Below are 54854 nucleotides of genomic sequence, written 5' to 3'. Positions count from 1 at the left end.
AGGCAAAATCGCTGATGTTCTTCGCCGGTATCCACGTGCCGCAATGGAAAAGCGTTCGCAAAGTCAGGGACGGGCTCACGACCGACGATCTCTATGGTTTTCTGACCACGGATGCAAACGCAATCGTCAAGCCAGTCCACGAGAAGGCCATGCCTGTCCTGCTGCAGACGAGGGAAGAAACCGATATCAGGATGCGGGCGCCGTGGGACGAAGCAAAGCACCTCGCCCGCCCACTACCAAACGATGCGCTCATCATCCTGTCACGTGAGCCCTACGGATCGTCAATCGTATCGAAATCTGGCGAGCCGGTGGAGCAAGACGGTCTGGTGTAACCCATTAGCCGTTTCGCTCGGCAGGAGCACTCCACAATCGGGTAAACCACCGCGGCGCAGTTTTGCGAGAACACGATTTAGATTTAATGCCGTTCCTCTCTTCGCAGCAGCTCAGCCTTCCGCTCAATTCCCCAGGTATAGCGGAATGACGCTCCATCTTTTCTTACAACACGGTGGCAGGGAATAGCGATGGCGAGAGGATTGCTCGCGCAGGCACTGGCTACAGCCTTACCCGCCTTCGGACGTCCGACCTTAGCAGCGAGATCTTCATAGCTGATGATCTCGCCCGGAGAAATATCTCGTAACGCAAGCCAGACGCGACGCTGGAAGGTAGTCCCACGCAGGTCGAGCGGCAAGTCGAAGCCGACCTCCGGGCGCTCAACCATTCCAACAACCTTAGCGACGGTGTCCTCGTATCGTTCGTCCCCTCCGACAAAGTTCGCATTTGGAAATCGATCCTGAAGATCTGTCAGGAGGGCGGCAGGATCATCCCCAAGGAGAATTGCCGCAACGCCCTTGTCGCTCGAAGCAACCAGGATCGCACCAAGCGATGTCTGGCCGACTGCAAAGTGCAGCGTTTCCCTGCGCCCGCCTGCCCTGTAGTCTGCCGGGGCCATTCCGAGCGCGCGGCTGCATACCGCGTAGAACCGTCCGCTGGAACCGTATCCTGCGTCATAGAACGTCGACGTAATGGACCTGCCCGGTTTTAGTCCTTCCCGGACGAGTTGAGCCCTCCTCTCGAGCATGTATGCTCGCGGGGTCATTCCAGTGTGTGCGCGGAACGTCCGGTGGAAGTGCCCCTCACTGACGCCGAGCGCATGTGCGAGAGCCGCCACAGTGGGCGAGCTGTCGCCGGCATCGATCAGCTTGCACGCCTCAGCCACGAGATCGGCATTCCTCCTTGCAAATTTCTCGTCGTCGGGACGGCATCGCAGGCACGGGCGAAAGCCTGCTCTTTGTGCGTCGAAGACGCACCCGAACCAGCGCATGTTCTCTGGCCGGGGAGGACGGGAGATGCAGGTCGCCCTGCAGTAGACGCCGGTTGTGAGGACGCCGCGGAATGCGAGCGCTGTCGCTTCGGTCAGAACTTCCGCGGCATCCGTCATCAGCCGGCGCTCCTCTGCATCGAGCCGAACGGGTTGTCGATCAGATAGCGCCAGAGCCCATCCGGGCCACGGCGGGCGATGTCCGTTGCGGTCGCCACCATGTTGATCTTCGTGCCGTCCCGCGCCGTGCCGATATAGGACCAGTCGAGGATAAGGGACGCGACGTCACCCGCCACGAACAGGTGACGTTGCGTGATCGACATCTGAAGGCCGAGACTAAAGTATTTTGCGAGCTCCTTGCCGATCGCCTCCTTGCCGACGTGAGCGACGCCTGCGGCGTCCACGATCAAGCCTTCCGGGTCGTAGAAGCCGAGCATGGTCTCGACGTCGAGCGAGTTCAGATGGGCGAGAAGCGCCGGGACGATGCCTTCCGGCGTCGAGGAGAGTGCGAGCTTGGTGGTCATTCGTCGTCCTTTGTTGTTGTTCTGCTCCTGCGAGCGTCTTGACTATGGCGAGGCACCAAGGCGTCGAAACTCCGTTTTCTGATCTCATATTCCGATTTTGGACCGGTCTACGTGATCGGGGATTGACAGCTGTCCTAATCATAGACATTTTATATCCACGATTAGGAGATGCAAGATGAAACTGAGCGAAGGCGTCGAACAGGCGATCCACTGCACGGCATTCCTGGCGGGGCTGTCGCAAGACGGCGTGCTGTCGGCTGCAGCACTGGCCGAACTCCACGGCGTGTCGACGAGCTATCTGCTGAAGCACCTGCAGGCGCTGTCAGGCGCCGGGATCGTCGCGACGACGCCGGGGCCTAAGGGTGGTTATCGGCTGGCCAAGGCCCCGAAGGATATCAGCCTCCTGGATATCGTCCTCGCGGTAGAGGGACCGGCGGCTGCCTTCCGGTGCGCCGAAATCCGCCAGCGAGGGCCGAACCCTCTTCCGCAGCGCTATTTCACAAAACCCTGCCAGATCAACGTCGCGATGCTGAAAGCCGAGAAAGCGTATCGCGCCGAACTCGCCAAGGTGTCCGTCGCGGACCTTCTGGCGGATCTCGGCGCAGACGACGACGGCGGGATCGCCGCCCGCGGATGCGCCTTCCTGAAACTCCACGAACGCAAGACGGGCAATCGTGCCTCGTCATAGGAGAAAGCAGAAATGAGTACGTTAAAGAAGGTCGCCGTCATCGGCGGCGCGGGCCTGATCGGCTCGAAGGCAGTGAAACTGCTGCGGGACGCCGGCCACGAAGCCGTCGCCGCAAGCTCCCGCAACGGGATCAATGCCTACACGGGCGAAGGACTGGCCGAAGCCCTTGCGGGCGCAGACGCCGTCATCGACGTTTCCAACATGATGTCGTCCGACAAGACTGTGATAACCGACTTCTTTGGAACGTCGAGCAGCAACCTGACGAGCGCAGAAAAGGCCGCGGGCGTACGCCACCACGTCGTCCTTTCCATCGTCAACGCCGATCAGCTCGCGGCCAATCCCTACATGGCCGGCAAGGTGGCGCAGGAGGAAACCGTCGCGGCGTCGGGCCAAGGGTACACCATCGTCCGCGCGACGCAGTTCCATGAGTTCATCGAGACCCTGGCAGGCGCTTATGCGGCCGACGGCGTGGTGAAAGTGCCGGATATCGACTTCCAGCCGATCGCGGCCGACGACGTCGCCGCTGCTCTGGTGGAGGCCGCGCTCGGCGGGCCGAGGAACGGAACCGTCGATCTTGCCGGACCTGAACGGGGACCGTTCGAATCTTTCATCCGGACTTATCTCGATGCCAGGGGCGACGCTCGTCCGGTCAAAGCCGACGAGGCCGTCGACTACTTCGGCGCTCCCGTTGTCGCCGGCTCACTGGTTCCCGGCGGAGACTACATCAAGGGCGCGATCACGATCGCCAAGTGGCTCAGAACATAGGAGGGAAAGAATCATGAAGGCCATATTCTATGCCGCTACGGCACTTGCGGTCTCTCTGGCCACAGCTTCCGCTCATGACGTCGTCAAGCCTGGACTTGTGTACGACACGAAGGACGCAAAGGTGACGCTGGTTTACGAGCATCCCCTCCCGGACGTTCCAGGCAAGAGCGTCAAGGGCGTGCTCGTCGAGTACGGCCCCGGCGGCTACAGTTCCGCTCATACGCATGCAAAATCCGCCTTGATCTATGCGACGGTTCTCGAAGGCGCGATCCTGAGCGCCGTGAACGGTGGCGAGACGAAGACCTTCATCGCCGGTCAGAACTTCACAGAGCTGCCGGGCGACCGCCACGACGTCAGCGCCAACGCCAGCAAGACCGAGCAGGCGAAACTGCTCGCGGTCTTCGTCGTCGATACTGATGACACCGCCCTGACGACGCCGCGCAAGCCGTAGCGCTACCTACCAGACTACCCCTCACCTAGCACGAGCAACGACGGTTTCTCCGGCGAACGGAGAACCGTGTCTACGAGAAAGGAAAACAATATGTCCCGCATGAACTGGTCCGAAGTCGCCCCCGAGGGTGCCAAGGCGCTCTTCGGCGTCCATCACTACGTCACCAAGAAAACGAACCTGCCTGAAGAGCTGATTCATCTCGTCTTCCTGCGCGTGTCGCAGATCAACGGCTGCGCCCATTGCATCGACATGCATAGTCGCGATCTGCGCAAGACGATGTCCGTCGATAAGATCACGCTAGTTCCTGTCTGGGACGAGGTGCCTCACCTGTTCAGCGAGCAGGAACGAGCAGCACTGGCCTGGGCTGAAGAAGTCACGAATGTCAGCCAGACCCATGCCTCCGATGAGGCCTATGCCGCAGCGGTAGCCGCCTTCGAACCGAAGGATCTCGTCGATCTGACGATCACGATCGCCGCAATGAACGCCTTCAACCGCTTGGGCGCGCCATTCCGGCTTTCGGTGGCGGCCAAGGCCTGATCAACGTCCGGTCATCGCTCGACGAACACCCTGCCGGTCCGGACAGGTCGACAGGGTGTTCCGCTCACAGAGGCAATCCCAGCATCCGCGTCGCCATCTCCCAGAGCCGGTCCGCGTTGTCCTCATCAACGGCGTATCTCGCCACGCCTTTGAAGGGCCCAGCTCCGCGCTCGTCAACGACTGGGGCCTCCCGGCAATCGTCGAAATATCTACCGGAAATGCCTTCGACGAGCGGCGAACCCGCCAGCAGCACCGACGTGGCTGCTCCCTGCTCTATTGTCTTGCGCAAATGCTCGGGGGTTCGCAGGCCTCCGGTGTGCTTCTGAAGCCCCGTGGCAATCGCTCCGGGATTGAGCGCGTTGGACGTTATCCCGTCGCTGGCCCAGTTCTTGGCGATCCCAACGGACAGCAGGATGCAGGCTGTCTTCGATTGCCCATAGGCAAGTAGCGGATCGTATGGAATGAAGCGGAAGTCCGGATCGTCCCAGAACACGGGCGCGAACAGGTTGCCAGTCGAGGCGACGGAAACGACGCGGGCACCATTTGCCTTGGCTAGATGCCGTCGCAGCGCTAGCGTGAGTGCGAAGTGCCCCAGATAGTTCGTCGCGAACTGCATCTCCCGTCCTTCCGCAGTCCGCTGGATTTCCGGAATGGCCATGACGCCCGCATTGTTGACGAGAAAGTGCAAAGGCTCGTTCCAGTTCTCCGAGAATTCCTGCACGGAAGACAGATCCGCGAGGTCGAGGCGCCGAACGCGCAGTTGAGCCTCGGGCATACTCGTTTTCAGCTCAGCGACTGCCTTCTCCGCCTTATCCGGGCGGCGGGCTGCAATCGTCACAGCAGCTCCCGCGGCCGCGAGAGCGCGGCTCGTCTCCAGCCCGATGCCAGCGGCGCCACCGGTTACGATGACGTTCCGGCCAGCGAGGTCGACGCCTTCCAGAACGTCGGCGGCAGTAGATGAAAAGCCGAACGGTATCGGTAAAGTCATGGTTGTCCCTCGATCATCACCGGCATCTCAGTGATCCATTCTCTCAGCGGGCGCGGCCTCTTTCATGCCACCTCCTTAAGTAATTGACTTGTCCCGAAGATAAGCGCATGGCATTCATGAACTAGATGACTACCGTTACACACAATGATGAGATAATTCGAACAGTGGGCTTGCTCCCTCCTGGCGAGCTGGCGGCCTTCCTTGCCGTGGCCGAGCACGGAGGTTTTCGCGCTGCGTCCCGAGTTCTGGGCCAGACGGCGTCGGCGTTGAGCCACGCAGTCGCCGGACTGGAGAGACGTCTCAAAGTGAAGCTCTTCCACCGTTCGACGAGGAACGTCTCGCTGACGGAGCCTGGGCGGAGACTTGCGGAGCGGCTCATGCCGGCGCTCAGCGAAATCGGAATGGCGGTCGAGGAGCTTCACGACCAGGCCGCCTCGCCGTCCGGGCTTGTACGGATTAACTGCGACGCCAACGCCGCCGAGCAGTTGCTAATGCCGCTGTTGACGCGCTTCATGAAGCTGCAGCCGGCAATGCGCTTCGAAATCCGGTCCGAAGGGCGACTGGTCGATATCGCCGAAGGAGGTTTCGACTGCGGCATCCGCGCGGCGGAACTCGTCCCCGGCGAGATGGTCGCAATCCCGATCGGTCCAGACCAGCAGCACATCGTGGTGGCATCGCCCGCCTATCTCGACAATGCGCCGCTTCTAGATAGTCCGTCGGATCTCTCGCTTCACCAGTGCATCCAGCTCCGCATGGCGGGCGGGTCGATTTATCGCTGGGAGTTTCAGCGCCGCGGCGAGGAGGTCGTCGTGGCGACGACCGGCAACCTCGTGGTCGACCAGTCCCGACTTCTTCTGGCCGCGGCTCTGGACGACTGCGGCCTCGCCTATGTCACGCGATGGATGGCCGAGGAAGCACTTGCGGACGGGAGACTCCGGCAGGCGTTAGCCGAGTGGACGCCGCCCTATCCTGGCCTCTGCCTTTACTATCCCAGACACCGCCATATCGGAGCGGGGATGCGGGCCTTTCTGGACTTTCTGAAGGCCAATCGATCGATCTAAGCTCTTGAAGGGGGTCGAACCGACGACTACCAACTCTTTTAATCTAATGATCTGATATACAACAATCTTTTCGGGTCTGTGGAGGGTTAGAGGGTCAAACCTAGTTTCTCGTCTACTCCTGGTACTGGGGAACGACAGCGGTCTTAGATCTGAGTGCTTCGATGCGATGATCTGTTTGGATAATTGTACATCTCGCTACCCAGTCCGACATGGTGCGGCAGTAAGCGCTTACCTTCATGGGTATCGAAAGCGCCCATCCCGTGCTAGTCGCTCTAAACTTTGAACTTCGAAGTGTGGAGGCAACTGGTGGCGCGAGCACTCATAAGACCTGGCGGACGAAGCGAACGGATACAGATCGCTGTTCACGCCGCAGTTCGGGCGTTGCTCGAAGAGCATCATGGCCGAGACATCACGGTAGCAATGATCGCTGAACGAGCCGAAGTTCCGCCATCCACAATCTATCGGCGGTGGGAAAGCCTCTCGAAACTCCTCGAAGATGTCGCCAACGAGCGCTTAGTCCCCGACAGCATACCCATGGACACTGGAAGCTTCCGCGGAGATCTCGAAATCTGGGTTGAGCAAGTGGTCGATGACATCTCGTCGGGACCTGGTCACGCCCTGTTTCGTGAACGGATCAACGACGTCCGCGCAGCGCAGGCGGCGGCCGGCTACGTTTATCAAAACCTCGTATGTCTGATTGATCGCTGCGCTCAGCGTGGAGAAGTCGTGCCCGTGGCCGACCGCCTTATGGACATGATCTTTGCCCCGATCATCTACAGAATATTCTTCACCGGGCAATCGATCAAAAAGGCCTACCAGATCGAGCTGATCGAAAATGCGCTTTCCTCACCCGGAACAACACGTCCATTCGAGAGCCAAACGTCAATCAAGGAGTACGTTATCTACGAGAATCATCTTCAGTAGTTCACAAGAAGGCTGTCGCCTCCATCGTCTTCCCCAAACCGTGGCTGGACGCCAAGAAGCGGCGCTGAACGAGCAATAATTGCCTTGGCCATGGGGGCCGCCGTGTACGCTGCAAGCCTGCCGCCCTTCTCCCCGGTCAGCGGCGCGTCGATGATCGTCAGAACGACATAGCGCGGTTTGTCGATGGGGAACGCGGCGAGGAAGGCGTTGAAATTTAGGTGCGCGGCAGCAGTTGCCCCGTGAGTGTGGAGGTTCTAGTCCTGGGAGCGGGTTATGTCATGGAGGCTGGATCTTTCGTGCGATTGTTTCCTAACGACAGGTTCATTGGAAAACTTTTTATGGGCTACGTCCGCATTCTCCTGCTTCAAACAGCATCCACCGTTAGTTCACTAACCCACCAGAAAATAGAAAAGCGTCTGGCGAGATGGCTTTTGATGTGTCACGACAGGCTTATCGGAAACGACATCGTTTTAACTCACGATAGTCTGGCGAACATACTTGGGGTGCGCAGGGCAAGCGTCACAACCGCGCTTCACGTCTTGGAAGGAAACGGTTTCATACGCTCAACGAGAGGTCTCATCACGCTGAAAGATCGTCCCGGCCTAGAGCTTTTTGTAGGCGGATCATATGGAGTGGCAGAACGAGCATACCGATCGCTTATTGCTGGCGGCCCAGATCACGACCATAGCCCCCAAAGCGTGGGAGAGGTTTTTGGAGGAGCTTTTACCAATCTTCAGTAAACTGGTGCAGGAGCGCAGGCTTGAACACGTCTGACAGTGCGCACAAATTCCGAACCGCGCTCCGCTATTGCATCGTCGCGGAGAGCCGGCAGCTGCCACTACTTGGCATCAAAATCGCAGAACCAATACTCGAGTTGGCGTGTCTCTTTTTGTGCAGCTCAGTGGAGCCGAAACCGGATGACGACGCAGCGGCAGTAGAGTTCTTGTGTTGGACATGATCGATATGGCGCGTGCATAAGGTATCAGAATTACCGCAGAAAGCGTCGAAATGGCAGAACAGCATGCAGCCCTAGTCCGCCTTAGCCGTGACGACCTTACGGGCGAGACCGGAAGTCAGAAATTGCAGCGTGCTGTCGTTAGCTCTTGAAAGGGATTGAACCCCAAAACTGCGTGTAGTCATTACGTCAAAGCCGACTAGCGGCAGATAACGATCATTCGGTTTTTTGACCTTTTACTAGATACGTCCAGCACCCGCTGTGCTGCCGCATGAAACCATCCGCCGAATTTGGATATTCTCCAGTTAGCGTGCCTACACTGTCAGTGACGCGATCCTCATTCCCGTCTTCAATCCACTTATCCATCAAGGCCAAGGTCTCAGCATAGGTCCTATCCAAACCACCATCGCAGTATCGATCGACAAGTTGATCGACGTCCAGATTCACATGCCGGATCGCTCTTCCCAGAACGTCCGTAAGCTTGGATGCAACATCCGAATAGGACAACGTCTCAGGACCGGTCAGAATAAAATCGCGGTTCCACGAATGGTCCGCGAGCAATGCGCTAACCGCTGCTCTGGCGATATCGCTTGCGTCGATGAAGCCGACCCTGCCCGATCCTGTGGCGGAATAGATGACGCTCTCTTGGCGGATCGTATTTAGATGATGCTTCTGGGAAAAGTTTTGCAGGAACCAGGTTGGACGCAGAACTGTCCACTCTGAAGCGTTGTCCTTCAGATAGGCATGGATCTGCCCCATCATCGGTCCACCCGCCTCCAGCGATGATGCGCTTAGGAGAACAAAGCGCCGAACTCCACATGACCGCGCTATTTCGAGGACTGGCAAAACCACTGAGCCATGATCGCTGGTATTCGTTGGCGCAACCACATAGACCGCATCCATGCCAGCAAAAGCCGCCCGTGCACTTTCCGGCTTCTGCCAGTCAAATAGAACCTCGTCCGTGGTCGATGGCCTGCGCGTGCCGACTTTCGTTGCAATACCTCGCTCTTTCAGGCCTCGCACCACCAACCGCCCCGTTGTACCGGTACCACCTGTCACAAGAACATTCATCTTGTGAGCGTTGTCCATTATCCAGCCTCCTCTGCGGATGACGACGACGCCGTGGCGTTGAGAAGGATGATTGGGTTCCAGTAATCGCGGTAACGCGTGATCAGGCCATCCTTTAAATCGATCACCGAGACGTAGTCCTGATCGTAACGTGCGCCTGTCTCGTTAGAATATCCCTTGCAACTGAATTCGACCGTGGCGGCATCGGAGTTGGAAGAAATGAAAACACGGCCAAGACTCATGGACTCGATCGTCAGCAAATCTCCGACCGTTGGAAGATATGCTTCAAGTGCTGCCTTGCCAATGAGACGCTCTGTGAACCCCTCTGGTGCATAGGGAAATTCGAAGACGATTGTATCAGCGCACATGTCGAGAAATGATGTTGCGTTCGGCGATACCAGATCGCCCAACGCCTCTCGCAAGAGAGATGACAGGCTCGGAAACAGGTCAACATTCTCGATCATCATGCTTTACTCCCATTGAATGGAACGCTATCGTTCCGTCCATATATGGAGTGCAATCGATGGAACGCAAGAGTATCGACCAAGAAAAACGTAGCCCGAGCGGTGCTGCGGTCATGCGTACCGACCTCACCGACGCATTGGTTCGCGCGTTTTTTGAGGAGTGGGCATCCTATGGCTATGGCGGAATAAGCCTTGAGCGGGTCGCGGCGCGCGCAGGTGCAGGCAAGGCTGCCATCTATCGCCGCTGGCCATCGAAGCTCGCGATTGCTACCGAGGCGATAGCTAAGCTGGGGATGGACCTAACCGATGTCTCGGAAAGAGATAGCCTGATCGAAGAGCTGGAGGGATACCTGTTCATGATGCGGCGTGCACTTCGGCATCGGCTTGTGCGCAGGATATTACCGGACCTTTATGCCGAAGCCGCCCGTCAAGGTGAACTGGTCTCGACGTTAGCCGGTCTTGCGCGCGCCCGTCGATCCGCAGGCTCCGCTATACTTCAGCGCGCCATAGCGCGCGGCGAGATCAACGCAAATGTGGATATTGAGATGGCTCTGGATATGATCCCGTCGGCACTCTACTGGCGTATGGTGGTGACGGGCCGCTCGCTAACGAGAGATCAGACAAAGCGGCAAGCAAAGGCTCTGGCTGCGGCCATCAAAATTCTCTAGCAGCCAAAGACTTTACACGCAGAACGCGTTCTAAAACGCAAAACAATCGAAACCAGAATTGCAGTCTCGTTGTTGCTCGGCAAAAGAGGAGACCTTGTATGCCCCACGTCGATACCGAAAATATGCGGATCAGCTTCATCGAAGCAGGTGCAAAACATGGCAAACCCGTCCTGCTTCTTCACGGTTGGCCTGACGATGCTTCGACGTGGGATAACGTGTCATCGAGACTCGCCAAACACGATCTGCGATTGATCGCACCATACCTTCGTGGATTTGGCGGCAGTGTCTTCCTTAACGAAGATGCGTTGAGAACTGCCAACAGCGAAATCCTGGCAATGGACGCGATCGCTCTGATGGATGGTCTGGGAATCGACACGTTCTCCGTCGTTGGACATGATTGGGGAGCTGGCGTAACGGAGGCGTTGGCAGTCGGCTGGTCAGATCGTGTGGAGCGAATGGCGCTTGTATCCTCGCTGCCGCGAATGGGTGGACTGAAAACTCCATCATTCCAGCAGGCACAGAGGTACTGGTACCATTGGTTCATGGCAACGAAACGCGGCGCGGAGGCAATTGCAGAAAATCCACACGGCTTTACTCGCATCCAGTGGAAAAACTGGGGTCCTGACGGCTGGTTCGATGAGGCGACGTTCGATGCGGTATCGAAATCCTTCGATAATCCAGACTGGGTCGCAGTCACCCTTCACAGCTATCAGGCGCGATGGGGAGAGGCAGATGTCGATCCCGCAAGCAAGTGGTTGGAAACCAAAATCTGGGAAACGAAATCCCTATCGCTACCCACACTCTACTTTCAGGGACTGGAAGACGGCGTGAACCCGCCCGAGCTATCCGAAACTCTGCACGAAAAATTCTCCGGTCCATTCCAGCGTATCGTTCTTCAGAATGTCGGCCATTTTCCACAGCGCGAGGACCCGGACACGGTCGCGCGAGAACTTGCAGTCTTTCTCGGCAGTTGACGCAACGCATCCCGGCGATAGATCGCTGGGATAGGCAAGCAAAGCGTTGATCACCGCTCACAGCTCGAGCTGCAAATCCCCGTCCGTTTGAGCCGGCACTGAACAGCAGATCAGCGCCTCGCTATCCGCTACCGCATAGCTAGGCTCGGAGAGGTAACTGACCTGACCCTTGACGATCTTTGTTCGGCAATCCCCGCAATTGCCGGCCCGGCAGCCATAGGCCGGGCTGAGGCCACTTTGCTCTGCGAGTTCCAGCAAGGAGCCTCCGCCCGGCTTCCATTGCACTTCTTTTTTCGATTGTGTGAAGCCGACGCGCGTCGGAGCCGAAGCTGCGGGCTTCGAAGGCTCCGCGGACAACTCAACAGCGCGATCGCGCTTCAGGCCAGAGGGACCGAATGCCTCCGCATGGATACGATTGTCTCCAATATTCAATCCGCGTAGCCCGTCATACATTGCCTGCATGAAGGACGATGGTCCGCAGATGTAGAAGTCATAGTCGCCGAATGGCAGGTATGCCTTCAGCAACGTCATATCGACGCGGCCAGCTGCATCAAAGAGGCCTTCATCATCGACATCGGGCGCACTGAGCACCCTGACATCCCGAACGGTCCCTTCGCTGCGCGCCACCAGTTCGCCGATTTCGCGGTCGAACGCCCTCTCGGCAAAGCTGCTTGACGATCGGAACAGCCATACTGGCCTGCGATAGAGCGTTCTGTCGCCCGTCTGAACAACATGGCGCAGCATCGACAACAATGGTGTGATGCCGATGCCAGCCGCAAGAAGGACCGCCGAACGGCTGCGTTCCATCGCGTCGATGGTAAACGCTCCCACAGGCGCCAGCGCCTCGATCTCGTCACCCTCGTTCATTGTGTGCAGGAGCGTGGATGCCCGCCCCTCACGCTTCACACTCAGCCTGTAGAAGCCGTCCGCCGGGCCATTGGATATCGTATAGCTACGGCGGATCGTATCCTTACCGTCATTGATGCGGATCGGCAGATGCTGACCCGCGAGGTGCGGAATGGGGGCCTCATCATCGACGGGCTTAAGGTAAAGCGAACGGATCGTCGAACTCTCCTCGACAATTCGCTCAGCACGAAAGCGCCTCCACGTCTTTGACGGGGTCGCGACCTTCAAGCGGCTTGCAGCCTCCTGCCAGTCCCCAGTCATCAGGCTGTTCGGTGACATGCCGTTTTCGAGAAAGCTCCATCGCAGCGGCAAGGCGTCTTTGCGCAGCACCACTTTTTCTGGTGTGACGCGCCAGAGACGCTCGGCGCCCTCGAAGGCAGCAATCTCGGGTGAATCCAGTATCACCTCGACGCTGCCAGCAATCTGCAGAACATCACCCGTCTCATGGTCAAGGAACAAAAGCCCGGCTCGCGGATTGACGACGAAATTGCCAAGTGTGTTGAAGAACAGGTTTCCATTGAAATCCGGCACAGTCAGGCTGCCATCGGCATCAACACGAACGAAACCGGGCCGGCCGCCGCGATGGGAGACATCGACCTGCCGCCCTTCTCCGTCGCAATCCACATAGGAGGCCACGAAGAACGTGTCGGCAGATTTGACGATGCCACGCTCCTGCATGCCGAGCCGATCTGAAACAAGCACTTCCGCGCGTTGCGGCGTTTCCGGATCACGCACAAAGCTGAATTGCCGATTTTGGACGTAGCGCGGACAATTGCCGAAGCTCTGCCCGACTGCGACGGAAAAGCGGTCGTTGCTATCCCGGATGACCGTACCGTTCATCCTGTTACGTCGGCGCGTGATGAGATCGACGCCGACCAGACCAATGGGATCGCCGTCGTTCATACCGGCTTCGGCAGGATCATCGGTATCGCTGGCGGCCTCGACATCAAGCGTATGGGGATCGGGCGAATGCAGAAAGCCGGGCCGTCCACTGCGGATCGTCGCCCACGGCGTACCATCGCCATCGACAGAGCCGATGGCGATGAACGGCAGCAGCGGATAGAACTCCCGGTGCTGGTCAAGCAGGAAGGTTCGCAAGACCCTGCGCCCCACTGGGTCCATCTGCTCGATCACACCGGCGTGCCGCTGTATTTCAAGTTCGCCCGCATGCCATGGTGACGATGGTGAGGGTGTTTCAGCAGGCATTGGAACCTCCTATGAGGGACGGCGACCGGACCAGTGTCCCGAACGAGAGACCGTGTCAGGCAGCCAGGCCAACTGCGGTTTTCGGGAGAGCGACGAAACCGGGCAAAGCTTCGATCCTCGCCAGCCAGTGACGGACCTCTGGATGAGGCGTGAGATCGACATTGCCCTCTGGCGCGCCAGCGATGTAGCTGTAAAGCGCGACATCCGCGATGGTCGGCGTATTGCCGATGATGAAAGGGTGATTTTTGAGTTCGGCATTGATGAGGCCAAGAACCCGGTGGGCTCGGGCAATTACCTCTTCGGCCCGGAAATCTGCTCCGAACACGGTAATCAGTCGCGCCGCGCACGGCCCATAGGCAATTTCTCCGGCGGCGACGGAAAGCCACTTCTGTATCTTCGCAACAGAAGCAAGATCGTCGGGCAGCCAGTCTTTCCGACCAAGCTTCGTGGCGACATAGACGAGGATAGCATTGGAATCGTTGACGACGACGTCGCCATCCTCCAGCACCGGCACTTGGCCGAATGGATTGAGCTTGAGGAACTCGGGCGTCTTGTGCTCGCCGTTCGCCAGATCGAGGTCGACGATCTCGGCGTTCACGTTGAGGAGAGAAAGGAAGAGGCGAGCGCGATGCGCATGGCCCGAAAGTGGAAAATGGTAGAGTTTCATGACTGGCTCCCTTGAGGGCCGGACACAGTCATCCGGCAACGAGAGAAACCTAGCAGTATCCATATTTTTGTATTAGAGCGTTAAATCTGTAATCATCCTCCCATTTTGTGGAAGGCAAGTATGGATCGTCTTGATGCTATGGCAGTTCTCTTGTCCGTGGTGGAACATGGTAGCCTTTCCGCAGCGTCGCGCGCGCTGCACTCGCCACTGCCAACGGTCAGCCGCAAGGTGGCCGAGCTGGAGGCTCATCTCGGCGTTCCCCTGCTGACCCGCACCAGCCGCAAGATTCTGCTCACCGAGGCCGGGGAGAATTATGTCGCTGCGGCGCGCGAAATTCTTGAGCGAGTGGAAGAAGCCGAACGCCGTGCCACCGGAGAATACGCCGCGCCAAAGGGAGACCTCACAATGACGGCGCCGATTGTCTTCGGCCGCCTGCATGTGCTTCCAGTCATCACGGGCTTCCTGAAAGCCTTTCCGGACATCAACATTCACCTGACGATGAGCGACCGGACAATCAGTCTTGCCGACGAACACATCGATGTCGCTCTGCGCATCAGCCAGCTTTCCGACAGCAACCTGATCGCAATCCGCCTCGGCTCCATCCGCACAACGATCTACGCCAATCCCGACTATCTGAAGCGGCACTCCCGTCCGTCACATCCTGACGAACTCGAGCACCACGATTGCATCGCGTTCGAAGGCGTGCTTTCGACACGGTTCTGGACGTTTCATGACGGCGCAAAAGATATCGCGGTGCCGATCCGCACACGCCTTTCCGTCAACACCGCTGAAGCAGCGGTTGACGCAGCCGCCGCCGGTCTCGGGATAACGCGCGTCATGGCCTACCAAGCGAAGCACGCAGTCGATGCCGGCTTGCTGGTGCCGTTGCTGGAGGATTTTGAACGAGAGGCATCGCCGGTTCACCTCGTCCACCTATCGCAGGGCCTGATGCCGCTGAAACTCAGAACGTTTCTTGATTTTGCCACGCCACGACTGAGGACTTTGTTAAAATAGGGCGCGACTGGGCTGTTTGATGAAATTCAAACGGATAATCGGAGTCCGACGCCTTGATGAGAATCGAACCCTCACTCGACGAGTTGTGGGAGCATTGACTTCATTAGCTTTGATTTGCCGGCCGTTGCTATTCCCCACTGACACCCCACCGCGGCGGTGCGCCGATATGGGCCTTGAGTGCTTCCGTAAACGCCCTGACCTTGGCGGACGGCACCTGGAGGGCACGCAGGAGATAGATGCCTGACGATCGCTCGTTCCATCGCTCGCCACGGAGTTTCAGCCGGATGAGATCACCTGCCTGCGTGGAGGGGCCCGAAACCCAGCTTGGCAAAAAGGCCACTCCCATTCCGGAGATCGCGGCGCTGTTTAACGCCTCGAAATCATCGGACCGGAAAGCCACTTGCTTGCAGGCCTCGCCGGCGGAGCTTCCGAGAATGTCAGACCATCCGAGCAGATCATTGCCATGGAGCTTGTCGAGAAGGCGATGATGGATGAGCGCATTCTCGTCTTCCGGCTCGCCATGCTGCTCGACATAACCAGGGCTCGCCACAAGAATGCGGTCAAGCGGAGCAAGCTTCGTGGCAATCAGGGAGCTGTCCGCAAGCGCCCCCATCCTCACCACTAGGTCGAGCCGTTCGGCCACGGGATCGGCCAGCCGCTCGGTAAGATCCAGCTCGACATGCAGACCCGGATATTCCTGCGCTAGCGATGCGATAACAGGAATAACATAGCGCTTTCCGAAAGTCGGGAAACAAGCGATCCGCAGCGTGCCGCTGACCGCACTATCGAAGGCGGCAACCTCGGCATGTGTATCGGCCAGATCGTTGAGCAGGCGCTGGGCGCGCTCATAGAGATGACGGCCCGCGTCCGTCAATGACAACGCTCGTGTCGAGCGAACAAGGAGAGCAACGCCCAGGTCTTGCTCGAGCGCATCAATCTGTCGAACGACAGCCGAGGGTGTGACAGCCCTACGCCGAGAGGCAGCTGAGAAGCTCCCAGTGCGTACGACATCGACGTAGACCGCGAGATGTTCAGCGAACCGTGGGTCTCTCATCTTTGCCTACAGCGCAAAACCGTTTCGACCATTCAGTTTGTTATCATCTGCGGGCATCCGAAGCATTTTCCTTCTCGTCAACGGGCGGTCGCCCAACAAACAGAAGGAACACTCCAATGGTCAAGGTCCTAGATACAATTCTCTCCCAGTCCGCCTATTCCGCAGAGATCGACGTTCCGCTCGAAAAGATCGACATTGCCGACTGGCTCTTCACCCTGCCGGAAGCCGAATACCTGCGCTGCTGCCCGCCTGATCACATTGCAGCCGGCGTCACATGGACCGACGACGGTCGTCGCATGTCGATCAATGTTGAGCAGATCGGCTCGGGCCTCGTTGTGCAGCATTATGTGGCCGAGGTCGCCGAGCCTGCCTACTGCCGCATGAACTCGATCTCGGACGTCTTCACTGACAAGGGGCGCACCCAGGTCAACGTCGTCTGGGAATTGATGGCCGAGAAGATCGACGATGGCAGGACCCGCTATACCAACAAAGTTACCGCCCATCCGACGGATGTGTTCATGGCTTTCCTCAGCGAGCACAGCATCAAATTCGAAGATGCCGCAGCAGCCCGCCAGGCAGCGGGCGGTGACCACAATAGCCGTGAGACACCTCTCTTCGCTGCAAGCATCGCCCGCCGGGCACTGTCCAAGTAAGGAGATCTTCGAATGAAAGCGATCGTCTTCGACGACTTCGGAAGCGCGGATGTCCTGCGACTTGCCGATGTCCCAATACCCGAAGTGCGCCCTGACGACCTTTTGGTGAAGGTTATGGCGGCCGGTGTCAATCGCGCCGACCTTCTTCAACGTGAAGGCGTCTATGGCGCTCAGACTTACGGCGACAGTGACATCCTCGGCCTCGAGGTCGCCGGAGAAGTGACAGCCGTCGGAAACGAAGTAACCGGCTTTGCCGTCGGCGACCGTGTCATGGGGATTGTCGGTGGCGGGGCCTATGCTCAGTACGCCCGTGTCGATGGCGGAATGGCGACAGCCATCCCTACCGGCTTGTCCTTCATGGAGGCTGCCGCAGTCATGGAAAGCTTCGTCACGGGCTGGGAGGCGCTTGCCCATCTCGGACAAATCGCAAAAAGCGAGACCGTTCTCATCCATGCTGCTGCAGGCGGTATCGGATCAGCAGCCGTCCAGCTCGCGAAAGCGGCAGGAGTAACCGTGCTGGCCACCGCTTCGGCAGGCAACATCGAAAACGTGTTTTCGCTGGGCGCCGATGCTGTTTTTGATTACAGGCGAATGGATTTCGAGGCGGAAGTTGTTGATGCGACGGCGTCTCGCGGGGTCGATCTGATCATCGACTTTGTCGGCGGGTCCTACCTCGCCCGCAACATTCGTAGTCTTGCTCCCGGTGGTCGGCTTGTCCAAGTGGGCCTGTTGGGGCGGGATGACAACGCCAAGATTCCGCTCGGGACTGTTCTTCACAATCACTTGCAATTGCTTGGCACGGTCATGAAATCCAGATCGCGCTCAGAAAAAAGAGCAATGATCTGCCGGTTCAGGGACGATGTGCTGCCAATGATGGGCAAAGAACTTCAGCCCGTTGTCGGGGCACTGTATCCGCTCTCAGCGACATCGGATGCCCATCGCCGGATGGAGGCCGGCGGAGTGTTCGGCAAGATCGTTCTTGGCAATTTTCATGGGTGATGCCGGATACGTGAGCTCTTGGACTGAGTGGAACTCGCGAACTGTACCGCGATAATTCAAAAGATTGACCGGCGGTGAGTTTTGCCCAGCAGACTTTTGCAGGAGGAAAGATGGCGGAGTGGTGGACAGAGCCGCTGTGAACGGCCCTATCCCTGCAGCGCTGAATTTATAACGTCCAGTCTCCGTCGATTGTCAGGCTCGATCCGGTCATGAAGGACGTGTCGGGACCCGTGAGATAGGACACCATTCCCGCAATTTCCCGGGGGTCGGCAACGCGCTTCAAGGGGCTGCGGTTAGACAACATCTCAATGGCACCGGCATTCATGTCCGTGTCCGTTGGACCAGGTTGGATGTTGTTGACGGTGATGCGCCGCGGAGCCAGATCAAGGGCCAAGCCTTTCACCATCGCTGCGACGGCAGCCTTGGAGAACTGGTAGACGCTTGCTCCCGCCATTCCAGTCCGTTCCGCCGTGTTCAAGCCGATGTTTATGACCCGGCCGCCATCCTTCATGTGCGGCACTGCGGACTGGATGGACAAGAAAACGCCGCGGATGTTGATGTCGATCATCAGATCGAGTTCTTCGAGACTGACCGCATCCACTGCGTTGAGCCGCTAAATCCCTGCGTTGACAACGACGGCGTCGATTGGCCCGAAGATGTCGACAGTTTTTGCCACCGCGCCACGAATGGCGTCAGCGTCTGCGCTGTCGGCCTGGACAGCTACGGCGCGGCGCCCGCTCTTCTCGATCTCGCTGACGAGCGCCTGTGCGCTGTCTGGTCGCGAAACATATGTGAAGGCGACATCGTAACCGTCTTTTGCCAGTCTCTCGACCGAGGCGGCGCCGATGCCACGGGCACCTCCAAATACGAGGGCGGTTTTGCGTTCTTCGATCGTCATGGGAGTCTCCTTTTATTGACAGATCAGTCCATAATTGAGCAAATGAAAAGCCTCGTTGTCGCAGAGGCCTGGTTATGGCTTTAGACGCTTCGTTGCAAAGCGTGCCATCGCCTTCAGATGTGGAGCTTTTGCGCCGCCACGCGCAGCCACTTGCAGGCCGGTCATTGTCATCTGAATAAACGCAGCAGTCTCTTCAGCGTCGAGAACAGGATTGATTTCCCCCGAACGCTGGCCCTCCAACACTCTCTCCGAAATGCGTTGACCTAGTGCCGCACTGGCAGTGGCGCGGCGCGTATTGAGATCCGGATCGGTCACGCCAAACTCGCCGACTGATCCAACCCCCATGCATCCCAGCACACGCTCACAATCGTCTTCCGACACAAGACCGGAAAGCAGGTCTTCGATGCCTTTTATAGGCGATGTCGGGCCGCTCAACCTCATGACATGTCCAGTGTTTGTCCGCTGCTGATAGGTATCCAGCGCTTCAAGATAAAGAGTACGTTTGTCGCCAAAGGCGCCGTAGAGGCTTTGTCTGCCAATGCCCATCGCCACACGCAGATCATCGGTAGAGGTCGCGGCAAATCCCTTTGCCCAGAACACCTTCAGTGCTTTCTCCAACGCTGCGTCTCGGTCGAATTCTCTCGGTCTTGCCATGCAGCCGATCTATTAATTATGGACTGATATGTCAATAATTCAAATCCTACCGCCCGGCAGCTGCAATACGTCGGGGTGTCGATGAGAGTGCGAGCTTCCTGACTATCGCGAAGCGCCTAGCCGCCAGAGCTCCGTTTTCTGATCTCACATTCCGAATTTTCAACGATCTACTTGATCCCGGATTGACATCGAACATATTCGTGGATATTTTATATCCACGATTAGGAGGTATACCATGAAACTGAGCGAAGGCGTCGAGCAGGCGATTCACTGCACCGCATTCCTGGCGGGATTGTCCGAAGACGGCGTCCTTTCGGCGGCAGCACTGGCCGAACTCCACGGCGTTTCGACGAGCTACCTCTTGAAGCATCTGCAGGCGCTGTCTGGCGCCGGGATCGTCGCGACGACGCCGGGACCGAGGGGCGGCTACCGGCTGGCCAAGGCGCCGAAGGACATCAGCCTTCTCGACATCGTCCTTGCGGTCGAAGGACCGGCACCCGCCTTCCGCTGTGCCGAGATCCGCCAGCGGGGGCCGAACCCTCTGCCGCAGCGCTACTTCACCAAGCCCTGCCAGATCAACGCCGCGATGCTGAAGGCCGAGAAGGCTTATCGCGCAGAACTCGCCAAGGTGTCCGTCGCGGACCTTCTGGCGAATCTAGGCGCAGACGACGACGGCGGTATCGCCGCACGAGGATGCGCCTTCCTCGAACTCCACGAACGCAAGACGGGCAATCGCGCCTCGTCATAGGAGAAAGCAACATGAGCAAGTTGAAGAAGGTCGTCGTCATCGGCGGCACGGGCCTGATCGGCTCGAAAGCAGTGAAGCTGCTGCAGGATGCCGGCCACGAGGCCGTCGTCGCAAGCTCCCGCAACGGGATCAATGCCTATACGGGCGAAGGACTGGCCGAAGCCCTTGCGGGCGCCGACGCCGTCATCGACGTATCGAACATGATGTCCTTCGACAGGGACGTGATCACCGATTTTTTCGCCACATCGAGCCGCAACCTGATGGGCGCCGAACGGGCAGCGGGCGTGCGCCATCACGTCGTCCTGTCGATAGTCAATGCCGATCAGCTCGCGGCCAATCCTTACATGGCAGGTAAGCTGGCGCAGGAGGAGGCCGTCGCTACCTCGGGCCAGGCCTTCACGATCGTTCGGGCGACACAATTCCATGAATTCACGGAGACGCTGGTGGACGCGTACTCGGCCGACGGCGCGGTGACAGTGCCGGATATCGACTTCCAACCGATCGCGGCCGACGACGTCGCCGCTGCTTTGGTAGAAGCCGCGCTCAGCGAGCCGAAGAACGGCACCGTCGACCTCGCCGGACCTGAACGGGCACCCTTCAGATCCTTCGTCAGTACGTATCTCGATGCCAAAGGCGATAACCGCCCCGTGAACGCCGACGCCACCGTCGACTACTTCGGCGCGCCGGTCATGGCAGGCTCGCTGGTTCCCGGCGGAGACTCCATCAAGGGCCGGATCACGATCGCCGAGTGGCTCAGAGTTTAAGCAAGAGAGAAAGACCATGAAAATCATCCTCTATGCGGCTACGGCACTCGCGGCTTCCCTGGCCACCGCTTCCGCTCATGACGTCGCAAAATCGGGGCTCGTGTACGATACGAGGGACGCCAAGGTGACGCTTGTCTATGAGCATCCGCTTCCCAGCGTTCCCGGCAAGAGCGTGAAGGGCGTCCTCGTCGAGTACGGCCCCGGCGGCTACAGCTCTGCCCATACGCATGCAAAGTCCGCGCTTATCTACGCCACGGTTCCCGAAGGCGCGATCCAGAGCGCCGTAAACGGCGGCGAGACGAAGATCTTTACCGCCGGTCAGAACTTCACTGAACTGCCGGGAGACCGCCACGACGTCAGCGCCAACGCCAGCAAGACCGAGCCGGCGAAGCTGCTCGCCGTCTTCGTCGTCGATACCGATGACACCGCCCTGACGACGCCGCGCAAGCCGTAGCGCTACCTACCAGACCTACACCCTCCCCTACTGCACAAGTAACGACGGTTTCTCCGGCGAACGGAGAACCGTATCCACGAGAAAGGAAAACAATATGTCCCGCATGAACTGGTGCGAAGTCGCCCCCGAGGGTGCAAAGGCGCTCTTCGGCGTCCATCACTACGTCACCAAGAAAACGAACCTGCCTGAAGAGCTGGTTCATCTCGTCTTCCTGCGCGTGTCGCAGATCAACGGCTGCGCCCATTGCATCGACATGCATAGTCGCGATCTGCGCAAGACGATGTCCACCGATAAGATCATGCTTGTTCCGGTCTGGGACGAGGTGCCTCACCTGTTCAGCGAGCAGGAACGGGCCGCTCTCGCCTGGGCCGAGGAGGTGACCAACGTCAGCCAGACCCACGCGTCTGACGAGGCTTATGCCGCAGCCGCAGCCGCTTTCGAACCAAAAGACCTTGTCGACCTGACGATTACGATCGCCGCGATGAACGCCTTCAACCGTCTCGGAGCGCCGTTTCGTCTTCCGGTGGCGGCCAAGGCCTGATCAGCGTCAGGTCATCGCGCGAGTAACACCCTGCCGATCCGTTCAGGTCGACAGGGTCTTCCGAATGACAATGGCAATCGCAGTATCCGTGTCGCCATCTCCCAGAGATTGAAGGCATTATCCGCATCGATCACGTCAGTAGGTTTCTGACGGTGAGCCGCTGTTTACCATTGCCTGATACAGACTGACCATAATGTAGCCGGTCATCGACTGCCCAAAGGCCTCGCCTGGCGAAATCGCAAAGCGCTAGGCTGCCGATATGCCTCAGCCTCGACGATCACCTACTGACAAGCCGGTTAAATGCTCAGAAAGCAGCCAGAGCCGTTCAGCAGCCTGTGGATCCATGGCCCACGGGGCCACACCTCTGGTCCCATCCGTCTCTGTCTGCGGCAGGGCGACTTCGCAATCTTCGCAGTAGACACCGCCGATACCGTCGAGTTCGGGCCGCGTTGCTGCCCAGACGCTTGTTGCTGCCCCTTGTTCCGGCGTCTTGAGATCGCGCGATGGATCCACCCGGCGATTGCCATTCTCGTCGTAGACATCGAAAGAGTTGATCTCGTCTTCGGTAAGATGGCGGGCGAGATCGGTCAGGATGACGCCGGGGTGCAACGAAAATGCCCGCACGCCAAGCGCAGCTCCGCGGCGATCAAGTCCCAGCGCGAACAGAGCATTTGCCGTCTTCGCCTGGCCATAGGCCTGCCACTTGTCATAGGGGCGCGTCTTGAAATCGGTATCGTCGAAATCGACCGGGCCGATTTGATGCCCGCGCGACGACACCGAAATCACCCGCGCGTTGCCCGCTTTAACCAATGCCGGCCAAAGACCTGCAACAAGCCGAAAATGGCCGAGATGATTGGTCGCAAACTGGCTCTCGTGGCCAGCCTGATTCCGGCCAAGCGGCGTTGCCATGATGCCAGCGCTGTTGACCAGGATTGAGATCGGCTTACCCGCCACAACGATCCTGCCAGCAAAGGCGGCAACCGATGTGGGATCCGCAAGATCCATCGCTTCGATAACAACATTGTCGATACCGGCAAGTGTGCGTTCGGCCTTTTCGCGATTGCGGGCCGGTACGATGACACGAGCGCCGGCACCTGCGAGCGCCCGCGTCGTCTCGACGCCGAGACCGGAATAGCCGCCGGTGACAATCGCCGTCTTGCCGGAAAGATCGATGCCCTCGGTGACCTCGCGCGCCGTGCTGGCCGCACTGAATTGAGATCCAATAGGTTTCTGGTCGGACATGTCGTTACTCCTTGATTTATGGCTCTGGTGTCCGCTCCCTATATCGGATAGGCTCGCGGAGCCCCCAGCCTGCAGGATCCGGATTTCTGTCGTGATCGTCCAAAACATCCAAGATCCTCTATCTGACGTGTTGAATGCCATAGACGCGCGGGCGCTGTTCTCTGTGCGATTTGCCGCCGGAGGCTCGTGGTCTGTTGCTTTTCCACCACTGGGCTACCTCAAATTCAATGCGATCCGCGAAGGCGGTGCCTGGCTGGTCTCAGAGGGAGAGGCGCCGTTGCGCATTGAAGCGGGCGATTGTCTTGTGGTCAGCGGCAAGGCGTTTACGCTTTGCAGCGATCCCAACGTGAAGCCGATAGCGGCGGCAGAGGTATTCGCCGGGGGCAGTCTAGATGTCTCAGTGGGCGATGGTCGGGATTTTGTGCTCCTCGGCGGCAGCGTCAACCTCGACACAGTCGACGGATCTCTCCTCACCGACGCCCTGCCGCATGTGGTCGTGATCGACCGAGAAGAGGCCGGACCGATTGGCTGGCTGCTCGAACAGTTGGACTTGGAGTGGAACAGCACCGCGCCAGGTGCTCGGATCGCATGCAACGACCTGCTGCGGCTGGTGTTTATCCATGTTCTGCGTGCCTATATGGCACGTCAGACATCACAGCATCCCGGCTGGCTCGCCGGACTTGCCGATGTACGCCTGGCGCCTGCAATGCGGGCAATCCACGCTGATCCTTCGCACCGCTGGACGGTCGACGCACTGGCTTATCTCGCCGGCCAGTCCCGCTCCGGATTCGCCGAAAGATTTCGAGCCACCGTCGGAGCATCCCCGATAGACTATCTCGTGGGCTGGCGGATGCGGCTGGCCGCCGCTCGCCTACGGCGTGGCAACGAGCCACTGCCACGGATTGCTCAGTCGCTCGGCTATGCGTCTGATAGCGCGTTTGCCGCCAGCTTCCGCCGCGTCCTTGGCCAATCGCCCGCACGTTACCGTGCCCTGTATCGCGACGCAATCCACAGTGGGACGGTCAACTCTTGACTGCCGCCTTGCCACCTGGCTGAACGACTGCGCCGGGAGATGCAGAATTTCAGCAAGTCATCATTGTTTACGACCGCTTTCAATTTGAACCCACTCCGCATCGTAACGCCTTGAATGGAATCGAACCGCCGACCCTCAGTTCAGTTGGCTCTGTCTGGATAATTTTTCTAACAAACGCAGCTACTTCCTCTTCGGAGTGGTCAACTTGGGTCGGTGATGTCGGCAGCTAGCATCAAAACCGGTCATTTGGCTGATCGTCTGGCCTCGGAACAAAGTCATCCTCAATGCGCTGTGTCGTGATGACAAGAACAGGCGTGGAGAATGAGTTTGGCACAGACGAAGAATCGATCACGAAGCGCATAAGCATATGTTGCAGATACACTGGCTTTGATTCTGTCTTTACCACCACCGGCACCATCAATGAGCGGTTTATTGCAGGAATGACTTGGGAGCAGGTCTTTCATGCGCGCCTGATCGGAGGATTTCTTATGATACCAATAGGGCGTCCGTACGGGATGTGGCGCGACTGGATGATGAGCCATGCGAAGGAAAACCGACTGTCCCAGCTTCTATGGGACAGCTTGGCGCTGATGAGCTTTCAGGTGCCGATCTACGCCGCGATCATCTCTTTTAGCGGAGCCTCCGGGGATGGGCTGATACGAGGGGTCTTGGGCGCAGCGGTGATGATGATCATGCTCGGCCGACCTTATGGAGCATTCCTGAACTGGATAAGACACCTTTTTGGTCTACCGCCTGGAGGTGAAAAGCCAATGTCACTTAACACCTAAACGTAGGGGACCTTTAGACAGCGCCGCGGCGATTTGCCAATGCCAACATTGCTGCATCATATCTCGGAAAGTGCTCAAATGCGAAAATACGATGGTCGGGTTTTCCGATCGTTGTGGCATCTCTTACTACAAAAGGGCGAACCCGATTGAGCAGCTCGCGAGACCGGCATCGAGCAGCAAGGCATTAGAACTGAGGGCTTGGGAGGTCGTTGTCGTTAAATGCAGGGTCTGCGGCACGTATCTAACATTCCTCAATGGCGTATGAAGAATGTCGATAAGGACAAGTCTTTGGATCAACTGGGATCGCAGATGCGTTGTCAAAAGTGCCTCAAAAGAGGCGAAGTGAAAATCACTGTCGCGAAGATGCCGAGGTGACGCATGTGCAATCTGTACCAGGTCCGTAGCAATCAGGAAGCCATGCGCGACATCGCTGGCACGATGAATGAGCGGCTCAACCTTCAGCCAGAGATCGAAGTCTACCCGGATCGCCCTGCTCCGGTAGTGAGGAACAAGGATGGAGGCCGCGAGCTCGTCGAACTGACGTGGGGAATGCCAACTCCGCCAAACATCCTGGGCGGCAAGCCGGACACAGGGGTCACTAACATCCGAAATGTCGCGTCGCCTCATTGGCGCAAGTGGCTGAAAGTCGAGAACCGCTGTGTCGTTCCATGGACTCGATTTTGCGAATGGGAAGATACAAAGCCCCGTAAAACCAAACGTTGGTTTGCGATCAATGAGGTAGAGCCCCTCGCCTTTTTCGCCGGCGTGTGGACGGACTGGACCGGTACCAGAGGATCCATGAAAAATCCACGCGAAGGCCAGCACGAACTGTTTGCCTTCCTAACAACGGATCCCAATGCCGTTGTGAAACCCATCCATCCGAAGGCAATGCCTGTGCTGCTGACCACCAAGGAAGAAGTTCACGTGTGGATGAGCGCTCCGTGGGATGAAGCAAAAGAGCTGCAGCGACCTCTGCCAGCGGAGAAACTAATTCTTTTGCCGGTTGAGGAGCAGAAGGCAACTAGCGACTTGTTTGGATAGGAGAACGTCGCAGATGGCAAACAAGGAAAAGCTCCCTCGCCTCCGGGACTACAAAGGTGAAAAGATCGACATGGCGTGTCACAGGTGCGAGCGATACGGCATCTACGAGCGCAAATCTCTTTTAAAAAAGTTTGGAGCTTCGGTGCAATTTGTCAGCTTGCGTCGCGTGCTTGCAATCGGGTGCGACGACGCAGGGACGACAAAGTGCGACGCTCACTTCCCATGCCTGTTATCTGCAAACCTGGAATTTGGACAATAGGACTGGTCATTGAGCGACCTAACAAGCAAGACGGGTGACGGCATTCACGAAAATCACTATTGCAGTGTGCCGGACTGCAAGAAGTGGGGTGGCTTTGGATTCAACCCCAGCAAGGCTGAGCAGGTCCAGTGGTGGTGCTGGGCACACTACCCGTATAAAGAGCCGAACAAATGAGGTCTGTATTTTTTGCCGCGGCAGCGATAGCAATTCCGTTGATATCATCGTGACGTGACCGCGAAGATGATCAGTTTACAGATTTGGGATCGCCGTGGGGCGGCATTTGGTGAAGACCCATATGTGACCCCGATCGTTAGACAAAGTCATTTCAACGGAAAACATCATTTAGCTGGCCCAGTCGGCTTGCACTCCATCCCGGAGAACAGCGTCTCTTTCACTATTTTACGTTTAGCTCTCGCGACGCCGCTGATGGATCGGTGCGCTGTGGAACATACGACGTTAAGCCGGGCTCAATAAGGTTCGAATACTCGATCTCAGCTGAAAACATGCGAATGATGCGAGGAGTTTACTCAATAACTGAAGACGAAATGGTCAACTTCATCAGATCATTTGAGGCGGCACAACACTACAAGTACACGCAGCAGAGATAACCAAAAAGGCCGGGGCGAAACCGCACCGACCTTCCTGTCGCTTCTCACTTCTGCCAGTACATCCGTGGTCAGGCCGCAAGCTACTTGGCTGTAGGAATGCGCGGAGGCAGCGTTGGTTCCGCCTCCGCATTCATATCACTTACGGTACGACAAGCCGCCCCAAACACGACCTTCATCGCGGTGACGTCCACCATGCACGGCGCCAATATAGGCCGCTGCTGCGGCTACGAGCGAAGATGCCGCAAGAAGAAACGCCGTGAGGATACCGGTAACACGGGCTTTCTCAGCCGCGTCTGCAGCGGCAGTCTTGGCGTCCTGCATTGTCTTTTCGGCCTGTGCTGTCAGTTCGTCGATCTTCTTCTGAGCTTCATCGACGCGCTGTTGCGCTGTTGTACGAACAGTCTGAACACGTTCCACAGCCTGGTTTACGCGGTTCTGCGCATCTGCCTGGGGAATGCCTGTGCGAGCAGCGATCTGGTTGGCCATCCATGCCTTATCGGCGTCGGAGATTTCACCTGTCGAAAGCAGATTGCTCAGTATGCCGCTTGCTTGGCGCTGAAAGTCACCACTATTGGGATCGGCATTTAATGCAGGGGTATCAGTGCGCAGCAAAGTGTCTGTGAAGTAGTCGATCGGATTGGATTTAAGTCCCTGTGGCAAGGACTGTTCAATGCTTGGAGCGGCAGCCTGACCAGCACCCTGCGCGATGCCACCAACAGCATTACCTGCTCCTGACACCACGCCGCCCGCCAGCTGACCCGCTCCTTGCGCGGCACCACCTACAGCGGAGCCAGTGGCTTCAACTGCAGTTTGAGCAACACTACCGACAGCCTTGACGCCGCCCGAAACAACGCTAAGCGCCAGGAAAGCGGAAACAACCGTACCGATACCCCAAACGACAAGACCATTAACACCGTCTCGAGTCGTGCGTTCGTCACTGGTCGTCGTTTCAGACGCTGGACGTCGCATGCGGCCAGAGATGTACCCTCCGAGCATATAGGATGCGACCATCGACACGACCACAAAGAGCCCGGTCACGACAAGCCATGTGACACTGATTTCGCCGCCGTTATCTGCGGAGATAGCGTTCAGTCCCAGACCACCGGCAAACGCGGTGAATACAGCCATTGTACCGGACGTGATCGCTGTTCCAGCAAAAATTGCTGGCCAATCAACGTAGCTGCGATTTTGATTTTCAATCAATGTAGACTCTACCATCAACGTAGTCCCAACAATGAGAGGACAAACAGTACAACGACGACTAGTCCCACCAGATAAATGATAGAATTCATGAAGGTCTCCCTGAAAACAGCCGGAGCATAGGATGGCAAGTGGCTCACATAAAACTCCGAGCGCAATGACGCTCGGAGCGATAACCAGCGGTACGATAAAAGGTTCATTCGCCAATGCGAATAAATGAGCCGCGGCGGCACCTTATCTAAAAGCATGTCAATCCAGCAGCTCTGCCGGAACCTTGCCGCCGTTCTCAGACAGCTTCTTGAGAAGCGCCTTGTGCAGCCAGGTGTTCATCGCTGCTGAACCGTCGGCCTCTCCAGTGTAGCCAAGCTCGTGCGCCAGTTCCTTACGTTCTGCAAGGCTGGCATCCATGCCGAGAGCCTTCATCAGGTCGACGATCGAGTGCTTCCAGTCAAGCTTCTGGCCGCTTCTCTTCACCGCGGCGTCAAGCTGTGAGGCAACATCAACTGTCTGGTTTGCGCCTGCTGTTGTTGGTGCAGATGGCACCGGTGCCGACGCGCCGGATGTGCTTGGGGCAGCTGGGCCGGTACCGCCTACGGGTGGCGCGGTGGTTGCGGCTGGCTCAGGGATGGAGGATGGTGCTGGAGTGGGTTCTGCTGCTGATGGCGATGCCTGTTCTGCGTGGGCTGCGCCGCCGAAAATGGCGTCTCTGATTTTACCGAATATGCTCATTGTGTTTTCTCCCTAATGATCACAAGGGACAAACGGATTGGATTCGGTTGCGTTCCTAAGCAAATACTAAAAAGCCGCCAGCTCTTTAAAGCTGACGATTTGGTCAATGAAAAGGAAAAGGCGACCTTTCGACCGCCCTCCCCGTATCGAACCCGCATAGCCCCCGTCGTGAATGGTCTCATCCCGGTCGCTAAGTAACCGCAATAGAGGGGGCATCGACAAGATTGATCAGGCGGGGCACAATGAGGTTGATTATGGACAAGCGAGCTCTGGCGGAACTTTTTCGTGGCCGCTTGCTAGAACTTGTGACACGTTCGGGCGTCCCTCACTCCGCGTTTGCAGCCGGGATCGGCATTGACCGCTCGGCGCTTTCGCAGCTTTTGTCGGGTGATTCGGCGCGTCTGCCGCGCGTGGAAACCCTCCTCAACATTGCCGAGCGCCATGCGGTTTCGCTCGATTGGCTTTTGGGCATCTCGCTCGCTTCCACCGGGGGAATATGAGCGGCACCAACCTCCGCTCGGCCGCCGCCATTGATGAGCTTCAACCCCGTGATGGCGCATCGTTTGTCATAGGCGTGAAGAACCAGCCGGCCTGAGCATGGAGAAACGGACGTGTTTGTTCACGTATCTACCTTGCAGCAAGGTGGGTCGCTGAGAGAAGGTGACAATGTCACTTTCGAAGTTGGCCAGGACCGCAAGACCGGTAGATCGAAGGCTGAGAACGTTAGCGTGCTCTGATCTGCGGACCTTGAGGCCAGCCTGACCGAAAAAACGGCAAGCTGGCATCGCTCTCGACAGAACTTACTGAAAATTCCGACTTTTCACCTTCAGCGTATCGATGTGCAAATCCCGCACGAATATGTCCCGCGCCTCGGGCAATGGTTTTTGTCTATCGCGAGAGTCCCCACCACCCGCCGAGCCATGAGCGAACTCGTCTCCTCGTCCTGATGGTGCCTTAAACACAACATCCATATCAGCCAGCCCGGAAAGGTCTGCAGACAGGTCGAACAATTGCTGGGCTACCAGATGCACGACCTCCCCTTCCCGCTGAATTCGTCCGTTGATGGCCATCATGCTCGATCCGAGCACAACGCGGCGCCGCCTCTCGAATAAACTCGGCCAGACGACCACGTTCGCAGGACCGGTCTCGTCTTCTATCGTGATAAACATCACGCCTTTCGCGCTTCCAGGCTTCTGCCGGACCAGGACAAGACCTGCGGTGTAGACCCATCGCCCGTCGCGGGCCGACATTGCGTCTTCGCACGTCACCATGCTGCGCTTGGTCAAGCTCTCCCGCAGGAATGCCATTGGATGTTCGCGCAGTGTCAGGCCGACGTGACCATAGTCCGCGACGACATTGTGCCCTTCGGTCATCTGCCGGAGCTCGACATCAGGCTCCACCTGCTCAGCGATCGATTTCTGCTCGCGGTCTGCAGCCGCTGCAAACAGCGGCAACGGCTCATCGCGCAGCGCCTTGATCGCCCAGAGCGCATCGCGGCGTTCGAGTTGAAGCGATGACCGGAAGGCGTCGGCCTCTGCGAGCTCAACGAGGGACGCAGCCGGAACGCTAGATCGACGCCACATATCATCGACCGAACTGAAACCATCATCCATGCGCGCGGCAATGATCCGGGCCGCGTCCGATGCTGCCAGTCCTTTTACCATCCGCATCCCGAGACGCACTGCATGGCGATCGGTATTTCCGATCGGCTCCAGTGTGCAGTCCCAACGGGACCGATTGATGCATATCGGCCGGACCTCGACGCCGTGCGCGCGGGCATCACCGACGATCTGTGCCGGGGCATAAAAACCCATTGGCTGGGAATTCAGGAGCGCAGCGCAAAACACATCCGGAAAATGGCACTTGATGTAATTAGAAGCGTAGGCAATCAGCGCGAAGGAGGCGGCGTGTGATTCCGGAAAGCCGTAAGATCCAAAGCCCTCGAGTTGGGAAAAAGTCTTCTCGGCAAACTCGGCTGTGTAGCCGTTTTTCACCATGCCGGAGACCAGCTTCTCCTTGAACCTGCTGACGCCGCCCGTAAATTTGAACGTCGCCATTGACTTGCGCAACTGATCGGCCTCACCTCCGGTGAACCCAGCGCAGACCATGGCGACGCGCATGGCGCTTTCCTGAAACAGCGGCACGCCTAGTGTTTTGCCCAGCACGGCTTCCAGTTCCGGCGTTGGATAGTCGACGTTTTCTTTGCCTTCCCGGCGCCGCAGATAGGGATGCACCATATCGCCCTGAATAGGACCGGGACGCACGATCGCCACCTGAACGACCAGATCGTAAAATGTCCGCGGCTTCAGGCGTGGCAGCATCGCCATCTGGGCTCTGGATTCGATCTGGAATGTTCCCAACGTGTCGGCCCGCCGGATCATCGCATAGGTCGCCGGATCCTCTTGAGTGATCTTTGCGAGATCCAGATCATCGTCCTTGTGCTCACGGATCAGGTCGAATGCCTTGGACATGCAGGTCAGCATGCCCAGCGCCAGAACGTCGACCTTCATGAACTTGAGCGCCTCCACGTCATCCTTGTCCCATTCGATGATCTGTCGGTCTTCCATTGTGGCAGGTTCGATAGGAACGAGGTCATCGAGGCGGTCGTGGGTCAGCACGAAGCCGCCGGGATGCTGGCCCAAATGACGTGGTGCGCCCATCAGTTGCTGCGCCAGTTGCAGCGTCAGTTTCAGCCTGCGGTCATCCGGATTGAGGTTCAATTCCCTCACATTGCGATCACTGACTTCTTCCGACCAGGACCACATGCCCGACGACAAGGCCTTGATCACATCCTCCGGCAGGCCCAGCGCCTTGCCGACATCGCGAATGGCACCCTTGGCACGGTAACGACTGACGGTCGCACACAGTGCCGCCTTCTCGCGGGTATAGGTCTTGTAAATCCACTGAATGACCTCTTCGCGCCGTTCGTGTTCGAAATCGACATCGATATCCGGCGGTTCATCGCGCTCCTGGCTGATGAAGCGTTCGAACAGGAGGTCATTCGTCGAAGGGTCGATGCTGGTGACGCCGAGAATATAACAGACGGCAGAATTGGCAGCCGAGCCACGCCCCTGGCAGAGGATTCCCTGTGAACGCGCGAATTGAACGATGGAAAACACCGTCAGAAAATACGGCGCATATTTCATCTTTTGAATGAGATCGAGTTCATGCCGAACCGTCGCCAGAACGTCTGGTGGCATGCCCTCAGGGTATCGGTCCGGTACACATTCCCAGACATAGTGTTCGAGAGACTGTTGCGCGTCTTTACCCGGAACGATCGCCTCCTCGGGGTACTGGTAGGTCAATTCCTCAAGCGAGAACTTGCACTGTTCGACAATCTCCATCGTCCGCCGCAATGCTTCGGGATAGCGCGGAAACAGCCGTTCCATTTCCTCTGGCGGCTTGAGATATCGGTCAGCATGACGTTCACGTTCGAAGCCGACGTCGTCTATGGTCGATTTGGACCGGATGCAGGTGACGATGTCCTGAAGCTGCCGCCGTCCCGGCTCATGAAACAGGACGTCGTTGGTGACGACGGTTTTGACTTTATGCCGCGTGGCCATGTTGGAAAGATCGTGTAGCCGAAGCTGATCGTTCGGTCTGCGGCGCAGGCAAAGCGAAACATAGGCGCGGTTGCCAAACACCTCCGCCATCTTCCTGAGCTGCAGCGCGCATGTATCGTCGGCAAGATCGGGAATGAGGATGCCTATCATGCCATCGGCGTAGCTCATCACATCGTCCCAATGGAGGACGCAGTTGTTCTTGCCGCCGCGGCCCTTGCCAAGCGTGATCAGCCGGGTCAGACGCGAATAGGCGGCCCGGTCTGTCGGATAGACCAGAATCGACATGCCGTCCTGTAGGTCAAGCCGACAGCCGACAACGAGACGAAGGCCGGTGGCGCGAGATGCTTCCAGTGCCCGGATAATGCCAGCCAGTGAATTGCGATCCACGACACCGATGGCATCGATGCCGAGGCTTTTCGCCGTCTCGAACAGTTCGTTCGCACTGCTGGCACCGCGCAGAAACGAAAAATGGGTGGTGACCTGGAGCTCGGCATATCTCATGCGAATATTCCCTGTACGAACCATTTGTGCGAGCCGGTCTCGCTATCCACGCCGTCGCCTGCCCGGAAAACCCAAAGGCGTTCGCCCGCTTCGTCCTCGATGATGAAATAGTCGCGCACTGCGGCCCACTCGGATGTCCGCTGCCACCATTCGCCGAATATTCGTTCGGGACCATCGGCGCGTTTCACCTTGCGGCGCTTGCCACGCCATGTGACGGAAACGGGAGGATGGTCGGGCATCAATGCGATGACCTCGACCAGTTCGGGGTGAGCGAGCAGTCGTACCGGACGCGGCCAGTGATGCGGCCAGGCGGCGACAACGTCATGTGCAACAGGTGCAATCCTCTGAACGCTGCGCTCGGGAACATCGGAGGCAACGGGGGCCAGACGATAGACACGCTGTCCGCGATTGCCGAAAATGTCGATGAGCGGCGTGATGTCGGTGATCTCGTCTTCGACGAGCGACGACGCCTTCTGTGCCTCCTTAAGCGGCTCGACCATGATCGCCGCAAGGGTCAGCTTCTCGATGCCGAAACCAGGATCGATCTTCTCGGTCATGTCGCGAAACAGTTTCGTCAACCAGGCGACATCGCGGGCAGCCTTTGCCGTTCCTGCCCGCAGCGCCTGGGTCGTATTGTCGACCTTATGGACGATAAGATCGACGCGGCGAACACCCAGGCCCTTTTTCTGGAGTTGGTTGCAGAGTTCGACGACCAGACGACCGACATATTTGTCGATCGTTTCGGCAGCCCCGATCGGCTCCTGGAAGATGCGGCTGACTTCGATCAGGTCGGGCGTGCGGATAGGGTCAATGGGCTCTCCGATACGCCCGAAGATCTGGTCGAGGCGGCGAGCGATTTCCGGGCCGAAGCGCAGTGTCAGCGGTGCCCGCGGCGTCGCAGAAAGCTCACCGATGGTTCGAAAGCCAAGTATTCTTAGATCGCCCACCATCTTTTCAGGCAGACGCAACAGGGAAATCGGCAACCGCTCGACCGCTTTCACGGTTTCGCCGCGGGGTACGATCACCGTCTCTCTGGTGATGGCGCGTGCGCAGGCATGAGCGGCACCCCATGTATCGGCAATGGCGACACGGGCCGTCAGCCCCCTGCCCCGAAAGCGATTGGCAATCCCGCTCAACATCGCAAGCTCTCCGCCCCGGAGATGGTCGGCACCATCGGTGTCCATGACGATGCCATCAGGTGCATCGACTGCGACGATCGGGGAATACTGGCTCAATGCCCAGAAGGTAATGCGCTCCAGTGCATCGGCGTCCGCCTTCGGATCGGCATCGATCATCAGTAACCCTTGGAACAAGGCCTGTGCCTTTGCCGCCTGCATGCCGACACGCAGGCCTGCCTTCTTCGCGGCAGAATCTGTCGCCGATACCCAGCGCTTCGATCCGGATTTCGCGATCACGGCGATGGCCTGTTCAGCCGGAATGCCGGGATCGGCGCGACGAATGCGATCCGTCGACAGATCCGGAAGGTAGATCGATACGACCCTGGTCATCACACGCTCCAACAATAAACTCGGCACACTCGCCTGCGCGCGACCGCATCAATTCCAGCAACCATCTCGCCCGCCCGACGCCTGGCACGGGTAACTCCTGCGACGGAAGCACACTCACCCTCCACCGTGTGGTCGATGCCGTCGGCTGGCCGAAATCATTGGCTTCCGTCTGTCGTCGCCACCTACGAACAACGAGAGCCAGGCTTCCCTTCTTTTCCGCTGCCAGTTGGAGCCGCCGACTTGCCAGCATCGGCATTCGCACGACCTCGCCGACGACCGCGCCCAGCCCACCGAAGGAGAGCGCCTCTTCCATTGAGGCAAGCACGTCCTCTTCGCGATCGCTTTCCACGAAGATCACGCGGTTTGCGTCAAGACCTGCCTGCGCGAGCGCAGGAAAAAACAGATCTGGGCGCGTCAGGCACCAGACGATCTGGCCTTTGGTACGGGCGGCAACGCCTGCTACGAACAGGGCCGCGGCTGCCCCATCGACGGTTCCGGCGCCACCACCTGCAAATTCATGAAGAGCACCTCTGGCAAGACCGCCTCCTGGCAGCACCGCGTCGATTGCGCTCACCCCGAACGGCAGACATTCAGCTTGCTTGGCCACGACGCCTTCCAACGAGGCGATGCGATCACGCAAATCCGCTATGACATGCTCGCGCGCAGCAGCCATTGTTCACGCAATCCTTCCGGTTCGTGTCGTTTATGGGAACGGCTTCATGCCGTTTTCAATGTTGAAGTTCACGTTCTGTTCCTACACCCAACAGGAGTCAAGAGGCGCTAAATTAGGAATGCAGTCCTCTATTTTTAGCAACTCGAGAGATTCGCAAATTGAATCAGTGAGTAAGATTTGGAACGGTGTTTCGTACCACGCACAAAATAAATTTTAGGGTAGCCTGATCAATTCCTCAGCTTCGGCTGTCGATGTGTGCAAGCGGTCCTGATCGCAGGCATCATTTCAGGAACAATCCTACGCCGATCGCGCTTACCAATGCTGAAATTTAAAGGAAGGTAGCACCGAAGTGATCGAAGCCAGGGTACGCGTCATCGATCTCGAAACAGGAGGTAATGGCCCAAACGACGTTTGCGAGATCGGCTGGCAGGATGTCGTGATCGACGAGTGCGGAAAGTGGGAGGTTACTGACGAGCGCGGGGCGCTGTTCGTCAATCCTGGCCGTCCGATTTCACCCGACACGATGGCAATTCATCATATCCTGGATGCCCAAGTCGCGGATGCTCCGTTCTGGAAGGAAATAGCAACAACCGTTCTCCGTCCACCCGGCCGTATCGACGCCTTGGCAGCTCATCGAGCCGCTTTCGAGCAACGATATTGCACGCCACGATTTACAGGCGGGACGCCTTGGATCTGCACATGGAAGTGCGCGTTGCGTGTCTGGCCAGAGCTTCCGCGGTTTTCCAACCAGATGCTGCGTTATCAACGAATGCCCAACGGACTGGTGCATGAAATCGGCCTCCCCGCGCATCGGGCGATGCCTGACGCCTACGTTACGGCTCATCATCTCCGCGACATGTTGAACCAAGCATCACTTGAGGATTGCCTGGCATGGAGCAGCGAACCAGGCCTTTTGCCACGCGTACCTGCCGGACCAGATCGAGGAAAACCGTGGGATCGCATCAGCCTCGAAACCCTCAACGCGTATATCGCAGATCGGGATGTGGACGTGCGCTTCAGCGCGCTGAGGGAACTGGCCCGCCGGAATGAGGACAAACCATCTCAGGATGCGCAACCAGCGCAAGGGACGCTTGGATTCGAATGAGCAAGACGTATCCGGACACGCCCGATGGTCGATATTTCGTCGTGAAAGGCAGGCTGTGGCGTCGCAGCAATCCAGCGATCGATGAGCCCACCCGTACGGCACTGGTCAAGGATTTGATGGCTGCACGCCGGGCAGTTCGCGATGCATCGGCAGGCTCGCCAGAGATGAAAGAAGCCCGCAAGAAAGTGGATGCAGCAAAGGTTGCCCTTGGCGAACGCGGTCCCGTCTGGTGGGATGATGGCGCGCCGGACTTCAACCGGCACCTAGCCAAGAATACTCCATACGCAGCCTGGTTCGAACAGTTGGAAATGGACTGAGATGTCATGGCACAAAAAAATCTGACCCGCTGAGCGAAGGACACAGGCATAGAATTTGATCTGGCGCGGTTCATCAAAGCGCAACAAGACACGTACGCAAAAGCCTTGCAGGAATTATGCGACGGGCAGAAGAGGTCTCACTGGATGTGGTTCATCTTTCCGCAAATCCACGGACTTGGTCGATCGGAAACTGCCCGCTTTTACGCAATCTTTGGACGTTCTGAAGCCGAAGCCTACCTCAAACATCCTGTTTTGGGACCCCGTTTGGAGGAGTGCACGCGCGCCATGCTCAGCCATCCCCGCCTCAGCGCACACGACATTCTTGGCTCTCCCGATGACCTCAAGTTTCATTCCAGCATGACGTTATTTGGCATCGCCTCCCAGAGTGGTTCGTCATTCGAAACCGCCCTTCACGTTTTTTACGGAGGTGAAGGCGATCAAGCCACGCTTGCAGCGTTGAAGAACGATGGATGATCAGACGCTTACCGACTTTTGCCAAAGTCGCGACTTAAACAAGGATTCGGCTGCGTGAAAGTGCTGTCGAGAACAGCTATTCCCACGGTGTCGCGGTGCCCAAACCTGAATTCCGATACGTCAAGGATGCATTTTTGCTCCCTTTACGATCTTATCGACCACCTTCTTTTCGGCTCTAAGTGCCAGTCCTGCCAGCTTCGAATTGTCTGGGCCGAACTGGGCGAACATCTCCCTGTTGGCAGCGTCGTGCCCTGTTGAAAACATCTCCTCGATATAAGCCGAGGCTGTAACGTCGCGGTCGAGAACCCGCCTGTGGATCGTGCGCAGCGTATCCTGATCCGCGGCGAGGACCACGATTGGCTGGATCGTCATGGGATTGTAGACATGACCAACCGCATCCCGATATGGTTCGCCGATGATGGCTGGTGTCTGGGCAACGATGCCGCTGGTCAGGAAGGCGGTGACGTTCAACTTCTGCCAGGTTGCGAGGTCATTGCGGATAACGATTGCGATCTTGGTGTCGAACATGCGGTTGAACTCCATTCAGGGTATCGAGGGAAAAGAAGACCTAGCTCCGAGCAAGGCGGGCGGTCTTGAACGTTCGTGCAAAGTCGGATTTGCCGACGGCATGCGTATCGCTGCGCCCTCTCATGGTGTTGAGCGGATTGAAGCCCGGTTTCATGGCAACGCATTTTCGCCGCATCGTCACGACACCTACGCGTTAGGGCTGACGCTCCACGGCGTACAGACATTCCGCTATCGCGGGACCGAGCGTTTCAGCAGCCCCGGAAACGTGATCGTGCTGCATCCCGATGAGCTGCATGATGGCGCTGCAGGTACCGAGGATGGGTTGATCTATCGGATGATCTATCTACCTCCCGACCTGATTGGCGCCGTCGATGGTTACAGTCACGCCCTTCCATTCGTTCCCGATCCGGTCATTGCCGACATCGGGCTCTGGCAGGCACTGGCAGAGGTTCTTTTCGATCTGAGCGAAGAGCCAAGCGACCTGATCATGGACGACGTTGTGATGCGGCTGGCATCGGGGCTCCCTCGTCAGGCGGGTGCTTCGCCGAGACCGATCGCAAGGTCGGCAAAGTCTGCGGTCCTCCGGGCCCGCGACTTCATCGAGAGCCACCACACAGAAGTCGTTCACTCAGAAGCACTGGAAGCTGCGTCTGGGTTGGACCGTTACGAACTGGCCAGACAGTTTCGCAGAATGCTTGGTACCAGTCCGCATCGATACCTCATCATGCGCAGACTGGAATTGGCAAAACGATCTATCGCGGCTGGCGAAGGTCTGGCGCAGTCGGCAGCAGATGCGGGCTTTGCCGACCAGGCACATTTTACCCGCCACTTCCGCAAAGCCTTCGGCATGACGCCAGGGCACTGGCTGGCAATGCGTTCTGCAAGCTCTGGCTGAGTTTTGATTGTATTTGAACTGCCATCGAACGCGACCAAGCTTGGTAAAGGCGATCGCGGGCGAATACGATCCGCCCGCTTGTGCATCATGCTGCGTCGATTACGGGATAGTCCGTGTAACCTTCAGCGCCGCCGCCTGCGTAAAACAAAGCAGGTTTTGGGTCATTAAGCGTAGCACCCGTCTTGAGACGCCGCACAAGATCGGGATTGGCGAGTGCCATGACGCCTAACGCCTCTAGATCGGCAAGTCCTTCTGCGACATCGGCACCTATCTGTTCACGCGAACGACCAGGCCGATTGACGATCAGTGGGCCACCGAAAGAGCGGCGCATATCTTCCAGCAACAGATCGGTGCGAGTGTAGAGAACATGTATATAGGCCAAACCCATCTTGCCAAGTTTGACTGCGAGATACCGATACAGTTCATCGTTGTCCTGACCTTCGGCAATGCCGCCTGTCGCAACACCCGGTGAGAGGCGTATGGCAGTTTTCTGCGAACCGATGGCATCGACGACCGCACGGACGACATCAATAGCAAATCGCGCACGTCTTTCCATGGTTCCTCCGTATTCATCGGTCCGGTGGTTAGAATCCGGTGCCAGAAATTGATGCACCAGATATCCATTCGCGCCGTGGATTTCGACGCCATCTGCACCGGCTTCGATCGCACGCTTTGCGGCATAGGCAAAATCCGCAATCGTCTGCTGGATTTCCTCTTTCTGCAGCGCGCGCGGTTGGGGGACGGGCTGCATCCCGCTCATCGTGAACATCGCCTCTCCGGATGCGATTGCCGATGGCGCAACGGGCTGATTATGATGCGGAGTGTTATCAGGGTGAGACCGTCTGCCGACATGCATGAGCTGTATGAATAGGCGCCCATCTGCCGCATGGACGGCGTCAGTGACCTTGCGCCAGCCAGCGACGTGCTCGTCCGTGTATATACCAGGGGTCGCCAGGTACCCTTGGCCATCTTCAGACGGCTGGGTTCCTTCGCTAATCAGTAGCCCGAGCGATGCTCGCTGTGCGTAATATTCCGGCGCGAGGTCGCCGGGTGTTCCGTCAGGCTTGGCGCGGCTGCGGGTCATCGGTGCCATGGCCAGACGATGCGGCAGGGTAATCCCGCCAAGTGTGAATGGGCTCCAGATATCGGTCATGAGATTCTCCGGTGAAAGGTGTAGGGGTAGCTGGCGAGCCTCCTCGCCAGTTGCAGTTCAGTAATTTGGCTTGGCTGTCCGTCGGTCTTGCTAGCTGGCCGAAGCAAGGCTCTCCGCAAACTCACGGTAGCTGTGCAGGGGGCGCTTCAGCATCGCCACAAGCCGTTCGACATCGCCTTCATTCGGGATCATGCCGTCGGTAACGTAGCGTTCTGCCATCAAACGCATTTCATAAGCGGTCCACTTCGGCATAAAGCTCGCCATGTTCTGTTCGAAACCCCTCGGATCATCACCGCCATAGACGATATCGCGACCCAGGACCTCGGACCAGATTGCAGCAACCTTGGGTCCCGTGAGCGTGTCGGGACCGACAAGATTGATCGTTTCGACTGGCAAGAGTTCAGAAGCCTGATCGCGGCGGATCAGTTCGATTGCAGCGACCTCGGCAATATCGCGCGCATCAACCATTGCAACGCCCTTGGAGCCGATCGGCATCGGATATACGCCGTGATTGAGAACGACATCCTTGATCATTATCTCGTTGTCGATGAAGTAGGTCGGGCGCAGGATCGTGGCGCTGAATCCCATCTCGCTCAGCATACGTTCGCCACCCGCCTTCACAGCAAAATGCGGGACGTTGACGGAGTTTTCGGCGTTGAACACCGAGAGATAAACGACGCGTTCGACACCCGCCTCTTTGGCAATGTTGAGGGTGATGAGAGCCTGAGTGAACTCGTCGCCCGTAACCGCATTGAGAAGGAACAAGGTGCGGACACCTTTGAGTGCCTCGCGAAGAGCATCGAGGTCGAGCAATTCGCCCTGGGCAATCTCGACGCCCTCCGGAAAGTTTGCCTTCGCGGCGTCGCGCGTCAGAACACGAATCTTGGCGTTGCGTGCAATGAGTTGGTTTACGACGTGGCGGCCAACGCGGCCGGTAGCACCGATTACGAGAATAGTCATGAATGTTACTCCTTGTGAGGCCGCTCGGGCGCTGTTGACATGTCCAAAGTTAGATGATCCAAATTTCCTCAAATAGACATCATTTCTGGACGCATCGTCTCACAGGTGGAACACATGGATTTGCTTGCGCTGGCCGATTTCAACCTCGTTGCTCGGCATGGCGGGTTCGGCAAAGCAGCGCGCATGGCTGGGCGGCCCAAAGCCACACTGTCCAGACGCGTCGCCGATCTTGAGGCGAGCCTTGACCTGCGGCTATTCGAGCGTGGGCAACGGGACTTGAAGCTGACGGAAGAAGGTCGAGCCCTGTTCGAGCGGACTACGCAACTGCTGACGGAGCTGGAAGAAACCGCAACCGCTATCGCGTCAGGGGGGCAATCACCACGTGGACGTCTGCGCATCAGCGCGCCGCTCATGTTTGCACAGGCAGCCTTGGGAAAGCTGGCGGCAGGCTTTGTGCTGAAACATCCCGAGATGCGGGTCGAGATCGTCGTGGAAGATCGGACCGTGGACATGATCGAGGAGGCTTACGATCTTGTCATCCGCGTCAATCCTCAACCCGATGTCAGCCTCGTTGGTCGGCCCTTTCTGCGTGACCGACAGGTCGTTGTCGCGGCTCCGGGCCTAGCCTGGCCGGAGCCGGATAAGGCAGTGCCATCAGTGGTTCGCAGTTTGATCGGCAAGCCAGACACCTGGACTGTCGTGACGGATTCAGGGTCAACAGAGCTTGCGACCACGCCGGTGCTTGGCATGTCGTCGAACACGATGCTGCGGGATGCGGTCTTGATGGGTGCGGGCGTCGCACGGCTACCGCTTTCTTTGGTCAGCAAAGACATCACCTCCGGTCGTCTCAACCACTGGGGCGATGTCCAGGGCGCCGAAACGGCGCTTTGGGCGCTCTACCCTTCGCGGCGTCTGCTCAGCGCGCGTGTATCAGCCTTCCTCGATTATCTGAGAGAAGCCTTTCCGCAAGGAACCCCGGAAGAACTCGCTGCCTATTTAAGCTGACTTAAAGCAGCTACACTGCATGGCCTCCAAGCGGCCTCAAGCCTATCAGAGACGAGGTTTAAGCGCTGGTGCGCGCCCGGAATCGCCTGAGTTCGGTTCGCCCTTCGGTTCTATCAAGAGAACCTTCACCTCGTCTTTAGCCCGTGGCCGATGCACCACGCCCTTGGGAACGACAATCATCTCGCCGGCTCTCACTGTTCGAGACGGCTCGCCTTCGATGTCGAGCTCCATCTCCCCCTCCAGCACAAGGAAGAAGTCATCGGTCGTGTCATGCTTGTGGAACGGATATTCGCCCTTGAACTTCACGACCATCACATCGTTCTCGTTGTAATCGGCGATCACATGCGGGTCCCAGTGGCTCGAAAACAGACTAAGCTTCTTGTCGAGATTGATGGATTCCATTTTCGTATCCTTTGTGGGTTTGAACGCGACCGCGACGAAGGAAGGCAATTCAATCAAAGCAAGTCAGCGCGATTGTTACGCCAGACGTCGAACTGGGTATTGAACGATCGTGCAAGAGCGACTGGTTTCTTCCAGAAGGTTTGCGGAAAAGGATTCAGATGGCGGGAACCTTTTCCGGTTCCAAACGTCGTCACTCGTTAACGAGGACGACCTTGCCCTGCATGCTTCCCCGCCCTGCCCGACCATGGGCAGCGGAGGCCTCAGCCATTGGGAACGTACTGTCGATCACTACTCGTATCGTGCCATCATCGAGCAGACGACCCGCCTTCGCCAATTGTGCACCATTGGAGCGCACCTGAGCCGTTGAGACGATAATGCCGCGTCGTTGGGCCTCTTCATGGCCGGAAAAGCCGAGAGGATTGACCAGATAGAGCGCGCCACCTTTTTTGATAACATTCAGGAAGCGCTCCATGTTGGAGCCACCAACCGCGTCGATTACCAAATCGACATTCCGCATGACCGTCTCGGCTGACTGCTTGGTGTAATCGATGAATGCATCTGCGCCGAGATTGGCGAGAAGCATCTCGTGCCTTCCGGAAGCAACTGCAATCACGCGGGCACCCTTCCATTTTGCCACCTGAACCATCAGGTGTCCGACCCCACCGGCAGCGCCATTCACCAGCACGGTCTTTCCCTCGAGCGGAGCCGGTGCATGGTTGAAATCCTGGAACGGGTTGGGTTCGTTGTGTCCAAGCTCTACGAGAAACTGCCATGCCGTCAGCAGCGACATCGGAGCGGCAGCGGCCTGCACATGATCGATGCCTTTAGGTTTCAGTGCGAGATCCGAGGCCGGAACTTTGACATAGTCGGCATAGGCATTGCTGCCGGTCATGAGATCGTGGGGGAAACGCACCATGCCATAGACCTCGTCCCCGACGCCGAATGCTCGGACATCGTCCGCGACTGCGGTGACGATACCGGAGATGTCTGTTCCCAAGATCAATGGAAAGACGGGGCTGGGTCGCCACTCCGGCGGGAGCGCGCGATATCCGTCCCGCAGATAAAGATCAGGGGGATTGAGACTCGCCGCATGCACCCGGACAAGGACCTCGCCCTGTTCGGCAACAGGCCGTGGAGCGCCTTCGTAACGCAGGACCTCCGGGCCACCAAATTCATGCAGGCGGACTGCTATCATCATCTCGGTCATATTTAAACTCTTTCAAATTGAGATTTCGCTGACCCGATGTACGCATGTCTACAAAGATTGATAATGGTGCTATATTTCGCTTTAATAATGCCATGAAGGAACAAATTGGAATTGAAAGACTGACCGGCTTGATCGCCTTTGCGCGCGCCGGATCGCTGGGTAGCTATACGGCGGCAGCGCGGTCGCTTGCCATCTCGCCATCAGCGGTCAGTAAAAGTGTCCAGCGACTGGAAAGCCACCTTGGCGTTTCGCTGTTCACCCGAACGACGCGATCTCTCACTCTCACCAACGAAGGCCGTGACCTACATGAACGCGCATTGCGGCTGCTGCGGGATGCTGAGGACATCGAGCAGGCCGCAAAGGCCGCGCGCTCCGAACCGACGGGAACCTTGCGCATTGCCGCTCCCCTGCCGATCGGCCTGCATGTCATCGCACCTGTGCTGCCCAGGTTTCGCGCACGTCATCCAAAGGTTTCCATCGATCTCAGACTGGATGATCAGAGGGTTGACCTCATCGAAGAGGGAATAGATCTGGCTGTTCGCATCGGCGACCTTCCCGACTCCCAGCTTTTATCACGGAAACTTTCTCCGCATCGGCTTTGCTGCTACGCCTCCCCGGAGTATCTGGCCACGAATGGTGCGCCAACCCACCCCGATCATCTTCAGCAGCACCAGACGGTCAACCTGCGCTATCAGAGCAGCGGGCAGTTATTTCGCTGGCCGTTCCAGCTCAAAGAGCGAGAAATCGAGATCGTGCCGTCGTCGGCAATCATCGTCGATGCGAGCGAGGCTATCATAGCAACGATCGCAGCGGGAGCGGGAATAGGAATGGCGACGAGCTTCATGGCAGCGCCATGGGTGGACCGTGGTCAACTGATCCCTGTCCTGTCCGATTTCTCTGTCGAACGTCACAACATCACAGCCGTTTGGCCGGAAAGCCGCCGGACCAACCCCGCTGTGAGAGCCTTCCTGAGCATTTTGATGGAGAGTTTCGGTAAGAGGGAGGGATAAGCAAGATCAGTTTCAGTTCCTCGTCTGCCGTCAACAGGCTCGTTGACTTGGAAGAGATGAGCAACCATTTGTGTGACATGCCGAAGCGTGAAAAAGATGAGATCGAACTGATCAGGACATGGACCCTGCCAGCCACCGTAACAATGGGGTCGGCCGTTCGGGCGAAAGGCGTTCTTCAGGAAATACAAGCAAGGCTGCCTGCGACCTCTAAAAAGTCGATCTCGCTGGAGGGCGTCGATCTCACACTGGCGATGACGGCCAACGAAAAGACCTCATTCAACGCGGCAGCGGCTATCGTCGCGAAAGTGGTGGCGGAAGCCGGGGTCAGACTGAACGGACGCGCTCGTCAGATTACATTCCATGTCTTCGACCCCAAGGTGGTGGAGGATCTTCTCGACCGAGGGGCCGCAGAAGAATGGCGGGTGGAGGATGCCGAGGCAAAAGCTGAAAAGAGGCAACGGGCTACGTATCAAGCGAAGCTGACGCGGTCGCTCAAGAGGGAGGCTGCAAAGAGGTCTAAGAAGTCTAAAGACGACGCCAAGGATTCGGCGCCGAAGCTTGGCGGCTGGGAAGAGTTCGACGTCGATGGACTGCTTCGGTAGATCTGTTTCCTAGCGCGGTGGCGCTCAAGTCAGTTGGCTTAGGCATCCTGCGCTCGCATCAGCGCGAAACCTTTCGAACTTACCGATAGATGCCATGCCGTAGAGGATTGGCGACGGATATCCCGCAAGTGGGCACCAGTCTCACCTTCCCCGCACTCCCTGGCTCGGAGTAGGTTCCGCCGCACGTTGGTCGCATCCGCAAATCTTCCGCAGCTTGCAACGCCACGAAAACGTCAAAGTTCATTCAGGCATGGTTCACGGTGCGGGTCGCTAAATCGCATCACCCTCAACGGAGTGATGTGAGATGCGCAAGATAATTTTCAGCGCGGGAATAATTCTAGGTAGTCTGCTTGCCAACGTCGCCAACGCGATGCCGTCAGTTCGTCCATCTGTCCCCTCGGCCTCAGACGTGCAGAAGGTAGACTACGCTTGCGGACGCGGCTTCCACCTTTCCCCACGCGGCTATTGCCGACCAAATGGCCCTCCGCGTGAGTATCGCGATCGGTGGGATAGACGTGACCGCTGGGAAGCCAGACGAGAATGGCGCGATCGTCGCGAATGGCGAGAACGCCGCGACTACTACGACCGACGCGAATGGCGTGGGCGACATGAATATCGTGACTACAGGTGGTAGTGCCTGGATCCTCGCGCAAATATAGATACATAGCGTGAGAGTGTCAGACGAGCTGTTGGTCAGGGGTCAATTAAAGCTTTCCGTATCAGGGAACCAGAGGCCTGTGATGCCGTTACGTGATCATCCACAAAGGAGGAAACCCGATGGATCATACAAACCACGTTCGCCTATCGACGACAGAGCTGACCCCGGAAATTCTGGAAGGTGCAACCGTATATGGCGCAGATGACCATAAGGTTGGAAAGGTCGATCACGTCCATGGCGGAACAGGCGGCCAAGCCATCATCGATGTTGGCGGATTTCTTGGAATCGGCGCCAAGCCAGTAGCCGTCGCGCTGAGCGACCTTGATTTCATGCGCGACGAGGATGGCGATGTTCATGCTGTGACGTCGTGGACGAAAGACCAGTTGAAAGAGATGCCAGAACATCACCACTGATGTTGCTGGGGTCCGGTCGCAAAGACCGGGCCCTAAAACCAATTCCTTCCGAATATCAGAAGATTACAAGTCGCCGTACCTGCTTAGCTCGCTCCCCATCCACGCACCTGCTGTCCACCGAATACCATTTCAGTCGGCATCTGGAAGATGAAGTAAGGATTGAGCATTGGCAGCGCGGTGGCCTTCTCCAGTCGCTGCAGGTGCTGATCCTCCAGCACTGTGTCGAGCGACGCGATATTTTGAGTAAGTTGATCTACACGGCTTGCGCCGATCAACACCGAGGAGACGCCAGGGCGTTTCGCTACCCAGGCCAGTGCTACTTCCGCAGGCGAACGACCAGCCTCTGAAGCCACAGCTTTCAGAACATCGACGACTTGGAAGTTGCGATCCGTGAACAGCATGCCCCCGAACGGGTTGTCACCATTGAGGCGCCCGTCGCTTTCACCCTCGGTCACAGTTCCTGCCTTGTCTGGCAGCCCCGGCACACGGCTGGCATCGCTGATCTTGTCGCGACCGTATTTTCCTGTCAGCAATCCAGCCGCAAGCGGGCTCCATGGCACCATTCCCAGACCGAACTCGGCACCTGCCGGAAGGAGATCCAGCTCCACGCCACGGTCGATGAGAGAATAGGCATATTGCAAGCCGATTGGCTTGGGCAAGCCGTGCGCTTCGGCGAGCGTCGCGACCTTTGCGACATACCATGCAGGCGTGTTGGAGAAACCGTAATGCAGGATTTTACCGGCGCGAACCGCATATGCCAAAGTCTGCAACACCTCTTCTGCTGGCGTCGTGCGGTCCCACACATGCATCCAGTACATGTCGATGTAATCGGTCTTTAGCCGCTTCAATGAGCCCTCTATGCTCATGCGGATGTTCTTGGCACCATTACCACCCCATAAAGGCGTACCCTGCCCGCGTGGAAAACCGGATTTGGTGGCAATGACCAACCGATCACGCGTGCCGCTGTCCGACACAAATGTGCCAAGCATCTCCTCGCTTTGGCCAGCGGAATAAACATCCGCCGTGTCGATGAAATTGCCACCGGCTTCGACATAGGCATCGAAAAGCGCGCGCGAGGTTTCGTTTCCGGCACCCCAGCGTTCCGCACCGAAGGTCATGGTGCCAAGGGCCAGCGGGCTGACGATCAGGCCGGATTTGCCGAGTGTGCGGTAACTGGTGAGATCCATCGGTGTTCTCCATCGTTGTTGTGCAACAGGATGTAACGACAAGCGTTCCACAGCATAAGCCATTGATAGCGGGATGAACTTGTGAGCACAGTGCATGAATGGAACGAAACGAACTCAATGATCTCCTGGCCTTCGCGGCGGTGGCGCGCGAGCGCAGCTTTACCCGCGCCGCCGCCATTCTCGGCATGTCACCCTCTGCGCTGAGCCATGCGATGCGCGGGCTGGAGGAGCGGCTGGGCGTCCGGCTTTTGTCGCGCACCACGCGCAGTGTCGCGCCGACCGAACCGGGCGAGAGGCTGCTGCAATCGCTCAATCCAGCGCTCGCCAATATTGAAAGCGGGCTGGAAGCGCTGGCGGAGTGGCGCGACAATCCTTCCGGTACGGTCAGGATAACCACCTTCGCCTATGCGGCACGAATGGTGCTTCTACCGAAGCTACCGGCCTTCCTGCTGGCCAATCCGGATGTGCGGGTGGAGGTCAATATCGATGATGGCCTGACGGATATCGTCACAGCCGGTTTCGATGCGGGCATTCGACTGGGAGAAGCCGTCGCCAAGGACATGGTCGCGGTAAAGCTGGGGCCGGATTTAAGGACGGTGGTGGTGGGAACGCCATCCTATTTCGAACGCTATCCTCCGCCGTTGACCCCCTATGACCTGGAACGCCACGCCTGTATCGGATACCGGCTGACGACCTCAGGCGGACTACTGCCCTGGGAATTCGAGAAAGATGGCAAGGAGATCAATATCCGCACTAGCGGACCCCTCGTCGCAAATGACGGCGATCTGCCGGCGGCGGCTGTTCGTGCAGGTGTCGGGCTAGGCTATATCATGGAGCATGACGTCGCTGAGGAGATCGCGGCGGGGACTCTTGTTCAGGTGCTGAAAGACTGGTGTCCGAGCTATCCCGGATTCCACCTTTACCACCCAAGTCGCAGGCAATCTCCACCAGCCTTGAGGGCACTCATCGCTTCACTCAAGGTCGGATGAGGCTTGCATATTTGCTCATTGTATAAACGAATGACCGCCAGCTCGAACCGTTCAAACTTTTTACATATCGGCACGCCGACAGTCTGCGCCCGAAGACTATGCAGGGTCTAGAACAATGTGATCTCTCGGTCCGTTGCTCATCGATAATGTACGGGAAACAAATCGGAATTCGAAATGCCAAGGTACTTCTTCCACGTCAGGGAAGCAGACACCCTTTTTTTGAAGGCGCGGTGCTTTCAGGTGACGATCAGGCCATAAGAGAAGCGCCTCAGGCAGCGAGGGAAACACTTGCCGAAAAAATAGTATTCGGAGACATCATCAGCCACACCAGCTTCGAGGTCGTTCGCGCCGATGGTCACCTGATCGCCGTCATACCCGTCTCGTCAGTCTTGAGGTTTCAGTAGGAAATAGCTTAAACCTCGGCTGAACGGCTCTCTTCGCTACCTCCCGGTCGGCTTGGCTTGTATTTGTTCCTTACAGTCAAATATCTCCCCTCCAGTCCTCGAAGCATATCGGACAAGAATGACAGTCGTCGCATCCTATCTCTATCGCAACGGTAAGCGCACTGATGAGATGACACTCTCTTCGCAGCCCTTTGAGGCGAACGCCAACGAGTTTGTCTGGATCGGGCTGACCGATCCGACGATCGAAGAGATGGCATGTTTGAAGGCGATGTTCAGCCTTCATTCCCTTGCAGTCGAGGACGCGCTGAATGGCAAACAGGTCCCGAAGGTCGATATCTATGGCGACCAGCTATTCGTCGTCGCCAAGACCGCAAATCTCGAAAACGACAGGATCGCCTATGGCGAGACCTGTATCTTTGTCGGCCAGAACCATGTCATCACCGTGCGACATGGGTCGGCTCGATCACACCAGAAACTACGCGAACAACTCGAGCAGGCACCGCAGCTTCTCTCGCATGGTCCTGACTACGTCCTCCACGGCATCCTCGATTTCATCGTCGATAGCTATCTTCCCTTGGTCGAAACGATAGAAGACCGGGTTCTGGAGATTGAGAAACACGTTCTCATATCTTTCATTGAGCCGGAGCAGATCCGCAGGATCTTCCGAATGCGTCGGCAGGTCATTAAGTTCCAGAGGCTGATGGGTCCGACGGCGGAAGTTGCCAGCAAGCTAGCCAACCTTAAACTGCCCTGCGTCGACAACAACGCTAGGCCGTTCTTTAAGGACGTTCACGATCATGTTCGGCGTGTCGAAAACATAGTGATCGGGTTGCGTGATATCGTGACATCCGTATTCGAGGCCACAAATCTTCTGGAGCAACAGCGGCAAGAGCGACTACGCGGCAGCTCGCAGCATGGGCGGCGATTCTGGCTGTGCCGACGGCAATCGCTGGGATTTACGGCATGAACTTTGAGAACATGCCCGAGCTGAAGTCGCAATACGGGTATCACATCGTTCTGGCTGTCATTCTCGTTCTCTGCGGCATTCTGTATTACCGCTTCAAACCCGCGCGGTGGCTGTGATCCAGTTGGCCTGCAACGGCGGATGACAGTTTGGCGCTATCACTTTTTTAGCTCCCCGGCGCCGCGGCTGATCCCGCAAGAATGCCGCCATCGATGGTCAATTCGGCTCCAGTCATATAGGTGGCTTCGTCGGAAGCCAGCAACACAGCCAGCGCAGCGACTTCCTCCGGCCTTCCAAACCGGCGCATCGGTGTGTCCTTGACCAACGCGGCCTCGCGGTCTGTACGATCCGCGCCAGTGCCCAGCATCGGCTCCCACATGGGAGTCATCACGGCGGCCGGATGGATCGAATTGCAGCGGATGTTCAAGCCTTGACTAGCGCAATAGAGGGCGACGCTCTTGGTGTGGTTGCGCACCGCCGCCTTGGATGAGGCATAGGCCGCAGCCATCGGAATTCCAACCAACCCCGAGCGAGACGAGATATTGATGATCGAGCCCGCACCATTTTCCCGCATGGCCCTGATGGCATAACGGCAACCGAGGAAAGTCCCATCCAAATTCACGGCATGGACCGCACGCCAATCGGAGAGTTGAGCGTTTTCCGGATCGTGAGCAGGCGGAGTGCTGTCGACTGGTCCCTCGAACCCGGTGATCCCGGCATTGTTGACAATCACGTCAATCCTCGGAAACTGACGGGCAATCTCAATCCAATCGTTTTCCGAGGAAACATCAAGTCGGACGAACGTCGCTCCGATTTCCTTTGCTAGATTCCGGCCACCTTCCACGTCGATGTCAGTGACAATGACGCTGGCCGCTTCGTGCGCGAAAGCACGAGAAATAGCTGCGCCAATGCCGCGCGCAGCCCCGGTCACGACTGCGGTTTTCCCCTCAAGTCTGGGCATGAGTGAATCCTTAAAAGTGCGAATTATACTCAGGACGCGCGATGTTCTCGGCCGCTACATCAGTGGTGCTGATTCAGACTACAGGTCAGCAATGTCCATGGTCGTGCACTCCAAGTTGGCCCATCTCTTCTACCCGCGCCCGGATAATCAGTCAAGAAATGGAGGTCGAACGTACACCGTGATGCCGCTATTTTAAGCCGTCGCGAAGGAAGATGACGGCATCCATTGCCTCCTCCGACGATATAGTGTGTCCGACCCCAGGATAGATTTTGGACGTCACCTTGAAACCAGCCGATCGCAGTTGGCCAGACGCGACAGTTGTCGCTGCCGGTGGAATTGTTTTATCCTCTGCACCATGCATCATCAGAATAACTGTTCGTGTCGAAGATGACGTCGGCGGCAGAGGCAACAGACCTGCAAAAGTGGCAAGAGCGCCGACCTTCCAACGACCCGATGCAACTCCATCCAGCGCCATAATGGCGCCCTGCGAGACCCCGACGAACGCCACTCGGTCCAGCGCGCCTTCGAACCCTTCACGTTTGACAATTTCAGAGACCACCCTGTCGAACGATCGACGCGCGGCATCTATCCGCTCGGGGCGCATGATCTGGTCATCGACTGCAAACCATTGACGACCACCTGACTTGTGCGCGAACGGCGCGTCTGGCGCAACGAACACTGTGTCCGGGAGCGTAGCCTGCCAAGAGTTCCCGAGCGCTCCCATCACCGCCCCTCTTCCCCGGATGCCGTGGAACAGGATCACCAGATGATCCCCACGCATTCCTACTCGAGCAGCGGTCGATCTGGAGATGCTTTCTGCCTGCACCATCTGCAAGGGTTTGGCCGCAGGGTCGACCTTGGACGACACAATTCGGGGTCCGCGGTCCCCAGCCATTACAAAACTAGGACTTGCAGCGACGCAGATTGCGCCAATGAATATAACGAATAGAGAGAAGAAGGCCGCGAGATTTGAGGGCATCATGAGACTTTCCTATTGCATCCCCTCAACCTCCACTGGGGAACGTTCGTTCCGCTCCAGCGCTACGCCGCCACTGACAATCTCGTTATTGCCATCTGTCTGCCTTCAATCGCCAAGACCTCTGCGCCGGGAACAACCCCGCACATGTCCCGTTTCAGAACGAGGCACCACTGCACATTCAAGGGGATTTCAATGCAGCGATTTGCAGACAAGGTTGTCGTCGTAACTGGCGCTGGTTCAGGAATAGGCAAGGCAACGGCGGAGCGTTTCCTCAGCGAGGGCGCAATGGTGACCCTGGTCGGCCGCACGAGGGCAAAGCTGGAGGATGTCGCGAAGCCTTATCCTGAAGATCGGGTTCTGCTAATCGAGGCTGACATATCGAATGACGGTGACGTGAGAGACATGATTTCTCGGACGGTCGAAAAGTTCGGGCGCCTGGATGTTCTTGTCAACAATGCAGGTGTTGTTGCCCAAGGCGACGTCAGCACCCTCACCACAGATGCCTGGCGAACGGTCATGGCGACAGATGTGGATGGCGTCTTCTACGCCTGCCGTGCGGCCGTCCCACATCTGAAGTCGTCGCGCGGCTCCATCATCAACGTCAACTCCGTATCCGGCACGGGTGGTGACTGGGGCATGGCGGCATACAATGCCGCCAAGGGTGCCATTACCAACCTCACGCGGGCGATGGCCATGGATCATGGCAAGGACGGCATCAGGGTCAACGCAGTATGCCCGAGCCTAACGCGCACCGGGATGACCGAGGACATGATGGACGACGAAAAGTTGATCGCGAAATTCAACGAACGCTTTGCGCTCAGAGGCCCTGGCGAACCGGAAGACGTCGCGGCGGTGATCGCATTCCTTGCAAGTGACGACGCTCGCTTCGTGACAGGCGTCAATCTGCCTGTCGACGGTGGAATGTCGGCGTCTAACGGTCAGCCGCCTCAATAAGAAGTCGAACGGCCCCTGAGGGGTTGTCCTCCGGGGCCCCCACAAACCTTCAATCTACAGGTCGTTTCTCTTCTGCCGCTGGCCAGTCGTTGGCCGGCTCCTCGATTACATCATCATCTGCGGGATCTGGATCATGCTCATGAGCGACCAACATGCTGTTGACCTCCACGACAATGACACTGCAAGCGTCCTCATAACTGACGCCGTTTACAACGAGGCCATCGACCAGCTCTTCGAGCTTTGAGCGAACCTCACGTTTCCAATCATCGGTCATTTGTCTCACCTTTTTTTGACGTTTTTTCGGTCAGTTCAATCCAGACAGGCGCGTGATCGCTGGTGTGCTCCCAGCCACGGACGTGCTTGTCGACTTCGGCCTTCACGAGCCTTTCGGCGAGATGCGGGCTCAGCAAAAAGTGGTCGATCCGCAGACCAGCGTCGCGCGCATACGCATTTCGAAAATATGCCCAGAAGGTGTAGATCCGTTCGATCGGATGCAGATGCCGTACCGCATCCGTCCAGCCTTGCGCCACCAGATCCGCATAAGCCGCTTTGACCTCGGGCCGAAACAGCGCGTCGTCTATCCAGCGCTCCGGTTTGTAGACATCGAGATCGGTTGGCATGACGTTAAAATCGCCAACGAGGGCTACAGGTACTCCGAGCTCGAACAGTTCTTCCGCGTAGGAATGCAGTCGCCGAAACCAGTCTAGTTTGTATTGGAACTTCGGACCTGGGACAGGATTGCCGTTTGGCAGGTAGAGGCATCCGACAACCATTCCGTCGATGACAGCCTCGATGTATCGACTTTGATCGTCGTGCTCGCCGCCGGGCAACCCGCGTCTCGTCTCAAGCGGCTCCTGGCCGCGTGCAAGGATCGCGACACCGTTCCACGATTTCTGGCCATGCCATATCGCGCCGTAGCCTGCGCGTTCCAGCTCTTTGCGCGGAAATTTATTGGACGGTGCCTTAAGTTCTTGCAGACAGACGATGTCAGGTTGCCCCTCGTCCAGCCAACGAAGCATAACGTTCAGGCGACCATTGATACCGTTAACATTGTAGGTGGCGATCTTCACCGGCTTGCGTTAGCGCTTGCGATCACCTTTGTCGCCCTCTCCTGATTTGGTATCATTCTGTGCGTCATGGCGCGCATCGGCTGAAAGCGAACGAGAGACATCGACGCTCTCCTTGAACTTGCCGTCTTCATCGCGGCGTACGTAACGCTTGTCAGTGCCGGTATCGATAAGTTCTCGCTTTGTCATAACAGATCTCCGTCGGGTGGCTATGGAGGGAAACGCGTCACGCTTTCAAAAGATGCATTCGTATCAGCGACCTAAGACAGACACGCGAAACGAGAGGCCGCATGTGCCTAAGTCATCGTAAACGACTCGTTTTAGCTAGGACGTCTCGATCACTCGTTCGGTTGAATCGCGTGGTTCTGTGAGGAGTGTCATATTATGGGTTCCCCGTGAGCGGGTTGGAAAGGCTTCATCAAATTCGGCGAAGTGTCCTGCGCAGTCGCGCTTTGGCCGCAGCGTCAGGAGCGGATCGCCTTCAACACGCTCAACAAAGCAACCGACAATCGGGTGAAGCGCGAGTTCGTATATGGCGAGACCGGCGAGTTGGTCGAGCGTGACGATCAGATCAAAGGTTATCAGACAGATAACGGGCAGTACATCGTTCTGGAATCGGAAGAAGTCACCGCCGCCACTCGTGGGGTGATCTTAAGGGGCAGAGCCGGAAAAAGCACGTAAGGACATGCTTCGAACTTCTGTTCCGGAGCACATTTTGCTCAGACGCGGGACCGTCGTGACCCCGCGGCGCGAGCTTTCTCCTCCGAGCAAAAACCAACGCTCGCCGTGCAAGAAACTGATCCAGGTTTCATGGTAGTAATTCTGCCCGGCACATCGTAAGTGCGCTTGCCTCGCGTACTGACCGTTCCCTTGATGGGCATGCACCGGTTTCCTCCGTCAAAGCAACAGTCATGCTTAGGAGCAGGATACTAGTAGCCCGCCGCAGAGATGAGCGATACATCGTTCCCACGCCATTAGTCCACAAGGCGACTGACCTGCCGCAAGGCGCCAAACAGGTCGTGTCAAAATAAAAAGAGCTACGTGCCGCAAGAAAAGGCGTATCGCCAGCAGCGGACAGCTTTTGTGCCGACACCCAATAGCACGCTTAACGCTAAGCCAACCATGTCGACAATATGAGAGGCGGCGTAAAGAATCTTATAAAGACCACGCTGTAGGCTTTGACGCAAGGGGGCAGAGCAATGCAGATCGATTTACAAACTCTTTGGTACTTAACCATTGGAACGCTGCTGGTGTCAGCATCGCTTCTCCTTTGGGAAAGGCACGCTCATCCAGGTCGCGCACGCGTGCTCGGTGTTTTGGCCGCGGCACTCTTTACGTTCGTTTTCGGCTGCATACTTGCAATGAACCGCAGCCACTTTCCCGTCGCGCTCGGCATGGGGGCGATCAACATCCTAATGATGTTGGGCTACCTTCTGGTCCTTAACGCTGTCGCCGGTCTGGACGGTCACCGGTATTCCTGGTCGTCCGTCGTAGCGCTAAGCTTCTTAGCCATCGCCTGGGCGATCGCTGGC

The 54854-nt window shown here is 57.6% G+C and carries 57 protein-coding genes and 10 pseudogenes (1 of these 67 running past the window's edge); 38 read left to right on the top strand and 29 right to left on the bottom strand.

All coding sequences use genetic code 11. The features are described 5' to 3' along the window. Positions 1-332 (top strand): annotated as a pseudogene (locus QRN85_RS20775) (SOS response-associated peptidase family protein); it begins 441 nt to the left of the window's first position. Positions 333-415: 83 nt separating this feature from the next. On the opposite strand, the gene ada reads toward QRN85_RS20775, so the two are convergent. Together ada and QRN85_RS20765 are read right to left on the bottom strand one after the other, a co-directional pair. Next, on the bottom strand, positions 416-1438 hold the full coding sequence (gene ada / locus QRN85_RS20770; protein ID WP_113237178.1) for a bifunctional DNA-binding transcriptional regulator/O6-methylguanine-DNA methyltransferase Ada: 1023 nt from the start codon (positions 1436-1438) through the stop codon (positions 416-418). Further along, on the bottom strand, positions 1438-1842 hold the full coding sequence (locus QRN85_RS20765; protein ID WP_113237179.1) for a YybH family protein: 405 nt from the start codon (positions 1840-1842) through the stop codon (positions 1438-1440). Before QRN85_RS20765 ends, ada begins: the two co-directional genes overlap by 1 nt. A gap of 175 nt (positions 1843-2017) precedes the next feature. On the opposite strand from QRN85_RS20765, the gene QRN85_RS20760 reads away from it, so the two are divergent. The 4 genes from QRN85_RS20760 (at position 2018) to QRN85_RS20745 (ending at position 4283) form a co-directional block, all read left to right on the top strand. Further along, complete coding sequence (locus QRN85_RS20760) at positions 2018-2530, top strand: RrF2 family transcriptional regulator (protein ID WP_113237180.1); 513 nt, start codon at positions 2018-2020, stop codon at positions 2528-2530. Positions 2531-2542: 12 nt separating this feature from the next. Next, complete coding sequence (locus QRN85_RS20755; protein WP_284759944.1) at positions 2543-3295, top strand: SDR family oxidoreductase; 753 nt, start codon at positions 2543-2545, stop codon at positions 3293-3295. A 13-nt stretch (positions 3296-3308) separates the two neighbouring features. Continuing rightward, positions 3309-3746 (top strand): cupin domain-containing protein, encoded by a 438-nt coding sequence (locus QRN85_RS20750; RefSeq protein WP_284759943.1) that lies wholly within the window; start codon positions 3309-3311, stop codon positions 3744-3746. A gap of 90 nt (positions 3747-3836) precedes the next feature. Then, positions 3837-4283: a carboxymuconolactone decarboxylase family protein gene (locus QRN85_RS20745; protein WP_284759942.1), complete on the top strand. Its 447-nt coding sequence runs from the start codon at positions 3837-3839 to the stop codon at positions 4281-4283. A gap of 64 nt (positions 4284-4347) precedes the next feature. Here the strand turns inward: QRN85_RS20745 and QRN85_RS20740 are convergent, their stop codons facing one another. Further along, complete coding sequence (locus QRN85_RS20740; protein WP_284759941.1) at positions 4348-5271, bottom strand: SDR family NAD(P)-dependent oxidoreductase; 924 nt, start codon at positions 5269-5271, stop codon at positions 4348-4350. A 125-nt stretch (positions 5272-5396) separates the two neighbouring features. On the opposite strand from QRN85_RS20740, the gene QRN85_RS20735 reads away from it, so the two are divergent. After that, complete coding sequence (locus QRN85_RS20735) at positions 5397-6332, top strand: LysR family transcriptional regulator (protein ID WP_502870814.1); 936 nt, start codon at positions 5397-5399, stop codon at positions 6330-6332. 306 nt (positions 6333-6638) lie between these two features. After that, a complete protein-coding gene (locus QRN85_RS20730; RefSeq protein ID WP_162723492.1) occupies positions 6639-7256 on the top strand; it encodes a TetR/AcrR family transcriptional regulator in 618 nt (205 codons plus the stop codon). Here QRN85_RS20730 and QRN85_RS20725 read toward each other — a convergent pair. After that, a pseudogene (locus tag QRN85_RS20725) lies at positions 7250-7483 on the bottom strand (penicillin-binding protein 2); the annotation flags it as partial. The gene QRN85_RS20730 and the pseudogene QRN85_RS20725 overlap by 7 nt on opposite strands. 51 nt (positions 7484-7534) lie before the next feature. Here QRN85_RS20725 and QRN85_RS20720 point away from each other — a divergent pair. Both QRN85_RS20720 and QRN85_RS20715 read left to right on the top strand, forming a co-directional pair. Next, a pseudogene (locus tag QRN85_RS20720) lies at positions 7535-7852 on the top strand (Crp/Fnr family transcriptional regulator); the annotation flags it as partial. Positions 7853-7883: 31 nt separating this feature from the next. Beyond that, complete coding sequence (locus QRN85_RS20715) at positions 7884-8030, top strand: hypothetical protein (RefSeq protein ID WP_284760085.1); 147 nt, start codon at positions 7884-7886, stop codon at positions 8028-8030. A 397-nt stretch (positions 8031-8427) separates the two neighbouring features. On the opposite strand, the gene QRN85_RS20710 is transcribed toward QRN85_RS20715, so the two are convergent. Both QRN85_RS20710 and QRN85_RS20705 read right to left on the bottom strand, forming a co-directional pair. Next, on the bottom strand, positions 8428-9300 hold the full coding sequence (locus QRN85_RS20710) for an NAD(P)H-binding protein (RefSeq protein WP_284759939.1): 873 nt from the start codon (positions 9298-9300) through the stop codon (positions 8428-8430). Then, the gene (locus QRN85_RS20705; RefSeq protein ID WP_284759938.1) at positions 9300-9746 is read right to left on the bottom strand and encodes a nuclear transport factor 2 family protein; all 447 of its coding nucleotides are present in this window, start codon (positions 9744-9746) and stop codon (positions 9300-9302) included. The genes QRN85_RS20710 and QRN85_RS20705 overlap by 1 nt, the downstream gene beginning before the upstream one ends. A 56-nt stretch (positions 9747-9802) precedes the next feature. Between QRN85_RS20705 and QRN85_RS20700 the strand changes: the two genes are divergently transcribed. After that, positions 9803-10411: a TetR-like C-terminal domain-containing protein gene (locus QRN85_RS20700; protein WP_112963832.1), complete on the top strand. Its 609-nt coding sequence runs from the start codon at positions 9803-9805 to the stop codon at positions 10409-10411. Between the two features lie 98 nt (positions 10412-10509). Continuing rightward, positions 10510-11385 carry an alpha/beta fold hydrolase gene (locus tag QRN85_RS20695; RefSeq protein WP_113100137.1) on the top strand — a complete coding sequence of 292 codons (876 nt, stop codon included), beginning with the start codon at positions 10510-10512 and terminating at the stop codon, positions 11383-11385. A gap of 57 nt (positions 11386-11442) precedes the next feature. On the opposite strand, the gene QRN85_RS20690 is transcribed toward QRN85_RS20695, so the two are convergent. Further along, positions 11443-13497 carry a 2Fe-2S iron-sulfur cluster-binding protein gene (locus QRN85_RS20690; RefSeq protein ID WP_112963830.1) on the bottom strand — a complete coding sequence of 685 codons (2055 nt, stop codon included), beginning with the start codon at positions 13495-13497 and terminating at the stop codon, positions 11443-11445. Between the two features lie 55 nt (positions 13498-13552). Further along, positions 13553-14164 carry a glutathione S-transferase family protein gene (locus QRN85_RS20685; protein WP_112963829.1) on the bottom strand — a complete coding sequence of 204 codons (612 nt, stop codon included), beginning with the start codon at positions 14162-14164 and terminating at the stop codon, positions 13553-13555. A gap of 120 nt (positions 14165-14284) precedes the next feature. Here QRN85_RS20685 and QRN85_RS20680 point away from each other — a divergent pair, with 120 nt between their 5' ends. Next, a complete protein-coding gene (locus tag QRN85_RS20680) occupies positions 14285-15178 on the top strand; it encodes a LysR family transcriptional regulator (protein WP_112963828.1) in 894 nt (297 codons plus the stop codon). Between the two features lie 127 nt (positions 15179-15305). Here the strand turns inward: QRN85_RS20680 and QRN85_RS20675 are convergent, their stop codons facing one another. Then, entirely contained in the window at positions 15306-16232 is a 927-nt protein-coding gene (locus tag QRN85_RS20675; RefSeq protein ID WP_062588808.1) for a LysR family transcriptional regulator, read from the bottom strand. 116 nt (positions 16233-16348) lie between these two features. On the opposite strand from QRN85_RS20675, the gene QRN85_RS20670 reads away from it, so the two are divergent. Both QRN85_RS20670 and QRN85_RS20665 read left to right on the top strand, forming a co-directional pair. Further along, positions 16349-16885: a hypothetical protein gene (locus QRN85_RS20670; RefSeq protein WP_062588807.1), complete on the top strand. Its 537-nt coding sequence runs from the start codon at positions 16349-16351 to the stop codon at positions 16883-16885. 12 nt (positions 16886-16897) lie between these two features. Then, entirely contained in the window at positions 16898-17884 is a 987-nt protein-coding gene (locus tag QRN85_RS20665; protein ID WP_113094418.1) for an NAD(P)H-quinone oxidoreductase, read from the top strand. A gap of 166 nt (positions 17885-18050) precedes the next feature. Here the strand turns inward: QRN85_RS20665 and QRN85_RS20660 are convergent. After that, positions 18051-18782: pseudogene (locus QRN85_RS20660) on the bottom strand (SDR family NAD(P)-dependent oxidoreductase). Between the two features lie 72 nt (positions 18783-18854). Next, entirely contained in the window at positions 18855-19436 is a 582-nt protein-coding gene (locus tag QRN85_RS20655) for a TetR/AcrR family transcriptional regulator (protein WP_062588803.1), read from the bottom strand. A 235-nt stretch (positions 19437-19671) separates the two neighbouring features. Here QRN85_RS20655 and QRN85_RS20650 point away from each other — a divergent pair, with 235 nt between their 5' ends. The 4 genes from QRN85_RS20650 (at position 19672) to QRN85_RS20635 (ending at position 21943) form a co-directional block, all read left to right on the top strand. After that, on the top strand, positions 19672-20184 hold the full coding sequence (locus QRN85_RS20650) for an RrF2 family transcriptional regulator (RefSeq protein ID WP_284759937.1): 513 nt from the start codon (positions 19672-19674) through the stop codon (positions 20182-20184). Positions 20185-20195: 11 nt separating this feature from the next. Then, positions 20196-20948, top strand: a complete 753-nt coding sequence (locus QRN85_RS20645; protein WP_062588799.1) for an SDR family oxidoreductase — start codon at positions 20196-20198, stop codon at positions 20946-20948. Between the two features lie 16 nt (positions 20949-20964). Next, positions 20965-21402 (top strand): cupin domain-containing protein, encoded by a 438-nt coding sequence (locus tag QRN85_RS20640; protein ID WP_284759936.1) that lies wholly within the window; start codon positions 20965-20967, stop codon positions 21400-21402. Positions 21403-21496: 94 nt separating this feature from the next. Then, positions 21497-21943 carry a carboxymuconolactone decarboxylase family protein gene (locus QRN85_RS20635; RefSeq protein WP_062588797.1) on the top strand — a complete coding sequence of 149 codons (447 nt, stop codon included), beginning with the start codon at positions 21497-21499 and terminating at the stop codon, positions 21941-21943. Between the two features lie 264 nt (positions 21944-22207). Here the strand turns inward: QRN85_RS20635 and QRN85_RS20630 are convergent, their stop codons facing one another. Further along, positions 22208-23185, bottom strand: coding sequence for an oxidoreductase (locus QRN85_RS20630; RefSeq protein ID WP_113170321.1), 978 nt, complete (start codon positions 23183-23185; stop codon positions 22208-22210). A gap of 91 nt (positions 23186-23276) precedes the next feature. Here QRN85_RS20630 and QRN85_RS20625 point away from each other — a divergent pair, with 91 nt between their 5' ends. The 3 genes from QRN85_RS20625 (at position 23277) to QRN85_RS20615 (ending at position 26047) form a co-directional block, all read left to right on the top strand. Continuing rightward, positions 23277-24218 carry an AraC family transcriptional regulator gene (locus QRN85_RS20625; protein ID WP_284759935.1) on the top strand — a complete coding sequence of 314 codons (942 nt, stop codon included), beginning with the start codon at positions 23277-23279 and terminating at the stop codon, positions 24216-24218. A gap of 299 nt (positions 24219-24517) precedes the next feature. Beyond that, positions 24518-25006 carry an L-alanine exporter AlaE gene (gene alaE / locus QRN85_RS20620; protein ID WP_284759934.1) on the top strand — a complete coding sequence of 163 codons (489 nt, stop codon included), beginning with the start codon at positions 24518-24520 and terminating at the stop codon, positions 25004-25006. Positions 25007-25384: 378 nt separating this feature from the next. Then, the gene (locus tag QRN85_RS20615; RefSeq protein ID WP_284759933.1) at positions 25385-26047 is read left to right on the top strand and encodes an SOS response-associated peptidase; all 663 of its coding nucleotides are present in this window, start codon (positions 25385-25387) and stop codon (positions 26045-26047) included. A 1002-nt stretch (positions 26048-27049) separates the two neighbouring features. Here QRN85_RS20615 and QRN85_RS20610 read toward each other — a convergent pair. Together QRN85_RS20610 and QRN85_RS20605 are read right to left on the bottom strand one after the other, a co-directional pair. Further along, positions 27050-28132, bottom strand: a complete 1083-nt coding sequence (locus QRN85_RS20610; RefSeq protein WP_284759932.1) for a hypothetical protein — start codon at positions 28130-28132, stop codon at positions 27050-27052. A gap of 231 nt (positions 28133-28363) precedes the next feature. Next, on the bottom strand, positions 28364-28843 hold the full coding sequence (locus QRN85_RS20605; protein WP_113171218.1) for a DUF3597 domain-containing protein: 480 nt from the start codon (positions 28841-28843) through the stop codon (positions 28364-28366). 254 nt (positions 28844-29097) lie between these two features. On the opposite strand from QRN85_RS20605, the pseudogene QRN85_RS20600 reads away from it, so the two are divergent. Then, a pseudogene (locus QRN85_RS20600) lies at positions 29098-29319 on the top strand (helix-turn-helix domain-containing protein); the annotation flags it as partial. Here QRN85_RS20600 and QRN85_RS20595 read toward each other — a convergent pair. Continuing rightward, positions 29319-29432: pseudogene (locus tag QRN85_RS20595) on the bottom strand (HNH endonuclease); the annotation flags it as partial. The pseudogenes QRN85_RS20600 and QRN85_RS20595 sit on opposite strands and share 1 nt — an antisense overlap. Before the next feature lies 1 nt (position 29433). Between QRN85_RS20595 and QRN85_RS20590 the strand changes: the two are divergent. Beyond that, a pseudogene (locus tag QRN85_RS20590) lies at positions 29434-29580 on the top strand (cold-shock protein); the annotation flags it as partial. A 63-nt stretch (positions 29581-29643) separates the two neighbouring features. Here the strand turns inward: QRN85_RS20590 and QRN85_RS20585 are convergent. From QRN85_RS20585 to QRN85_RS20575, 3 genes are read right to left on the bottom strand one after another with little or no spacing between them, the layout of a single operon-like run. Next, positions 29644-32907, bottom strand: a complete 3264-nt coding sequence (locus QRN85_RS20585; RefSeq protein ID WP_284759931.1) for an error-prone DNA polymerase — start codon at positions 32905-32907, stop codon at positions 29644-29646. Next, positions 32904-34415 carry a Y-family DNA polymerase gene (locus QRN85_RS20580; RefSeq protein ID WP_284759930.1) on the bottom strand — a complete coding sequence of 504 codons (1512 nt, stop codon included), beginning with the start codon at positions 34413-34415 and terminating at the stop codon, positions 32904-32906. The genes QRN85_RS20585 and QRN85_RS20580 overlap by 4 nt, the downstream gene beginning before the upstream one ends. Beyond that, on the bottom strand, positions 34336-35088 hold the full coding sequence (locus QRN85_RS20575) for an ImuA family protein (RefSeq protein ID WP_284759929.1): 753 nt from the start codon (positions 35086-35088) through the stop codon (positions 34336-34338). Before QRN85_RS20575 ends, QRN85_RS20580 begins: the two co-directional genes overlap by 80 nt. Positions 35089-35437: 349 nt before the next feature. Here QRN85_RS20575 and QRN85_RS20570 point away from each other — a divergent pair, with 349 nt between their 5' ends. From QRN85_RS20570 to QRN85_RS20560, 3 genes are read left to right on the top strand one after another with little or no spacing between them, the layout of a single operon-like run. Then, entirely contained in the window at positions 35438-36193 is a 756-nt protein-coding gene (locus QRN85_RS20570) for an exonuclease domain-containing protein (protein WP_284759928.1), read from the top strand. Further along, positions 36190-36510, top strand: coding sequence for a hypothetical protein (locus tag QRN85_RS20565; RefSeq protein ID WP_284759927.1), 321 nt, complete (start codon positions 36190-36192; stop codon positions 36508-36510). Before QRN85_RS20570 ends, QRN85_RS20565 begins: the two co-directional genes overlap by 4 nt. Positions 36511-36558: 48 nt before the next feature. Then, positions 36559-36984 (top strand): DUF1810 domain-containing protein, encoded by a 426-nt coding sequence (locus QRN85_RS20560; RefSeq protein ID WP_284760063.1) that lies wholly within the window; start codon positions 36559-36561, stop codon positions 36982-36984. Between the two features lie 120 nt (positions 36985-37104). Here the strand turns inward: QRN85_RS20560 and QRN85_RS20555 are convergent, their stop codons facing one another. After that, the gene (locus QRN85_RS20555; RefSeq protein ID WP_113094410.1) at positions 37105-37512 is read right to left on the bottom strand and encodes a DUF2000 family protein; all 408 of its coding nucleotides are present in this window, start codon (positions 37510-37512) and stop codon (positions 37105-37107) included. Here QRN85_RS20555 and QRN85_RS20550 point away from each other — a divergent pair. After that, positions 37511-38407 carry an AraC family transcriptional regulator gene (locus tag QRN85_RS20550; RefSeq protein WP_284759926.1) on the top strand — a complete coding sequence of 299 codons (897 nt, stop codon included), beginning with the start codon at positions 37511-37513 and terminating at the stop codon, positions 38405-38407. The genes QRN85_RS20555 and QRN85_RS20550 overlap by 2 nt on opposite strands. Positions 38408-38492: 85 nt before the next feature. Here QRN85_RS20550 and QRN85_RS20545 read toward each other — a convergent pair whose 3' ends face one another. Continuing rightward, positions 38493-39560: an alkene reductase gene (locus QRN85_RS20545; RefSeq protein WP_284759925.1), complete on the bottom strand. Its 1068-nt coding sequence runs from the start codon at positions 39558-39560 to the stop codon at positions 38493-38495. 90 nt (positions 39561-39650) lie between these two features. Further along, positions 39651-40520: an SDR family oxidoreductase gene (locus QRN85_RS20540; RefSeq protein WP_113094407.1), complete on the bottom strand. Its 870-nt coding sequence runs from the start codon at positions 40518-40520 to the stop codon at positions 39651-39653. A gap of 114 nt (positions 40521-40634) precedes the next feature. Here QRN85_RS20540 and QRN85_RS20535 point away from each other — a divergent pair, with 114 nt between their 5' ends. Further along, positions 40635-41525 (top strand): LysR family transcriptional regulator, encoded by an 891-nt coding sequence (locus tag QRN85_RS20535; protein WP_113171229.1) that lies wholly within the window; start codon positions 40635-40637, stop codon positions 41523-41525. Between the two features lie 45 nt (positions 41526-41570). Here QRN85_RS20535 and QRN85_RS20530 read toward each other — a convergent pair whose 3' ends face one another. After that, positions 41571-41927, bottom strand: a complete 357-nt coding sequence (locus QRN85_RS20530; protein WP_112964176.1) for a cupin domain-containing protein — start codon at positions 41925-41927, stop codon at positions 41571-41573. Positions 41928-42117: 190 nt separating this feature from the next. Further along, a complete protein-coding gene (locus QRN85_RS20525) occupies positions 42118-43134 on the bottom strand; it encodes an NADP-dependent oxidoreductase (RefSeq protein ID WP_113171230.1) in 1017 nt (338 codons plus the stop codon). Positions 43135-43226: 92 nt separating this feature from the next. Here QRN85_RS20525 and QRN85_RS20520 point away from each other — a divergent pair, with 92 nt between their 5' ends. The 4 genes from QRN85_RS20520 to QRN85_RS20510 all read left to right on the top strand — a co-directional run bounded on the left by QRN85_RS20520 (position 43227) and on the right by QRN85_RS20510 (position 45817). Continuing rightward, entirely contained in the window at positions 43227-44144 is a 918-nt protein-coding gene (locus QRN85_RS20520; protein ID WP_284759924.1) for a LysR family transcriptional regulator, read from the top strand. Between the two features lie 77 nt (positions 44145-44221). Continuing rightward, complete coding sequence (locus QRN85_RS20515; protein WP_284760062.1) at positions 44222-44746, top strand: hypothetical protein; 525 nt, start codon at positions 44222-44224, stop codon at positions 44744-44746. Positions 44747-45050: 304 nt separating this feature from the next. Further along, positions 45051-45380, top strand: a complete 330-nt coding sequence (locus QRN85_RS24570; RefSeq protein ID WP_113171232.1) for a GCG_CRPN prefix-to-repeats domain-containing protein — start codon at positions 45051-45053, stop codon at positions 45378-45380. 143 nt (positions 45381-45523) lie between these two features. Continuing rightward, entirely contained in the window at positions 45524-45817 is a 294-nt protein-coding gene (locus tag QRN85_RS20510; RefSeq protein WP_062588867.1) for a PRC-barrel domain-containing protein, read from the top strand. 83 nt (positions 45818-45900) lie between these two features. On the opposite strand, the gene QRN85_RS20505 is transcribed toward QRN85_RS20510, so the two are convergent. Further along, entirely contained in the window at positions 45901-47004 is a 1104-nt protein-coding gene (locus QRN85_RS20505; protein ID WP_284759923.1) for an aldo/keto reductase, read from the bottom strand. A gap of 98 nt (positions 47005-47102) precedes the next feature. Between QRN85_RS20505 and QRN85_RS20500 the strand changes: the two genes are divergently transcribed. The 3 genes and pseudogenes from QRN85_RS20500 (at position 47103) to QRN85_RS20490 (ending at position 49480) form a co-directional block, all read left to right on the top strand. Beyond that, positions 47103-47993 carry a LysR family transcriptional regulator gene (locus tag QRN85_RS20500; protein ID WP_112964170.1) on the top strand — a complete coding sequence of 297 codons (891 nt, stop codon included), beginning with the start codon at positions 47103-47105 and terminating at the stop codon, positions 47991-47993. 230 nt (positions 47994-48223) lie between these two features. Further along, positions 48224-48397, top strand: coding sequence for a DUF6894 family protein (locus tag QRN85_RS20495; protein ID WP_244475488.1), 174 nt, complete (start codon positions 48224-48226; stop codon positions 48395-48397). A gap of 118 nt (positions 48398-48515) precedes the next feature. Continuing rightward, positions 48516-49480, top strand: a pseudogene (locus QRN85_RS20490) (magnesium and cobalt transport protein CorA). A gap of 47 nt (positions 49481-49527) precedes the next feature. Here the strand turns inward: QRN85_RS20490 and QRN85_RS20485 are convergent. Together QRN85_RS20485 and QRN85_RS20480 are read right to left on the bottom strand one after the other, a co-directional pair. Next, entirely contained in the window at positions 49528-50322 is a 795-nt protein-coding gene (locus tag QRN85_RS20485) for an SDR family oxidoreductase (RefSeq protein ID WP_284759922.1), read from the bottom strand. A gap of 187 nt (positions 50323-50509) precedes the next feature. After that, entirely contained in the window at positions 50510-51304 is a 795-nt protein-coding gene (locus QRN85_RS20480) for an alpha/beta hydrolase (RefSeq protein WP_284759921.1), read from the bottom strand. 189 nt (positions 51305-51493) lie between these two features. On the opposite strand from QRN85_RS20480, the gene budC reads away from it, so the two are divergent. Then, positions 51494-52255: a meso-2,3-butanediol dehydrogenase gene (gene budC / locus QRN85_RS20475; RefSeq protein ID WP_062588881.1), complete on the top strand. Its 762-nt coding sequence runs from the start codon at positions 51494-51496 to the stop codon at positions 52253-52255. A gap of 49 nt (positions 52256-52304) precedes the next feature. On the opposite strand, the gene QRN85_RS20470 is transcribed toward budC, so the two are convergent. The 3 genes from QRN85_RS20470 to QRN85_RS20460 are packed head-to-tail and all read right to left on the bottom strand — an operon-like array spanning position 52305 to position 53511. Further along, complete coding sequence (locus tag QRN85_RS20470; RefSeq protein WP_112964167.1) at positions 52305-52529, bottom strand: hypothetical protein; 225 nt, start codon at positions 52527-52529, stop codon at positions 52305-52307. Continuing rightward, on the bottom strand, positions 52519-53325 hold the full coding sequence (gene xth / locus QRN85_RS20465) for an exodeoxyribonuclease III (protein WP_112964166.1): 807 nt from the start codon (positions 53323-53325) through the stop codon (positions 52519-52521). Before xth ends, QRN85_RS20470 begins: the two co-directional genes overlap by 11 nt. Before the next feature lie 9 nt (positions 53326-53334). Further along, positions 53335-53511, bottom strand: a complete 177-nt coding sequence (locus QRN85_RS20460; RefSeq protein ID WP_112964165.1) for a hypothetical protein — start codon at positions 53509-53511, stop codon at positions 53335-53337. Positions 53512-53739: 228 nt separating this feature from the next. Between QRN85_RS20460 and QRN85_RS20455 the strand changes: the two are divergent. Next, a pseudogene (locus QRN85_RS20455) lies at positions 53740-53958 on the top strand (Ku protein); the annotation flags it as partial. A 563-nt stretch (positions 53959-54521) separates the two neighbouring features. Beyond that, a pseudogene (locus QRN85_RS20450) lies at positions 54522-54854 on the top strand (GGDEF domain-containing protein); the annotation flags it as partial.

The organism is Agrobacterium sp. fls2-241-TYG-188a, assembly GCF_030209845.1.
The sequence above is the reverse complement of the archived record's forward strand: the minus strand, read 5'-3'. Positions and strand labels throughout refer to the sequence as shown.

Bases quoted from the DNA above. Each gene is read 5' to 3' on its own strand.
- QRN85_RS20605 (WP_113171218.1), bottom strand. From the start codon at position 28,843: ATGAGCATATTCGGTAAAATCAGAGACGCCATTTTCGGCGGCGCAGCC.
- QRN85_RS20610 (WP_284759932.1), bottom strand. From the start codon at position 28,132: ATGGTAGAGTCTACATTGATTGAAAATCAAAATCGCAGCTACGTTGAT.
- QRN85_RS20680 (WP_112963828.1), top strand. From the start codon at position 14,285: ATGGATCGTCTTGATGCTATGGCAGTTCTCTTGTCCGTGGTGGAACAT.
- QRN85_RS20765 (WP_113237179.1), bottom strand. From the start codon at position 1,842: ATGACCACCAAGCTCGCACTCTCCTCGACGCCGGAAGGCATCGTCCCG.
- QRN85_RS20635 (WP_062588797.1), top strand. From the start codon at position 21,497: ATGTCCCGCATGAACTGGTGCGAAGTCGCCCCCGAGGGTGCAAAGGCG.
- QRN85_RS20575 (WP_284759929.1), bottom strand. From the start codon at position 35,088: ATGGCTGCTGCGCGCGAGCATGTCATAGCGGATTTGCGTGATCGCATC.
- QRN85_RS20705 (WP_284759938.1), bottom strand. From the start codon at position 9,746: ATGATGATCGAGAATGTTGACCTGTTTCCGAGCCTGTCATCTCTCTTG.
- QRN85_RS20630 (WP_113170321.1), bottom strand. From the start codon at position 23,185: ATGTCCGACCAGAAACCTATTGGATCTCAATTCAGTGCGGCCAGCACG.
- QRN85_RS20735 (WP_502870814.1), top strand. From the start codon at position 5,397: ATGACTACCGTTACACACAATGATGAGATAATTCGAACAGTGGGCTTG.
- QRN85_RS20545 (WP_284759925.1), bottom strand. From the start codon at position 39,560: ATGACCGATATCTGGAGCCCATTCACACTTGGCGGGATTACCCTGCCG.
- QRN85_RS20550 (WP_284759926.1), top strand. From the start codon at position 37,511: ATGCGGTTGAACTCCATTCAGGGTATCGAGGGAAAAGAAGACCTAGCT.
- QRN85_RS20690 (WP_112963830.1), bottom strand. From the start codon at position 13,497: ATGCCTGCTGAAACACCCTCACCATCGTCACCATGGCATGCGGGCGAA.
- QRN85_RS20480 (WP_284759921.1), bottom strand. From the start codon at position 51,304: ATGATGCCCTCAAATCTCGCGGCCTTCTTCTCTCTATTCGTTATATTC.
- budC (WP_062588881.1), top strand. From the start codon at position 51,494: ATGCAGCGATTTGCAGACAAGGTTGTCGTCGTAACTGGCGCTGGTTCA.
- QRN85_RS20675 (WP_062588808.1), bottom strand. From the start codon at position 16,232: ATGAGAGACCCACGGTTCGCTGAACATCTCGCGGTCTACGTCGATGTC.
- QRN85_RS20665 (WP_113094418.1), top strand. From the start codon at position 16,898: ATGAAAGCGATCGTCTTCGACGACTTCGGAAGCGCGGATGTCCTGCGA.
- QRN85_RS20515 (WP_284760062.1), top strand. From the start codon at position 44,222: ATGCCGAAGCGTGAAAAAGATGAGATCGAACTGATCAGGACATGGACC.
- QRN85_RS20510 (WP_062588867.1), top strand. From the start codon at position 45,524: ATGGATCATACAAACCACGTTCGCCTATCGACGACAGAGCTGACCCCG.
- QRN85_RS20710 (WP_284759939.1), bottom strand. From the start codon at position 9,300: ATGGACAACGCTCACAAGATGAATGTTCTTGTGACAGGTGGTACCGGT.
- QRN85_RS20750 (WP_284759943.1), top strand. From the start codon at position 3,309: ATGAAGGCCATATTCTATGCCGCTACGGCACTTGCGGTCTCTCTGGCC.
- QRN85_RS20505 (WP_284759923.1), bottom strand. From the start codon at position 47,004: ATGGATCTCACCAGTTACCGCACACTCGGCAAATCCGGCCTGATCGTC.
- QRN85_RS20695 (WP_113100137.1), top strand. From the start codon at position 10,510: ATGCCCCACGTCGATACCGAAAATATGCGGATCAGCTTCATCGAAGCA.
- QRN85_RS20755 (WP_284759944.1), top strand. From the start codon at position 2,543: ATGAGTACGTTAAAGAAGGTCGCCGTCATCGGCGGCGCGGGCCTGATC.
- QRN85_RS20460 (WP_112964165.1), bottom strand. From the start codon at position 53,511: ATGACAAAGCGAGAACTTATCGATACCGGCACTGACAAGCGTTACGTA.
- QRN85_RS24570 (WP_113171232.1), top strand. From the start codon at position 45,051: ATGCGCAAGATAATTTTCAGCGCGGGAATAATTCTAGGTAGTCTGCTT.
- QRN85_RS20540 (WP_113094407.1), bottom strand. From the start codon at position 40,520: ATGACTATTCTCGTAATCGGTGCTACCGGCCGCGTTGGCCGCCACGTC.
- QRN85_RS20700 (WP_112963832.1), top strand. From the start codon at position 9,803: ATGGAACGCAAGAGTATCGACCAAGAAAAACGTAGCCCGAGCGGTGCT.
- QRN85_RS20650 (WP_284759937.1), top strand. From the start codon at position 19,672: ATGAAACTGAGCGAAGGCGTCGAGCAGGCGATTCACTGCACCGCATTC.
- ada (WP_113237178.1), bottom strand. From the start codon at position 1,438: ATGACGGATGCCGCGGAAGTTCTGACCGAAGCGACAGCGCTCGCATTC.
- QRN85_RS20530 (WP_112964176.1), bottom strand. From the start codon at position 41,927: ATGGAATCCATCAATCTCGACAAGAAGCTTAGTCTGTTTTCGAGCCAC.
- QRN85_RS20615 (WP_284759933.1), top strand. From the start codon at position 25,385: ATGTGCAATCTGTACCAGGTCCGTAGCAATCAGGAAGCCATGCGCGAC.
- QRN85_RS20670 (WP_062588807.1), top strand. From the start codon at position 16,349: ATGGTCAAGGTCCTAGATACAATTCTCTCCCAGTCCGCCTATTCCGCA.
- QRN85_RS20685 (WP_112963829.1), bottom strand. From the start codon at position 14,164: ATGAAACTCTACCATTTTCCACTTTCGGGCCATGCGCATCGCGCTCGC.
- QRN85_RS20655 (WP_062588803.1), bottom strand. From the start codon at position 19,436: ATGGCAAGACCGAGAGAATTCGACCGAGACGCAGCGTTGGAGAAAGCA.
- QRN85_RS20485 (WP_284759922.1), bottom strand. From the start codon at position 50,322: ATGCCCAGACTTGAGGGGAAAACCGCAGTCGTGACCGGGGCTGCGCGC.
- QRN85_RS20715 (WP_284760085.1), top strand. From the start codon at position 7,884: ATGGAGTGGCAGAACGAGCATACCGATCGCTTATTGCTGGCGGCCCAG.
- QRN85_RS20580 (WP_284759930.1), bottom strand. From the start codon at position 34,415: ATGACCAGGGTCGTATCGATCTACCTTCCGGATCTGTCGACGGATCGC.
- QRN85_RS20640 (WP_284759936.1), top strand. From the start codon at position 20,965: ATGAAAATCATCCTCTATGCGGCTACGGCACTCGCGGCTTCCCTGGCC.
- QRN85_RS20745 (WP_284759942.1), top strand. From the start codon at position 3,837: ATGTCCCGCATGAACTGGTCCGAAGTCGCCCCCGAGGGTGCCAAGGCG.
- QRN85_RS20565 (WP_284759927.1), top strand. From the start codon at position 36,190: ATGAGCAAGACGTATCCGGACACGCCCGATGGTCGATATTTCGTCGTG.
- QRN85_RS20470 (WP_112964167.1), bottom strand. From the start codon at position 52,529: ATGACCGATGATTGGAAACGTGAGGTTCGCTCAAAGCTCGAAGAGCTG.
- QRN85_RS20535 (WP_113171229.1), top strand. From the start codon at position 40,635: ATGGATTTGCTTGCGCTGGCCGATTTCAACCTCGTTGCTCGGCATGGC.
- QRN85_RS20520 (WP_284759924.1), top strand. From the start codon at position 43,227: ATGAAGGAACAAATTGGAATTGAAAGACTGACCGGCTTGATCGCCTTT.
- QRN85_RS20585 (WP_284759931.1), bottom strand. From the start codon at position 32,907: ATGAGATATGCCGAGCTCCAGGTCACCACCCATTTTTCGTTTCTGCGC.
- QRN85_RS20555 (WP_113094410.1), bottom strand. From the start codon at position 37,512: ATGTTCGACACCAAGATCGCAATCGTTATCCGCAATGACCTCGCAACC.
- QRN85_RS20525 (WP_113171230.1), bottom strand. From the start codon at position 43,134: ATGACCGAGATGATGATAGCAGTCCGCCTGCATGAATTTGGTGGCCCG.
- alaE (WP_284759934.1), top strand. From the start codon at position 24,518: ATGACAAGAACAGGCGTGGAGAATGAGTTTGGCACAGACGAAGAATCG.
- QRN85_RS20740 (WP_284759941.1), bottom strand. From the start codon at position 5,271: ATGACTTTACCGATACCGTTCGGCTTTTCATCTACTGCCGCCGACGTT.
- QRN85_RS20645 (WP_062588799.1), top strand. From the start codon at position 20,196: ATGAGCAAGTTGAAGAAGGTCGTCGTCATCGGCGGCACGGGCCTGATC.
- QRN85_RS20500 (WP_112964170.1), top strand. From the start codon at position 47,103: ATGGAACGAAACGAACTCAATGATCTCCTGGCCTTCGCGGCGGTGGCG.
- QRN85_RS20760 (WP_113237180.1), top strand. From the start codon at position 2,018: ATGAAACTGAGCGAAGGCGTCGAACAGGCGATCCACTGCACGGCATTC.